At 68.0% G+C, this 54,171-nt stretch carries 59 protein-coding genes (1 of these 59 only partly in view); 31 read left to right on the top strand and 28 right to left on the bottom strand.

Going from position 1 to position 54,171, the window contains the following annotated elements; genetic code table 11:
* The 6 genes in view from B0E41_RS03435 to B0E41_RS03410 are tightly spaced (at most 42 nt apart) and all read left to right on the top strand, a layout consistent with a single transcriptional unit that may run on beyond the window.
* Window positions 1–482, top strand: partial view of a hypothetical protein gene (locus B0E41_RS03435; protein WP_077328836.1) — the 3' portion only. 1 nt of this gene lie to the left of the window's left edge; only the last 482 of its 483 coding nucleotides appear in the window; the start codon is cut by the window's left edge — 2 of its three bases fall inside, at window positions 1–2; it ends in the stop codon at window positions 480–482.
* A 31-nt stretch (window positions 483–513) separates the two neighbouring features.
* Entirely contained in the window at window positions 514–2,085 is a 1,572-nt protein-coding gene (locus tag B0E41_RS03430; RefSeq protein WP_077328833.1) for an extracellular solute-binding protein, read from the top strand.
* A gap of 40 nt (window positions 2,086–2,125) precedes the next feature.
* Window positions 2,126–2,995, top strand: a complete 870-nt coding sequence (locus B0E41_RS03425) for a hypothetical protein (protein WP_077328831.1) — start codon at window positions 2,126–2,128, stop codon at window positions 2,993–2,995.
* Window positions 2,996–3,037: 42 nt separating this feature from the next.
* A complete protein-coding gene (locus B0E41_RS03420; protein WP_077328828.1) occupies window positions 3,038–3,748 on the top strand; it encodes a PspA/IM30 family protein in 711 nt (236 codons plus the stop codon).
* A 12-nt stretch (window positions 3,749–3,760) separates the two neighbouring features.
* The gene (locus B0E41_RS03415; protein WP_077328826.1) at window positions 3,761–5,602 is read left to right on the top strand and encodes an AAA family ATPase; all 1,842 of its coding nucleotides are present in this window, start codon (window positions 3,761–3,763) and stop codon (window positions 5,600–5,602) included.
* Between the two features lie 38 nt (window positions 5,603–5,640).
* Complete coding sequence (locus B0E41_RS03410) at window positions 5,641–6,093, top strand: TerB family tellurite resistance protein (protein ID WP_077328823.1); 453 nt, start codon at window positions 5,641–5,643, stop codon at window positions 6,091–6,093.
* 19 nt (window positions 6,094–6,112) lie between these two features.
* On the opposite strand, the gene B0E41_RS03405 is transcribed toward B0E41_RS03410, so the two are convergent.
* Window positions 6,113–6,769 carry a cation transporter gene (locus B0E41_RS03405; RefSeq protein WP_077328821.1) on the bottom strand — a complete coding sequence of 219 codons (657 nt, stop codon included), beginning with the start codon at window positions 6,767–6,769 and terminating at the stop codon, window positions 6,113–6,115.
* 83 nt (window positions 6,770–6,852) lie between these two features.
* Here B0E41_RS03405 and cadR point away from each other — a divergent pair, with 83 nt between their 5' ends.
* A complete protein-coding gene (cadR, locus tag B0E41_RS03400) occupies window positions 6,853–7,278 on the top strand; it encodes a Cd(II)/Pb(II)-responsive transcriptional regulator (protein ID WP_077328819.1) in 426 nt (141 codons plus the stop codon).
* A 24-nt stretch (window positions 7,279–7,302) separates the two neighbouring features.
* Here cadR and B0E41_RS03395 read toward each other — a convergent pair whose 3' ends face one another.
* Complete coding sequence (locus B0E41_RS03395; RefSeq protein WP_077328817.1) at window positions 7,303–10,026, bottom strand: HAD-IC family P-type ATPase; 2,724 nt, start codon at window positions 10,024–10,026, stop codon at window positions 7,303–7,305.
* A 45-nt stretch (window positions 10,027–10,071) separates the two neighbouring features.
* Window positions 10,072–10,833 (bottom strand): YiiX/YebB-like N1pC/P60 family cysteine hydrolase, encoded by a 762-nt coding sequence (locus B0E41_RS03390; protein WP_077328815.1) that lies wholly within the window; start codon window positions 10,831–10,833, stop codon window positions 10,072–10,074.
* A gap of 64 nt (window positions 10,834–10,897) precedes the next feature.
* Between B0E41_RS03390 and B0E41_RS03385 the strand changes: the two genes are divergently transcribed.
* The 9 genes from B0E41_RS03385 (at window position 10,898) to B0E41_RS03345 (ending at window position 18,218) form a co-directional block, all read left to right on the top strand.
* Window positions 10,898–13,060: a bifunctional TVP38/TMEM64 family protein/FAD-dependent oxidoreductase gene (locus B0E41_RS03385; RefSeq protein ID WP_253194585.1), complete on the top strand. Its 2,163-nt coding sequence runs from the start codon at window positions 10,898–10,900 to the stop codon at window positions 13,058–13,060.
* Between the two features lie 43 nt (window positions 13,061–13,103).
* Window positions 13,104–13,919, top strand: coding sequence for a DUF547 domain-containing protein (locus B0E41_RS03380; protein WP_077328813.1), 816 nt, complete (start codon window positions 13,104–13,106; stop codon window positions 13,917–13,919).
* A gap of 139 nt (window positions 13,920–14,058) precedes the next feature.
* On the top strand, window positions 14,059–14,814 hold the full coding sequence (locus B0E41_RS03375) for a DUF3047 domain-containing protein (RefSeq protein WP_077328810.1): 756 nt from the start codon (window positions 14,059–14,061) through the stop codon (window positions 14,812–14,814).
* 26 nt (window positions 14,815–14,840) lie between these two features.
* Window positions 14,841–15,998, top strand: a complete 1,158-nt coding sequence (locus B0E41_RS03370; protein WP_077328807.1) for an FAD-dependent oxidoreductase — start codon at window positions 14,841–14,843, stop codon at window positions 15,996–15,998.
* 37 nt (window positions 15,999–16,035) lie between these two features.
* Window positions 16,036–16,572 (top strand): hypothetical protein, encoded by a 537-nt coding sequence (locus B0E41_RS03365; RefSeq protein WP_143433636.1) that lies wholly within the window; start codon window positions 16,036–16,038, stop codon window positions 16,570–16,572.
* Window positions 16,569–16,961 (top strand): VOC family protein, encoded by a 393-nt coding sequence (locus tag B0E41_RS03360; RefSeq protein WP_077328802.1) that lies wholly within the window; start codon window positions 16,569–16,571, stop codon window positions 16,959–16,961. The genes B0E41_RS03365 and B0E41_RS03360 overlap by 4 nt, the downstream gene beginning before the upstream one ends.
* Window positions 16,962–17,057: 96 nt before the next feature.
* The gene (locus B0E41_RS03355; RefSeq protein ID WP_077328800.1) at window positions 17,058–17,381 is read left to right on the top strand and encodes a hypothetical protein; all 324 of its coding nucleotides are present in this window, start codon (window positions 17,058–17,060) and stop codon (window positions 17,379–17,381) included.
* A 4-nt stretch (window positions 17,382–17,385) separates the two neighbouring features.
* Entirely contained in the window at window positions 17,386–17,811 is a 426-nt protein-coding gene (locus B0E41_RS03350; protein ID WP_077328798.1) for a DUF1801 domain-containing protein, read from the top strand.
* A 44-nt stretch (window positions 17,812–17,855) separates the two neighbouring features.
* A complete protein-coding gene (locus B0E41_RS03345; RefSeq protein WP_216350722.1) occupies window positions 17,856–18,218 on the top strand; it encodes a DUF1801 domain-containing protein in 363 nt (120 codons plus the stop codon).
* Window positions 18,219–18,244: 26 nt separating this feature from the next.
* Here the strand turns inward: B0E41_RS03345 and B0E41_RS03340 are convergent, their stop codons facing one another.
* The 11 genes from B0E41_RS03340 to senB all read right to left on the bottom strand — a co-directional run bounded on the left by B0E41_RS03340 (window position 18,245) and on the right by senB (window position 27,951).
* A complete protein-coding gene (locus tag B0E41_RS03340) occupies window positions 18,245–19,234 on the bottom strand; it encodes an MBL fold metallo-hydrolase (RefSeq protein WP_077328794.1) in 990 nt (329 codons plus the stop codon).
* 30 nt (window positions 19,235–19,264) lie between these two features.
* Complete coding sequence (locus tag B0E41_RS03335; protein ID WP_077328792.1) at window positions 19,265–19,729, bottom strand: rhodanese-like domain-containing protein; 465 nt, start codon at window positions 19,727–19,729, stop codon at window positions 19,265–19,267.
* Between the two features lie 77 nt (window positions 19,730–19,806).
* Entirely contained in the window at window positions 19,807–20,505 is a 699-nt protein-coding gene (locus B0E41_RS03330; protein ID WP_077328790.1) for a haloacid dehalogenase type II, read from the bottom strand.
* Between the two features lie 13 nt (window positions 20,506–20,518).
* Complete coding sequence (locus B0E41_RS03325; protein WP_077328788.1) at window positions 20,519–20,986, bottom strand: isoprenylcysteine carboxylmethyltransferase family protein; 468 nt, start codon at window positions 20,984–20,986, stop codon at window positions 20,519–20,521.
* 83 nt (window positions 20,987–21,069) lie between these two features.
* Complete coding sequence (locus tag B0E41_RS03320; RefSeq protein ID WP_077328786.1) at window positions 21,070–21,699, bottom strand: LysE family translocator; 630 nt, start codon at window positions 21,697–21,699, stop codon at window positions 21,070–21,072.
* Window positions 21,700–21,745: 46 nt separating this feature from the next.
* Window positions 21,746–22,414 (bottom strand): signal peptidase I, encoded by a 669-nt coding sequence (lepB, locus tag B0E41_RS03315; RefSeq protein WP_077328784.1) that lies wholly within the window; start codon window positions 22,412–22,414, stop codon window positions 21,746–21,748.
* 27 nt (window positions 22,415–22,441) lie between these two features.
* The gene (selD, locus tag B0E41_RS03310; RefSeq protein ID WP_077328782.1) at window positions 22,442–23,515 is read right to left on the bottom strand and encodes a selenide, water dikinase SelD; all 1,074 of its coding nucleotides are present in this window, start codon (window positions 23,513–23,515) and stop codon (window positions 22,442–22,444) included.
* 43 nt (window positions 23,516–23,558) lie between these two features.
* Entirely contained in the window at window positions 23,559–24,776 is a 1,218-nt protein-coding gene (locus B0E41_RS03305; protein ID WP_077328780.1) for a ferritin-like domain-containing protein, read from the bottom strand.
* Entirely contained in the window at window positions 24,760–25,623 is an 864-nt protein-coding gene (locus B0E41_RS03300) for a phosphate/phosphite/phosphonate ABC transporter substrate-binding protein (protein WP_077328778.1), read from the bottom strand. The genes B0E41_RS03305 and B0E41_RS03300 overlap by 17 nt, the downstream gene beginning before the upstream one ends.
* Before the next feature lie 26 nt (window positions 25,624–25,649).
* The gene (locus tag B0E41_RS03295; RefSeq protein ID WP_077328776.1) at window positions 25,650–26,786 is read right to left on the bottom strand and encodes an acyl-CoA dehydrogenase family protein; all 1,137 of its coding nucleotides are present in this window, start codon (window positions 26,784–26,786) and stop codon (window positions 25,650–25,652) included.
* 184 nt (window positions 26,787–26,970) lie between these two features.
* Complete coding sequence (senB, locus tag B0E41_RS03290; RefSeq protein WP_077328774.1) at window positions 26,971–27,951, bottom strand: selenoneine biosynthesis selenosugar synthase SenB; 981 nt, start codon at window positions 27,949–27,951, stop codon at window positions 26,971–26,973.
* Between senB and senA the strand changes: the two genes are divergently transcribed.
* Window positions 27,950–29,182, top strand: coding sequence for a selenoneine synthase SenA (gene senA / locus B0E41_RS03285; protein ID WP_077328772.1), 1,233 nt, complete (start codon window positions 27,950–27,952; stop codon window positions 29,180–29,182). The genes senB and senA overlap by 2 nt on opposite strands.
* A 79-nt stretch (window positions 29,183–29,261) precedes the next feature.
* Here the strand turns inward: senA and B0E41_RS27015 are convergent, their stop codons facing one another.
* The 3 genes from B0E41_RS27015 to egtD form a co-directional block, all read right to left on the bottom strand.
* Complete coding sequence (locus B0E41_RS27015) at window positions 29,262–29,399, bottom strand: hypothetical protein (RefSeq protein ID WP_171984648.1); 138 nt, start codon at window positions 29,397–29,399, stop codon at window positions 29,262–29,264.
* Window positions 29,400–29,436: 37 nt separating this feature from the next.
* Window positions 29,437–29,721: a hypothetical protein gene (locus B0E41_RS03280; RefSeq protein WP_077328769.1), complete on the bottom strand. Its 285-nt coding sequence runs from the start codon at window positions 29,719–29,721 to the stop codon at window positions 29,437–29,439.
* Between the two features lie 72 nt (window positions 29,722–29,793).
* Window positions 29,794–30,795 carry an L-histidine N(alpha)-methyltransferase gene (gene egtD, locus B0E41_RS03275; RefSeq protein ID WP_077328767.1) on the bottom strand — a complete coding sequence of 334 codons (1,002 nt, stop codon included), beginning with the start codon at window positions 30,793–30,795 and terminating at the stop codon, window positions 29,794–29,796.
* Between the two features lie 161 nt (window positions 30,796–30,956).
* Here egtD and B0E41_RS03270 point away from each other — a divergent pair, with 161 nt between their 5' ends.
* From B0E41_RS03270 to egtB, 5 genes are all read left to right on the top strand, one after another.
* Window positions 30,957–31,832, top strand: coding sequence for a putative selenate ABC transporter substrate-binding protein (locus B0E41_RS03270; protein ID WP_077328765.1), 876 nt, complete (start codon window positions 30,957–30,959; stop codon window positions 31,830–31,832).
* A gap of 16 nt (window positions 31,833–31,848) precedes the next feature.
* Window positions 31,849–32,679, top strand: coding sequence for an ATP-binding cassette domain-containing protein (locus B0E41_RS03265; protein WP_077328762.1), 831 nt, complete (start codon window positions 31,849–31,851; stop codon window positions 32,677–32,679).
* Window positions 32,680–32,769: 90 nt separating this feature from the next.
* Window positions 32,770–33,606, top strand: coding sequence for an ABC transporter permease (locus B0E41_RS03260; RefSeq protein WP_077328760.1), 837 nt, complete (start codon window positions 32,770–32,772; stop codon window positions 33,604–33,606).
* A 7-nt stretch (window positions 33,607–33,613) separates the two neighbouring features.
* Window positions 33,614–34,438 (top strand): phosphonate ABC transporter, permease protein PhnE, encoded by an 825-nt coding sequence (gene phnE, locus B0E41_RS03255; RefSeq protein ID WP_077328850.1) that lies wholly within the window; start codon window positions 33,614–33,616, stop codon window positions 34,436–34,438.
* A 180-nt stretch (window positions 34,439–34,618) separates the two neighbouring features.
* Window positions 34,619–35,929, top strand: coding sequence for an ergothioneine biosynthesis protein EgtB (egtB, locus tag B0E41_RS03250; protein WP_077328758.1), 1,311 nt, complete (start codon window positions 34,619–34,621; stop codon window positions 35,927–35,929).
* Window positions 35,930–36,133: 204 nt separating this feature from the next.
* Here egtB and B0E41_RS03245 read toward each other — a convergent pair whose 3' ends face one another.
* Complete coding sequence (locus B0E41_RS03245) at window positions 36,134–37,009, bottom strand: alpha/beta hydrolase (protein ID WP_077328756.1); 876 nt, start codon at window positions 37,007–37,009, stop codon at window positions 36,134–36,136.
* Between B0E41_RS03245 and B0E41_RS27800 the strand changes: the two genes are divergently transcribed.
* A complete protein-coding gene (locus B0E41_RS27800; RefSeq protein ID WP_363350158.1) occupies window positions 36,908–37,606 on the top strand; it encodes a putative quinol monooxygenase in 699 nt (232 codons plus the stop codon). The genes B0E41_RS03245 and B0E41_RS27800 overlap by 102 nt on opposite strands.
* A 25-nt stretch (window positions 37,607–37,631) precedes the next feature.
* Here B0E41_RS27800 and B0E41_RS03235 read toward each other — a convergent pair whose 3' ends face one another.
* On the bottom strand, window positions 37,632–38,276 hold the full coding sequence (locus tag B0E41_RS03235) for a TetR/AcrR family transcriptional regulator (RefSeq protein WP_253194583.1): 645 nt from the start codon (window positions 38,274–38,276) through the stop codon (window positions 37,632–37,634).
* A 112-nt stretch (window positions 38,277–38,388) separates the two neighbouring features.
* On the opposite strand from B0E41_RS03235, the gene B0E41_RS03230 reads away from it, so the two are divergent.
* The 3 genes from B0E41_RS03230 to B0E41_RS03220 all read left to right on the top strand — a co-directional run bounded on the left by B0E41_RS03230 (window position 38,389) and on the right by B0E41_RS03220 (window position 40,981).
* Window positions 38,389–39,432, top strand: a complete 1,044-nt coding sequence (locus tag B0E41_RS03230; RefSeq protein ID WP_077328749.1) for a saccharopine dehydrogenase NADP-binding domain-containing protein — start codon at window positions 38,389–38,391, stop codon at window positions 39,430–39,432.
* Between the two features lie 140 nt (window positions 39,433–39,572).
* Window positions 39,573–40,337, top strand: coding sequence for a cytochrome c oxidase assembly protein (locus tag B0E41_RS03225; RefSeq protein WP_077328747.1), 765 nt, complete (start codon window positions 39,573–39,575; stop codon window positions 40,335–40,337).
* Window positions 40,334–40,981, top strand: coding sequence for a cytochrome b/b6 domain-containing protein (locus tag B0E41_RS03220; protein WP_077328745.1), 648 nt, complete (start codon window positions 40,334–40,336; stop codon window positions 40,979–40,981). The genes B0E41_RS03225 and B0E41_RS03220 overlap by 4 nt, the downstream gene beginning before the upstream one ends.
* Here the strand turns inward: B0E41_RS03220 and B0E41_RS03215 are convergent.
* Window positions 40,920–41,606 (bottom strand): c-type cytochrome, encoded by a 687-nt coding sequence (locus tag B0E41_RS03215; protein ID WP_077328743.1) that lies wholly within the window; start codon window positions 41,604–41,606, stop codon window positions 40,920–40,922. The genes B0E41_RS03220 and B0E41_RS03215 overlap by 62 nt on opposite strands.
* On the opposite strand from B0E41_RS03215, the gene B0E41_RS03210 reads away from it, so the two are divergent.
* From B0E41_RS03210 to B0E41_RS03200, 3 genes are read left to right on the top strand one after another with little or no spacing between them, the layout of a single operon-like run.
* Complete coding sequence (locus B0E41_RS03210) at window positions 41,605–42,018, top strand: c-type cytochrome (protein ID WP_253194581.1); 414 nt, start codon at window positions 41,605–41,607, stop codon at window positions 42,016–42,018. The genes B0E41_RS03215 and B0E41_RS03210 overlap by 2 nt on opposite strands.
* Window positions 41,987–42,979, top strand: a complete 993-nt coding sequence (locus tag B0E41_RS03205) for a c-type cytochrome (RefSeq protein WP_077328738.1) — start codon at window positions 41,987–41,989, stop codon at window positions 42,977–42,979. The genes B0E41_RS03210 and B0E41_RS03205 overlap by 32 nt, the downstream gene beginning before the upstream one ends.
* Window positions 42,976–45,576, top strand: a complete 2,601-nt coding sequence (locus B0E41_RS03200; RefSeq protein ID WP_077328736.1) for a cbb3-type cytochrome c oxidase subunit I — start codon at window positions 42,976–42,978, stop codon at window positions 45,574–45,576. Before B0E41_RS03205 ends, B0E41_RS03200 begins: the two co-directional genes overlap by 4 nt.
* 145 nt (window positions 45,577–45,721) lie before the next feature.
* Here B0E41_RS03200 and B0E41_RS03195 read toward each other — a convergent pair whose 3' ends face one another.
* The 4 genes from B0E41_RS03195 to B0E41_RS03180 all read right to left on the bottom strand — a co-directional run bounded on the left by B0E41_RS03195 (window position 45,722) and on the right by B0E41_RS03180 (window position 49,426).
* The gene (locus B0E41_RS03195; protein ID WP_077328733.1) at window positions 45,722–46,183 is read right to left on the bottom strand and encodes a TerB family tellurite resistance protein; all 462 of its coding nucleotides are present in this window, start codon (window positions 46,181–46,183) and stop codon (window positions 45,722–45,724) included.
* A 26-nt stretch (window positions 46,184–46,209) separates the two neighbouring features.
* Window positions 46,210–47,292: a PQQ-dependent sugar dehydrogenase gene (locus B0E41_RS03190; RefSeq protein WP_253194589.1), complete on the bottom strand. Its 1,083-nt coding sequence runs from the start codon at window positions 47,290–47,292 to the stop codon at window positions 46,210–46,212.
* A 90-nt stretch (window positions 47,293–47,382) separates the two neighbouring features.
* Window positions 47,383–47,979 (bottom strand): NnrU family protein, encoded by a 597-nt coding sequence (locus B0E41_RS03185; protein WP_077328728.1) that lies wholly within the window; start codon window positions 47,977–47,979, stop codon window positions 47,383–47,385.
* Between the two features lie 136 nt (window positions 47,980–48,115).
* Window positions 48,116–49,426, bottom strand: a complete 1,311-nt coding sequence (locus B0E41_RS03180; protein WP_077328726.1) for a leucine-rich repeat-containing protein kinase family protein — start codon at window positions 49,424–49,426, stop codon at window positions 48,116–48,118.
* 148 nt (window positions 49,427–49,574) lie between these two features.
* On the opposite strand from B0E41_RS03180, the gene B0E41_RS03175 reads away from it, so the two are divergent.
* Window positions 49,575–50,120 carry an outer membrane beta-barrel protein gene (locus B0E41_RS03175; protein WP_171984647.1) on the top strand — a complete coding sequence of 182 codons (546 nt, stop codon included), beginning with the start codon at window positions 49,575–49,577 and terminating at the stop codon, window positions 50,118–50,120.
* A 593-nt stretch (window positions 50,121–50,713) separates the two neighbouring features.
* On the opposite strand, the gene B0E41_RS03170 is transcribed toward B0E41_RS03175, so the two are convergent.
* Window positions 50,714–50,941: a helix-turn-helix transcriptional regulator gene (locus tag B0E41_RS03170; protein ID WP_077328721.1), complete on the bottom strand. Its 228-nt coding sequence runs from the start codon at window positions 50,939–50,941 to the stop codon at window positions 50,714–50,716.
* Window positions 50,941–51,504, bottom strand: coding sequence for a DUF2975 domain-containing protein (locus B0E41_RS03165; RefSeq protein ID WP_171984646.1), 564 nt, complete (start codon window positions 51,502–51,504; stop codon window positions 50,941–50,943). Before B0E41_RS03165 ends, B0E41_RS03170 begins: the two co-directional genes overlap by 1 nt.
* Before the next feature lie 149 nt (window positions 51,505–51,653).
* Between B0E41_RS03165 and B0E41_RS03160 the strand changes: the two genes are divergently transcribed.
* The gene (locus B0E41_RS03160) at window positions 51,654–52,229 is read left to right on the top strand and encodes a hypothetical protein (RefSeq protein ID WP_077328717.1); all 576 of its coding nucleotides are present in this window, start codon (window positions 51,654–51,656) and stop codon (window positions 52,227–52,229) included.
* Between the two features lie 154 nt (window positions 52,230–52,383).
* On the opposite strand, the gene B0E41_RS03155 is transcribed toward B0E41_RS03160, so the two are convergent.
* The gene (locus tag B0E41_RS03155) at window positions 52,384–52,935 is read right to left on the bottom strand and encodes a response regulator transcription factor (protein WP_077328715.1); all 552 of its coding nucleotides are present in this window, start codon (window positions 52,933–52,935) and stop codon (window positions 52,384–52,386) included.
* The gene (locus B0E41_RS03150; RefSeq protein ID WP_253194579.1) at window positions 52,925–54,169 is read right to left on the bottom strand and encodes an ATP-binding protein; all 1,245 of its coding nucleotides are present in this window, start codon (window positions 54,167–54,169) and stop codon (window positions 52,925–52,927) included. The genes B0E41_RS03155 and B0E41_RS03150 overlap by 11 nt, the downstream gene beginning before the upstream one ends.
* Window positions 54,170–54,171: the final 2 nt, after the last annotated feature.

Genomic DNA, 54,171 nt, shown 5'->3' with positions numbered 1-54,171 from the left:
TGGCCAGCTTGACCCCCCTTTCCAAAGGCCTGATCGGCCTCGCCGTGATCGGCGCCATGGCCTCGGCCGTGTGGAACTTCGCGCTCAAAGACGGCTTCGGCCCCGCAGAGCCTGCGTCCACCACGACCAACCCCAGCCCGACCCCATCGGAAACGCCCGCCAGCAGCGTGACCTCGACGCCGCCGAGCACGCCGCCGGCCCCCAGCGAAACGCCCGCGGCCGTCAGCAACAACGGCGCGTTCGGTCTGTCGCCGGCCGATCACGCAGCGCAAGGCCGCAAGCTCATGGAGAACGGCGATTTCGCCGAGGCGCGCTCCCATCTTGAGCAAGCGGTCAAGGGCGGCGACGCCGGTGCGGCCTGCCACCTGGGCGAGATGACGCTCAAGGGCCAGGGCGGCATCAAAGCCGACCAGGACGCCGCCGCCAAGCTCTTTCAGCTGGCCCAGTCCCGCAACACCATCTGTTTCGCGCCCGGCCAGTGAGCCTTCGCGCCGTCTGATTCAAAGGATTCCCATGAACCTCCGTCCCATTGCCCTCGCCACCGCCCTGTTGGGTGGTCTCTGGCTGTCGAGCACCGCCCAAGCCCAGGGCTTCGTCTTCGGCACCGCCGAGCCCAAAGCCCCCACCGCCGCACCGGCCGGTGCGCGCAACGCCAAGGTGGAATCGGCGCAGCGCCTGCTGGCCCGCCTCGGCCTGCTGCGCGAAACACCGTCTGGCACGCTGACCCCCGCCACGCTGGACGCCATGCGCGCCTTCGCCGCCCGCACCGGCACGGCACCCGCCAGCGAGGTCAACGACGCGCTGCTCAACGCCATCCGCCGCCACATCTGGACCAGCCAAAACTGGTCCAGCGGCAACTACAAAGGCAAAGAAAAGATCGTCGACGCGCAGGGCCTGCGCGAGGCTCAGATCCTGCTGGGCAAGCTGGGCTTCAACGCCGGCCCGCTGGACGGCACCTTCGGCCCGCAGACGCAGGTGGCCACCGAGGCCTTTCAGGAATCGCAGGGTGTGAGCGTGGATGGCCTGATCACCTCGACCGTGCTGATGAACCTGCGCCGTGCGGTGAACGGCGCGGGCGCAGGCGCCAAGGAAACGGTGCGGGTGCTCAACTGGCCCGACTACATCGAGCCCAGCGTGCTGCAGGACTTCGAGAAGGAATTCAACATCCGCGTGGTCTACGACATCTTCGCGGACAACGACGACCTGCAGGCCCGCCTGGGCGCAGGCGGCACGCCCTACGACGTGGTGTTCCCCACCGCCAACGCCGTGCCCGGCATGGCGGCCAAGGGCCTGCTCGGCAAACTCGACAAAGCCAGCCTCAAAAACCTGAACAACATCGACCCGCGCGTGGACGCGACCCTGCGCGCCTGGGACAAGGACGGCGCCTACAGCCTGCCCTACATGTGGTACACGGTCGGCATCGCCTGGAACCCCAAGCTCACCAGCAAGGCCTTCCCCGGCCACACCATGGACGCGCTCGCCACCGTGTTCGACCCGGCCATCGCCAAGCGCTTCCAGTCGTGTGGCATCGGCGTGGTCGATTCGGCGTCCGACGTGCTCCCGCTCGCGGCCATGGCCGGCGGACAACCCAAGTGGAATGGTCGCGCGTCCGTCGCGGCCGCCGAGAAGGTGATGGAGCGCCTCGTGGGCACGGTCAAAGTCATCCCCACCGACCAGTTCATCGACTCGCTGGCCAACGGCAAGATCTGTGTGGCCATCGGTTTCTCGGGCGATGCGGTGCAGGCCCAGACCAAGTCGCGCGGCGCGGTCGAGTACCGCGTGCCGGCCGACGGTGGACTGCTCGCCATCGACGCCATGGCGGTGCCGACCAACGCCAAAAACAAGCGCGGCGCGCACCAGTTCATCGACTACCTGATGCGGCCCCAGGTGATCGCCAAGGTGTCCAACACCGTGGGGTACGCCAACGCCAACCTCAAGGCCGGCGAATTCATGAGCGAGAGCGTGAAGAGCAACCCGGCCGTGGTGCCCAGCACCACCTCGCTGAGCCGCTCGTCGCCGATCCCGGTGCTGTCCGAGCAGGACGAACAGGAGATCAACCGCATCTGGTCGCGCTTCGCCAAATGAAAACGCCAGTGAATCCGCAAATGACACTGGCCCCACGACCTTGAGCGACAAGCCTTCCTACCTGGGCGCCTTCCTACGCCATCCCGCCAACCGCACCGCCTTGCTGGCGGCCGGCGTGGTGGCGATTTTTGCGTCCATCCCCATGGGCCTCGCGGGCCTGGCGCTGGTCGGCACGCTGGCGGCGGGCACCGAAATTTTGGCGGCGCTGATGGTGCCGAGCCTGCCGTCGTTCAAGGCCTGGGTGGACCGCGAGGCCCACCACCAGAGCCTCAGCCAGCGGCGCCAGTTGCTGATCGCCGAGCTGCGCGACCGCGGCGAGACCGACGCGCTCAGCACCTACCAGCACATGTGGGAGCGCGTGCAGGCGCTCTACCAGACAGCGGGCGACCGGCAAACCACACTGACGCGGCAGGACGTGGAAAAACTCGACACGCTCACGGTGGACTACCTCGGCCTCTGCGCGGTCAACGCCTCGCTGCGCCGGCGCAAAGACCACACCAGCGAAGACCAGGTGAACCGCCGCATCGCCAACGTCGAGGCGCAGCTGCGCAACCCCGCGCTGGGCGACGAAGAGGCGCGGCAGCTGCGCGCCACGCTCGCCGAATACACCGAGGTGCTGAACCGCTCGCGCCGCCTCGCGGTGCGGCGCAGCGCACTCGAAGCCACGCTGGTCGCCATGCCCGACAAGATGGAAGAGGTGTACCAGCTGGTGATCACCTCGCCTTACGCCACCGACATGGGCAGCAAGCTCGAAGACTCGCTCTCGCGCCTGCGCATCGCCGAAGAGGTGGCCGCCGAGTTCGACGACGCCGACCTTGCCACCTTCGGCCACAAGGCACCGCGCGCCAGCGCCTCGGGCAGCATGCCCAGCGCGGCCGTCCGCCAGGCCGCGCAACGCCAGAAAAACTGAACCCCACCCTCAACTCCCCCCGCTTTCAACCAGGAGCTTCCCATGGCCAACAACGCAATCTTCGCCCGCCTCGCCAACCTCTGGACCGGCTTCATCTCCCTCTGGGTCTCGGACATCGAGAAAGAGCACCCCGAGATCGCCTACCAGAACGCGATCGCTTCGATGATCCAGAAGTACACCCAGCTCAAGGCCGCCACCGGCGCCATCATCGCGCGCCGCCAGGACATCACCTCGCGCCTGGAAGCGCACGAGCGTGAACTCGCTGCCGTGACCAACGACCTGGAAGCGGCGATGGCCACCAACCAGGACGACCTCGCCGTGGTGCTGATTCAGAAGAAGAACACGCTGGACGCGGCGCTCACCGAGCTGCGCGCCGACGCGGCCCAGGCCACCGCCGACGCCGACAACGCCAAGGACTCGCTGATCCAGGTGAAGTCCGAGATCGACAAGCTCAAGGCCGAGAAAGAGCGCATGCTGGCGCAGATGCACAGCGCTCAAGCCCGCATCAAGATCCAGGGCCAGCTCGACGGTCTGTCGGTGGACGCCGAAGTGCAGGCACTGGGCGCCGTGCGCGACCACATCAAGGGCCAGGTGGCGCAGGCCAGCCTGGGCGCCGAACTGCAGAACTCCGACCTGGACGTGCGCCTCAACAAGCTGCGTCAGAGCAGCGGCAGCGTGACGGCCAAGGCCCAGCTCGAAGCCATGAAGCAGGCCCGCGCCGCCGCGCAGGCTGCGCCCACCAAAACACTCTGAGCCTCACAACGCATGAACGCACCCGCATCCCCCCGCCACGAGCTGCCGCGCTGGGCCGAGGTCCTGCGGCAGAAGTACCTGGCGGGCGAAGCGTCCACCTTCGTGCTCTACCGCAACGTCTTCGACAACTACCTGGTCGGTGACAAGCTGCACAACCTCGGCGCCTTCCTGGTCGAAGAGCTGTTCAAAGACACCAAGCAGCACGTGTGCGAGGTGAGCCTGGAGCGCGGCATCCGGGTGCTCTCGGGGACGAGCGAAGACAAGCAGCGCGCGCTGCTGCGCCAGGCCGAGGAAGGCACCGAGCCCGACCTGCTGGCCTCGCTGCATGCGCTGGAGCAGCGCATGCGCGCGCAGCCGTCCACCGCCGTCATCGTGCCCTACGCCGACGCGCTGCTGCCCGCCGGCGACCCGAGCTTCATGGCGCAGACCGACCGCCAGACCTACTTGGTGTTCCACCGCTGGTCGCTGGACCAGACGCTGACCCAGGGCGACAACATCGTCGTGCTGATCACCGAGTCGCTCAACGCGATCAACCCGGGCCTGCTGTCCAATCCCAAGGTGGCGGCGATTGAAATCCCCATGCCCGACCTGCCGCTGCGCAAAAAGGTCATTGGCTTTTTCGCGCCCAAGCTCAGCGAGCACCAGGTCGAGCTGTTCTCCGAGCGCACCAGCGGCCTGCGCACCGTGCAGCTCGCCAACATCCTGGCGGGCACCAAGGGCCATGGCCTGAGCGAGGCCGAGCGCCGCGCGCTGATCGGCAAGCTGCTTGAAGGCACGCCCGACGCGGTAGCCCGCGCCGACACGCTGGCCACCATCACCGCCGGCATGACGCCCGCCGAAATCACGCGCCTGATCGAGCCCGGCAAGACCCTGCCCGAGGGCGATGCCGACCAGGAGGTGCTCAAGGTCATCCACGCGCGCAAGCGCGAGATGATCGAGAAGGAGTGCGCGGGCCTGATCGAGTTCATCGAGCCCAAACACGGCCTCTCGTCGGTGGGCGGGCATGAGCACATCAAGCACGAGCTGATGGCCATCGCCAAGAACCTCAAGGCCGGCGAAACCACGCTGACACCCATGGGCCTGCTCGCGGTCGGCCCCATGGGCTCGGGCAAGACCTTCGTGATCAAGGCCTTCCTGAAAGAAGCGGGCCTGTCGGCCGTGGCGCTGAAGAACTTCCGCTCCAAGTGGGTCGGTTCCACCGAGGCCAACCTGGAGCGCGTGCTCGCCACCGTCAAGGCCATGGGCCCCATCGCCGTGATCATCGACGAAGGCGACCGCAGCTTCGGCAACGGCGGCGGCGAAGACAGCGACGGCGGCACCAGCTCGCGCGTGATCGCGCGGCTCAAAGAGTTCATGGCCGAGACCGAGAACCGCGGCCAGGTGCTGTTCGTGATGATGACCAACCGGCCCGACAAACTCGACAGCGACATCAAGCGCCCCGGCCGGCTCGACCGCAAGATCCCGTTCTTCTATTGCGACACCGCGGCCGAGCGCGTGCAGGTCTTGCAGGCCGTGCTCTCGCGCTACGAAGAGCCCTGTGTGGCGAGCATGGAAGAGTTGCTGACCCTGTGCGACACCCTGACCGGCTACTCCAACGCCGACCTCGAAGCGCTCTCGCTGCTGGCCGTGGAGCTGGCGCGCAACCAGGCCACGCCGCTGAACGCCGATGCACTGAATCAGGCCGCAGCCGACTTCATGCCACCGCAGGAGCGCGACATGATCGAGTTCATGGAGCTGCTCGCGGTGTCAGAGACTTCGCGCCGCTCCATGCTGCCCAAGCGCTACCGCGACATGGCCATCGCCGACATCCAGAGCAACCTGATCGCCGCCAAACGGCGCGCCTTGACCCGTTGATCCGCTGACCCGCAGACCCCCTACACAAGGAGCCTCCCATGCACCCGATCCAAGACCAGAACCTGAGCGCCACCCAGGTCATCCAGCTCACCCAGGCCATGTTGTCCGTGGCCCTGGTGGACGGCATCCACCCCGCCGAAGCGGCGCTGATCGGCCAGTTCTACGAGAACTCGCGCCAGGCCGACATGCCGACCACGGCGGCCATGCTGTCGGACACCCACAGCTTCGACGCCCAGGCCATGGCCGGTAGCCCGGCGGAAGTGGCCGACACCGTGGTGCTGATGTGCCTGATGACCGGCTACGCCGATGGTCAACTGAGCGCCGAAGAACGTGCCCTGGTGCAGTCCTACGCCACCGCCCTGAACGTGGACGCCGAGCGCTTCGAGGCGCTGCTGGGCCAGGTGCGCGACGAACTGATCGGCGCTCTCTCGCACCTGCCCGACGCCGAGTCGGTGGCCAACGTGGTGCGCGAACTCACCGCAGGCGGCTGAAGCCAAGGCCCCGGCCCGGTCAGTGGGTATGGCCTGGTGAATGCCCGTGGCCGTCATCGGCCCCCAGCTCACCACGCGCCTGGCGCCAGACCTGCCAGCCCCCGCGCACCGCCAGGGCCGCCATGAGCGTGGCCACCAGCAGGTCGGGCCAGGCGGTGCCGGTGCCCAACACCCCCAGCGCCGCGAGCATCACGGCGATGTTGCCGATGGCGTCGTTGCGGGTGCAGAGCCACACGCTGCGCATGTTGGCATCGCCTTCTCGAAAGGCGTAGAGCATCCAGGCCACGGCCAGGTTGGCGCCCAGCGCGAGCATGCCCACCAGGCCCATGGTCATGGCCTCGGGCACCTGGCCGCTCCACAGGCTCCAGAGCGCCCGGCCCAACACAAACAGACCAAACGCCACCATGCTGACCGCCTTCAACATGGCGGCGCGCGCGCGCCAGGCCAGCGCCGCCGAGAGCACCGCCAGCGACACACCGTAGTTCAGCGCGTCACCCCCGAAGTCGATGGCATCGGCCAGCAACGAGACCGAGCCCGAGCGGTAGCCTGCGGCCAGCTCCACCACCAGCATGGCCGCATTGACCAGCATCGCGACCCAGAGGATGCGGCGGTAACGCGGCAGGTTGACGAGGGCCGCAGGTTTCGGTGTGTCGTGTTCGCAGCAGTGGGCAGACATGGGGTTTTCCTTTCGAATGGTTTGATTGGAAACCCTGGAGCCGCTACAGTGTCAACACCCTTTCTCGAACACAGGTTTTCACCATGCGCATCAAGGAACTGAGCCAGGCCACGGGTGTGGACGTGGAGACGATCCGCTTCTACGAAAAGGAACGGCTGCTGCCCGCCCCGGCGCGCTCGGACAACGGCTACCGCGACTACGCAGGGCCGCACCTGGAGCGGCTGTCGTTCATCCGCCACTGCCGCGCGCTCGACATGCCCTTGTCAGACATCAAGCGCCTGCTGGCCTTCGTGGACGACCCGGCGCAGCACTGCCTCGACGTGGACCAGCTGGTGGACGAACAGCTCAGCCGTGTGCGGGCGCGGCTCAAAAGCATGCGCGCGCTGGAGCGGCAGCTGGTGCAGCTGCGTGCGCGATGCAAGGGTGAACACGAAGGCGGCGAGTGCGGCATCCTGCACGAGCTGGTGGCGGCGGCGCACGGCGAAGCCTGCGCATGCCACCCGGGCTGAGCGGCAGCACCGCTTCGGCGGTCCTCACATGCGCTGGATGCCCATCCGCCGCAGCACGGCCTTCTCCAGCTCCACCAACACAAACTTGCCGCTTGCCAGCGCGACGATCAGCGCCCACGACCAGGCGTCCAGCGCCGCCGTGCCAAACAGCGCCTGCATCGGCGACGCGTAGGTGAACAGGGCCTGCAGCACCAGCGTGACGGCGCAGGCCCAGACCGCGATGCGGTTGCCGGTGAGGGTCTCCCGGCGCCAGGCGCTGGCGGTGAAGTGGCGCACGTTGAAGAGGTAGAACACCTCGCTCATCACCAGCATGTTGACCACGGCGGTGCGCGCCACGTCGAGGCCGTTGCCGCGACCCAGCTCCCAGTGGTAGACCCAGAAGCACGCGCCCATCATGAGCAGGCTCACGTAGACCACGCGCATGAACAGCAGGCGCGTGATCAGCGGTTCGCTGGCCGGGCGCGGTGGGCGGCGCATCACGCCGTCTTCGGCGGGCTCAAAGGCGAGCGCCATGTCCAGCGTGATGCTGGTGACCATGTTGACCCACAGGATCTGCCCGGCCGTGACCGGCATGGCGAGGCCGGCGAACACGGCGATGAGGATCAGGCCCGCTTCGCCGCCGTTGGTGGGCAGGATGAAGAGCAGCGACTTCTTGATGTTGTCGAACACCGTGCGCCCCTCGCGCACCGCGATTGCTATTGCTGCGAAGTTGTCGTCGGTGAGCACGAGGTCGGCCGCTTCGCGCGCGGCGTCGGTGCCGCGCTGGCCCATGGCCACGCCGATGTCGGCCGCCTTGAGCGCGGGCGCGTCGTTCACGCCGTCGCCGGTCATGGCCACGAGCTGCCCACCGGCCTGCAGGTTGGCCACCAGGCGCAGCTTGTGTTCGGGGCTGGCGCGGGCGATCACGTCGGTCTGCGCCAGCCGCGCGCTCAGGGCCGCGTCGTCCAGCGTGTCGATTTCCGTGCCGCTGAGGGGCTGTCCGTCGCGCAGGCCCAGGCTGGCGCCGATGGCGGCGGCCGTGGTGGCGTGGTCGCCGGTGATCATGACCACGCGCACACCGGCCGCCTGGCACTCGGCCACCGCGGCCACGGCCTCGGGGCGCGGCGGGTCCATCAGGCCCACGAGCCCGAGCAGGGTGAAGCGCGGCGTGATGTCGCTGGTGGCCAGCTCGCGCGTGCCGGCGGGCAGCTCGCACTCGGCGAGCGCGAGCACGCGCTGGCCCTCGCCCGCAGCGGCGTCCATGCGCGCATGCCACGCGGCTTCGTCCAGCGCCCGGCCCGATGCGTCTTGCACGCACAGCGCCAGCACCTGCTCGGGCGCCCCCTTGAGCAGGGCGAACACGTGGCCCGCGTGGTCGTGGTGCAGCGTGGCCATGTAGCGCTGTTCGGATTCGAACGGGATGCTGTCGATGCGCGGCGTGCGCGCGGCCTCCTGCGCGGGGTCCAGCCCGGCCTTGCGCGCGAGCGTGATCAGCGCGCCCTCGGTGGGGTCGCCGGCCAGCGCCCAGCCGCCGGCCTCGCTGTGGTGCAACTGCGCGTCGTTGCACAGCAGGGCGCAGCGCGCGAGGCGCATCAGACCGTCGTTCTGTTCGGACTCGATGGCCTGGCCGTCCGCGTGGAAGCCACCCTCGGGCGCATAGCCGGCGCCGCTCACATCCACGCGCTGGCCCGGCAGCAACAGGCGCACGGCGGTCATTTCATTCTTGGTGAGCGTGCCGGTTTTGTCGGTGCAGATCACGCCCACCGAGCCCAGCGTTTCCACGGCGGGCAGGCGGCGCACGATGGCGCGCTGGCGGGCCATGGCGGCGGTGCCGATGGCGAGCGTGATGGTGACAATGGCGGGCAGGCCTTCGGGGATGGCGGCCACGGCCAGGCCGACCACGGCGAGAAAGATGTCCAGCGGCGGCAGGCCGCCCACCCGGCTGCCCCACAGAAACGTGGCCACGCTCACCAGCCCGATGAAGAAGGTGATCTGCCGCGCGAACTGGTCGAGCCGGCGCGTGAGCGGCGTGGCCAGGCTCTGCACCCCCGACACCAGGCGCCCGATGCGGCCGATCTCGGTGTGCCCGGCGGTGGCCACCACCAGGCCCGCGCCCTGTCCCACGGCCACCACCGTGCCGGCGTAGGCCATGCCGCCGCGCTCGGCCAACGGCGCTGCGTCGGCCACCGGTGCGGGGTCTTTGTCCACCGGGACAGATTCACCGGTGAGCGCTGATTCGTCGATGCGCAGGTTCTTGGCCGAGAGCAGGCGCAGGTCGGCCGGCACGCGGGTGCCGGACTCGATCAGCACCACGTCGCCGGGCACCAGCTCGGCCGCGTCGATCTCGTGGTGCTCGCCGTCGCGCAGCACCATGGCCCGGCTCGCCAACATGGCGTGCACGGCTTCGAGCGCGCGCTCGGCCTTGCCCTCCTGAATGAAACCGATCACCGCGTTGATCAGCACCACGCCGAAGATCACCGCCGCGTCCACGTAGTCGCCGAGCCAGACAGTGATGGCCGCCGCGGCCAGCAGGGTGTAGATCAGCAGGTTGTGGAACTGCCCGACGAAGCGGCGCAGCCCGCCGGGGCGCGGTGCGCCGCTCAGCCGGTTGGGGCCGTGTTGGGCCAGGCGTGTCGCGGCTTCAGCGCCCGTCAGACCCAGCGAAGAACTCTCCAGGTGGCGCAACACCTGGTCAGCCGCCTGCGCGTGCCAGTGCGACGGAAGGTCATCGGTGGCGGGCGGGGGCAAGGCATGGGTGTCGGGTCGCATGAACCCACCATAACCCGAAGGCCGTGACGCCCACCACCGATGCGGTCAAACTTCCAGCGTCGCCCTGGCCGAAGGCGACCATTCGAGCGCGTGGTGGTCAAAGCCCGCGGCCAGCGTGGGTTTGACCACCTCGAAATAGGGCGACACGTCGAAATCGCGCGGCGTGAACAGGCTGTGGTGGCGCACATGCAGCACCTGACGCACGCAGTCTGCGCAGCTCGGGTCGTCGGTCGCGGTCTCTTCGACGATCGGCAAGATGGGGTAGAGCACCGACTCGAAGGCCTGCGCAATCAGCGTGGAGCAGATGGCGCGCGTGGGGTCGCCGCTGCCGATGGACAGCAGACGCCGTCGCCAGCGCACCGGCACCGGCGGCGTCGGAAACAGGTAGCGGGCGAGGTCCAGGATGTTCTTCAGGTCGTAGCGGTGGCCGATGCGCTGCACCGCGAAGCGGCAGACCGCCTGTGCCTCATCGATGCGAAGGCTGGCGGGCCGGCAGATGCGGCAGTGCAGGCCCGCGTAGGTGCTCAGGGGCACGGCGCGCACGCCCTCGCGAATGTCCGCCTCCACCACCATCAGCGGGCCACCCGGCCGCAAAGGGCCGACGCAGAGCGCAGCGTGCGACCAGGTTGATTGCGTCAGGTACTTGATCGCGGTGCTCACGCGCGTGGTGCCCTCGACCAGCACCACATCGGCCGGGCGCAGCGCCGCGGCCAGCAGGCGCTGGTCGGTCGGAAAGCCGACGGCCGCCGACCGGCCCGGCTTGGACAAGTAGTGCGCCAGCGCACGCCCGATGGCTTGTCTGATCATCTTGTGCTCCCGGTGTAAGAATGTCGCAGCTTCGGCGACTCAACAACAACACAAAGGAACGGTCGTGGGCATCCGGAAAATCTTGTTGCTGCTCGTGGTTCTGCTGGGCATTGTGGCCTTCTTCGCTTTCGGTCTGGGCCGCTACTTCAGCCTCGACTTCCTCAAGGAAAGCCAGGCCACGTTCGCTGAACTTCGCGAGCAGCGGCCGCTGCAGCTGGCGCTGGGCTACTTTCTGGTCTATGTGGCGGTCACCGCGCTCTCGCTGCCCGGCGCCACCATCGTCACACTGGCCGGCGGCGCCATCTTCGGCCTGGGCTGGGGCCTGCTGATCGTGTCGTTCGCCTCCAGCATCGGCGCGACGCTGGCCTTTCTGACCGCGCGCTTCCTGCTGCGCGACAGCGTGCAAAGCCGCTTCGGCCAGCGCCTGGCCGACATGGACAAGGGCATCCAGAAAGACGGCGCGTTCTACCTGTTCACGCTGCGCCTGATCCCGGTCGTGCCCTTCTTCGTGATCAACCTGCTGATGGGCCTGACCAAGATGAAGGCCTGGACGTTTTACTGGGTCAGCCAGCTCGGCATGCTGGCGGGCACCGCCGTGTATGTGAATGCCGGCACGCAGCTCGGCCAGCTCGAATCGCTCCAGGGCATTCTCAGCCCCGGTCTGCTGGGCAGCTTTGTGCTGCTGGGCCTGTTCCCGCTGATCGCTCGCAAGATCGTCGAGGCGGTGCAGAAGCGCAAGGTGTACGCGCGATGGGCCAGCGTGCGCCCGGCCAAGTTCGACCGCAACCTGATCGTGATCGGCGCGGGCGCGGGCGGCCTGGTGTCGGCCTACATCGCCGCCGCCGTGAAGGCCCAGGTGACGCTGATCGAGGCGCACAAGATGGGCGGCGACTGCCTGAACTACGGCTGCGTGCCGAGCAAGGCGCTGATCAAGAGCGCCACGCTCGCGCACCAGATGCGCCACGGCGCGAACTACGGCTTGAACGATGCGACGCCCATCTTCAGCTTCAAGGCCGTGATGCAGCGCATCCACGACGTGATCGCCGCCATCGAGCCACACGACAGCATCGAGCGCTACACCGGCCTGGGCGTGGAGGTGCTGCAAGGCTATGCCAAGCTGGTGAACCCGTGGACGGTGGAGATCGCGCTGAACGGCGGTGGCACACAAACGCTCACCGCGCGCAGCATCGTGATCGCCGCCGGCGCCCGCCCCTTCGTGCCGCCGCTGCCGGGGCTCGATGAGGTGGGCTACGTGACCAGCGACACGCTGTGGGACGCGTTCGCAAAGCTCGACGAAGTACCGAAACGACTCGTGGTGCTGGGCGGCGGCCCGATTGGCTGCGAACTGGCGCAGGCTTTTGCGCGGCTGGGCGCGCAGGTGACGCAGGTGGAGATGGCGCCGCGCATCATGATCCGCGAAGACGAAGAGGTCTCGGCGCTCGCCAAGGCCTCGCTGGAAGCCGACGGCGTGGCGGTGCTCACCGGCCACAAGGCGCTGCGCTGCGAGCTCGTGAACGGCGAGAAGGCGCTGATCGTTGAACACGGCGGCGCCGAGAAGCACATCCCCTTCGACCAGCTCATCTGCGCCGTCGGCCGCGTGGCGCGGTTGACCGGCTACGGCCTCGAAGAACTGGGCATCCCGACGAACAAGACGGTGGAGACCAACGAGTACCTGCAGACCATCTACCCCAACATCTACGCCGCCGGCGACGTGGCCGGGCCCTACCAGTTCACCCACGTGGCCGCGCACCAGGCCTGGTACGCCGCGGTGAACGCGCTGTTCGGCGATTTCAAACGCTTCAAGGCCGACTACTCGGTGATCCCCTGGGCGACCTTCATCGCGCCCGAGGTCGCGCGCGTGGGGCTGAACGAGCAGGACGCCAAAGAAAAGAAGATCCCCTACGAGGTCACGAAGTACGGCATTGACGACCTCGACCGCGCCATCGCCGACAGCGAAGCGCACGGCTTCGTGAAGGTGCTCACCGTGCCGGGCAAGGACACCATCCTGGGCGTGACCATCGTCGGCACGCACGCGGGCGACCTGCTGGCCGAGTACGTGATGGCCATGAAACACAGCCTGGGCCTGAACAAGGTGCTCGGTACCATCCACACCTACCCCACGCTGGCCGAGGCCAACAAGTACGTGGCCGGTGAATGGAAGCGCGCGCACCAGCCAGAAAAGCTGCTGGCCTGGGTGAAGAAGTTTCACGACTGGCGCCGTGGTTGACCCATCGCTTGAACCTTGTGGGCCGAAACGGAGTCCATCTTTCATGAACACCCGCCGACGCTTCATCACGGCGCTCGCCGCTGCAGCCACCTTCGCCCCGCTCACCCTCCCCGCCCAGACCCCGTTTGACCACGGTTACGCCGCCTGGGACGCGCTGCTCAAAAAGCACGTGCACTGGCTGCCCGACGGCAAGCAGTCGCGCGCGAACTACAAGGGCTTCGCCACCGACCGCGCCGCGCTCAAGGCCGTGCTCGACACCTTCAGCGCCGTGCCCCGGGCCAGCTTCGACGGCTGGAGCAAACCCCAGCAGATGGCCTTTCTCATCAACGCCTACAACGCCTTCACGGTCGAACTCATCCTCACGAAATACCCCAACCTGAAGTCCATCAAAGACCTGGGTTCCTTCGTGCAGTCAGCCTGGAAGAAAAAGTTCTTCACCCTGCTCGGCGAACAGCGCCACCTCGACTGGATCGAACACGAACAGCTGCGCCCGCGCTACAACGAACCGCGCGTGCACGCCGCCGTCAACTGCGCCAGCGTCGGCTGCCCGGCGCTGCGCGACGAGGCCTTCACCGCCGCCAAGCTCGAAGCCCAGCTCGACGACGGCATGCGCCGCTTCCTGGGCGACCGCACGCGCAACCGCGTCAAGGGCAACCAGGTCGAGGTCAGCAGCATCTTCAAGTGGTTCCGCGAAGACTTCGAGCAGGGCCGCGGCGGCTTCAAGCAGGTGGAAGACGTGTTCGCGAAGCACGCCGAACAGCTGAGCGACCTGCCCGCCGAGCGGGCCGCGCTGAAGGCAAAGACGCTGGGCGTGGGCTTTCTCGACTATGACTGGTCACTCAATGACGCGGGCCGCTAGGATGAAACACCCCCCGCGCCGCTTCGCGTCACCCCCCAAGGGGCGGCACTGGCCGTCCGGCAAAGCCGGCCCGGCGGTGCCTCTGGGTGGCGTTGTTTCATGCGCAGCGGGTGGTGCTCCGGCGCAGTGGAAAACTGACATGCACCGCCTGCTGGCGCTCTGCGCGCTCATCCCGCTGGCCGCTGGCGCCCAAACGCTGCCGCCCTTGCTGCAGGCCGAGGGTGCGCTCAACCCCGACTGGCGCTTCGTCGGCTTCCCCAAGAAAAAGGCCGACCTGCCGGCCACCCAGTTCGACGCCGGCAAGGCAGACGAGCAGTCGGCACTCCGGGTGCTCACCGCCTCTTCCTACGGCGGCCTGGTGCACGACATGGACAACGTGCCCCCTGCCCGCCTGCGGTGGCGCTGGCGGCTGGACCAGCCGCTCTCGGGCGGCAAGACCGCGCCCGACCTCACCACCAAGGCCGGCGACGACGCAGCGCTCAAGGTCTGCGTGATGTTCAACCACCCACTGGAGCGCGTGCCCTTCGTCGAGCGCACCCTGCTGCGGCTGGCGCGCAGCGTGAGCGGCGAGCCCCTGCCGGCGGCCACGCTCTGCTACGTCTGGGACAGCGGCCACGTCGCCGGCCTGCAAGGCGCCAACCCCTACTCGCGCCGCATGCGCTACATCAGCCTGCGCGGCAGCGAAACCCCCACCGGCCAGTGGGTCGCGGAAAACCGCGACCTCGCGCAAGACTTCGTGGCCCTGTTTGCCGACGAGCTGCCCCAGGGCGCGCAGACCCCGCCAGCCGAGCTGCCCAAGGTCAACACCGTGCTGATCGGCGCGGACGGCGACAACACCGCCAGCAACAGCCTGGGCTGGGTGAGCGATCTGCACTGGGGCGCGACCGGCCCCTGAAGTCGCAACCCGTACCATCGGAGCCCATGCACCACGGAATCAACAAGCTCCTCCTGCTCGGCGCCGGCCATGCCCATGTGCAGGTGCTGGCCCGACTGGCGCAGAACCGCCCCGCCGACCTCGACGTCACCGTCCTCACGCCCTACCCCTACCAGACCTACAGCGGCATGACGCCCGGCCTGGTCGCGGGCCGCTACAGCGCCGAAGACTGCCAGATTCCCCTGGAGCCGCTGGTGAAGGCGGCCGGGGCCAAGTGGCTGCGGGGGCGCTGCACCGGGCTCGACGCCACCCAGCAGAAGGTGCAGCTCAGCCCCACCGGCAAAGGCCAGACGCTGCCGCCCGAGCTGCCCTACCAACTGCTGTCCATCGACACCGGCGCCGTCATCGACCGCACCCGGCTCGAAGCCGACATGCCCGGCGCCCCGGCACACGCCCTGATCGTGCGGCCCATTGAGGTTTTCGCCACCCTCTGGCCCCAGGTGATGGCCCAGGCCGTCCTGCGGCCACTCTCCATCGCGGTGGTCGGCGCCGGCGCGGCCGGCCTCGAGTTGCTGTTCGCGGCCGAACAGTGCCTGCGCCTGCACGGCGCCGCCGGGGCGCGCTTCACGCTCATCACTGGTGGCCCCGAACCCGCGGCGAACTACGCCCCCGGTGTTCAGCGGCGCGTGCTGCGCCGGCTGAAAGCGCTGGGCATCACCGTGCTGCGCGACACCTGCGTGGGCATGGACCACGGCGTGGTGCGGCTGGGCGGCGGCTCCGAACTGGCCTGCGACCTGCCCCTGCTCGCCATCGGCACCCACGCCCCCGCCTGGCTGCAAGGCAGCGGCCTGGCGCTGTCCGAGACCGGGTACGTGCTCGTCAACGAATACCAGCAAAGCAGCAGCCACCCCAACGTGTTCGCGGCCGGCGACGTGGCCACCCGGGCCGACGTGCCGCACCCCAAGAGCGGCGTCTACGCGGTGCGCGCCGGCCCGCCCCTGGCCGCCAACCTGCTGGCCGCCCACGAAGGCAGCGCGCTCAAACCGCACCACCCGCCCAAGAACACGCTCAACCTCCTGTCCTGCGGCGCCGGCCACGCCATTGCCAGCTGGGGCCCGCTGCACGCCGAGGGCGCCTGGGCCTGGGCATGGAAAGACCGGATTGATCGGGCGTTCATGGCGAAGTACACGGTGGGGGTGGGGTGAACATTGCATCAATGAGCAAAAAATGCCAAGGGCCAAGATGAACGCCGCCGAACACAGCTCCAATCTTGGAAAGTTGGTTCACAACTTCCAGTCACTCGAGACATGGCTGCGGGTTGTTCTTTTGAAGCTTGAATCCGCCCAGCGTCCGACCTCGCGGCTTGACTTTGAGAGCATGACAATCGGAACGATGATCTCTGTCGACGCACTTACTGACTACTCAGATCTCGCCACGCTTTGCAGGCGCTTCAACCGTCATATGGAAGCAAAGGACGCACAGATCTTGAACGTTTCCCTTGTAGACATCCGTGATGCCATCGCACACGGCCGGATCCTTGGCACCCCCAACGGGTTCCCATTGCGGCTCGTGAAGTTCTCAAAACCGACATCAGGTCAGGTCAAGCTCGTGGTGAATGAAATCATGGACCACAACTGGTTTTCGCTGCAGCTCCTACGAACCCACCGCGCAATTGAGCTGGTACGAGCTGAAGCCGAACACATAGCGCTAGCCATGCCGGCACCACGCGCGACTCAAACGTTGAGTCCAACTTCCAAATCAATCAAAGACGTCCCATGAAACTCGGCTACACCATCACCTACGTCCCCGACGTCGCCGCCTCCCTGGCCTTCTTCGGGCAGGCCTTCGGGCTGCAATCCAAGTTCCTGCACGAGAGCGGCACCTACGGCGAGCTCGACACGGGCGAGACCACGCTGTCGTTCGCGGCCCACGAGCTGGGCGACATGAACTTCGCGGGCGGGCATGTGCACGCAGACACCTCCCCGCAGCCACTGGGTTTTGAGATCGCGCTGGTCACGGGCGATGTGCCGGCGGCGCACGCCAAGGCCTTGGCGGCCGGCGCGCACGAGATGGCGGCGCCATCTCAGAAGCCCTGGGGGCAGGTCGTGTCGTACCTGCGCTGCCCGGACGGCATCCTGGTGGAGCTGTGCACGCCGGTCGGCGGCTGATCTGTCAGGGCGCCCCCCGCTTGGGGGAAGGCGGCGCCCCTTCATGGCACTGTTTCTGCTTCACTTGTCACCATCTCAACCCGACAGGAGCGAACCATGCAGCAAGTCTCTGTGCCCTTGACGTGGCAGTTGGCACCCACCAACCTCTCACAGCCCATCCTGCCGAACTGGCAGTTCCACCTGTTCAATGTGAACCTGGGCAGCTCGTCCAACCCGTCCGTGGAGCAGGCCGCGCTCGACAAGGTGGGCAGTTATGGCCGGCAGATCGGGCACATTGCCGAGGCGCTGGAGCTGATCGTGAACAAGATGAAGCTGCTGGACAGCAAGGACCTCACGCCGAAAGAGCGGGACGTGTTGCAGGTGTTCCTGGGTGATGTCTCGGCGGTCCGGCAGATCAAGGCGGCGCAGCCCCAGGCCTAGTCCGATGGCCGAGACCAAGACCCGCCCCACCGGCGCCAGCGTCGAGGCGCACATCGGCGCGGTGGCCAGCGAGGCGCAGCGCCAGGACGCCGAAACGCTCATTGCGCTGATGCACAAGGTCACCGGCCAGGCGCCGGCCATGTGGGGGCCGAGCATCATCGGCTTCGGCACCTACCACTACCGCTACGCCAGCGGCCAACAGGGCGATGCGGCCCTCACCGGGTTTGCGTTCCGCAAGAACGAATTCGCCATCTACATCTCCGCATGCGTTGAGGGCCGGGAACGCCTGCTCAGCCAACTGGGCAAGCACAAGGCGACCAAGGGCTGCCTGTACGTCAAGCGGCTTGCAGACGTTGACCTGAAGGTGCTGGAGCAACTGGTGGCCGAGGCCGTGGCCGATCTTCAGCGCCGCTATCCAGCCGGCGGATGACACCCGATCACACCCCATTCGCATGGCTCCGCTTTACCGGCGCCGTGGAACACGACCCTGCCGTGGACGCCTGGCTCAACGGCGTGTCGGGCGAGCTGGGCGCCCTCGCGCAGGCAGGGTTCCAGCGCCTTCGGGAATGTGGCGCCGGCGTGCGGGAACTGATGCACGACGGCTTCGCCACGGTGTGCGTGCAAGACGCACCGTTCGCCTACGTCGGCGCCTTCAAGGCGCACGTCAACATCGGCTTCTTTCACGGCGTAGCGCTGCCCGATCCGACGGGTCTGCTGGAAGGCACGGGCAAGCGCATGCGGCATGTGAAGCTGCGGCCCGGCCGGCCCGTCGATGAGGCAGCACTTGACGCGCTGATCGCGGCGGCCTACCGCGACATCCTGGTCCGGCTGGAATAGCCGGCTCGCTCAGCCAAGGCGTGGCTTCATTTGCCGCGCAGGCCCTCCTGCTCCATGAGCAGGTAGGTGTTGTAGGCGTTCATGCGGTTGGCGAACGGGAACATGGGCATGTGTGCCCAGGCGCTCCAGTCGGTGCTGGCGTAGGCCTCTTCAAACGGCACCATCGCTTCCGACGCCTGGCCCATGGTGCGGCGCAGGTAGCCGAGGTAGTCGCGGATGACGCCGATGTCCTTGCGCGGGTCGGTGGACGCTGCGCCGTGACCGGGCACCACGGCCAGCGCTTCAAAGCTGAGCAGGCGGCTGAGCGCGCTGATCCACTGGTCGCTGTTGGCTTTGCCCACAAAGGGCAGGCGCCCGCTGAAGATGAGATCGCCCGCAAACAGCACACGCTCTCCCGGCACGTGGATCGCCAGGTCTTCCGGCGTGTGCGACGGCCCCACCTGTTCGACCACAAAGCGCGCGCCGGCCAGCTCCAATGTGGTGGAGCCGTCGAGCCAACGGTCGGCGGGCACCAGCCGGGTCTGGGCATTCACCCAGGGCGCCAGCTCGATGCGCGAGGCCTCCAGCCGCTGTTGGGCCGTCTCCGAATGGAGGTACTCGCGCGCGGCGCTGTGGGCGATGATCTGCGCGCCCTGGGCCTTGAAGGCCTGCAGGCCGTAGATGTGGTCGGCGTGGTAGTGGGTCACGAGCACGTGCGTGACCGGCTTGGGGGTGAGCTCGGCGATCTTGCTCAGCAGGCGCTGCGCCAGCGCGGGCGAGCCCAGCGCGTCGATCACCACCACACCCTGCGGCGCGATCACGAAACCGGCGTTGCTGATGAAGTTCTGGTTCTTCGGCGAGCCCAGCGCGGCCAGACCTTGCACGTAGTAGGTGTTGGGGCCGACCTTCTGGAGGGTCATCTCGGGCGCTGGCTGTGCTGCGCCCACCGCAGAAACCGTCAACAGCAGCAGCGCCGAAGCGCCTCCAGCAACGGTGCGGGACAGCTTCCGCACCCCGGAATGAAGCCAGGCCAGCATGGGGAACTCCTTGTGCACGTCGGTGTGGTGTCAGTGTTTGGCGGGTGCGGTGGCTTTGGCCGCAGCGTCGAAACCGCCCTTGGCTTTCCACTCTTCCATGCCGCCTTGCAGGATGCGCAGGTTGTCCCAGCCTGCCACGCGCATGGCGAATCCGGCCTGGGCCGAGAGCGAACCGGTGTTGCAGTAGATCAGCACGGGTTTGTCTTTGGGGATGGTGTTGCGCTTGGCCAGCACCTGGCGCCAGTCCATGTGGATCGCGCCGGGGATGTGGCCCTTGGCGAACTGGCCTGCGTCGCGCGCGTCGATGACGATCATTTTTTTCCACTCGTCGGCAGGGATCTGCTCGGCAAAGATCACGCCACCGCCGTAGTCCACGAATTCGAGATACGCCTCCATCTCGTCGACGGCGATGGCCTTGTTGTCGGCGTGGGCGGCGGGGGCCAGCAGCAGGGAGCAGGCGGTGAGGGCGGCGAGCGCGAGCGTGCGGAAATTCATGGGATGGTTTGAATATCAGTAAATGCTGATATTTTCACCTTTTCGCGGGCAACCGTGATCGGTTCAAACCCGCGGTCTCAGCAGCCGAGCTGGTTCGCCATGTGGAGCAGATCGCGCGCGTGCAGCGTGTTGGCCGGGTCGGGCGACACGTCTTTCGGCTGCCCGGCGCCGAACTCCAGCGGGCGTTCGATGTAGGCGGTCTGCAGGCCGTTGGCGCGGGCGGCGGCGAGGTCGTCGTGGTGCGCGGCGACCATCATCACCTCGGCCGGGGCGAGGTCGAACACCTCGGCCGCGCCGAGGTACACGCGCGGGTCGGGCTTGTAGGCGCGAAACACCTCGGCGCTGAGCACGCAGTCCCAGGGCAGGCCGGCGCGCTTGGCCATGTCGGTGAGCAAGCCCAGGTTGCCGTTGGAGAGGCTGCAGATCGTGAAGCGTGCCTTGAGGCGCGTGAGGCCGGCCACGCTGTCGGGCCAGGGGTCGAGCCGGTACCAGACGCGGTTGAGGTCGACGCGGTCGGCGTCGCTCAGACCATCGAGCCCGAAGCGCGGCAACAGACTGTCGAGGATGTCGCGGTGCAGGGCGTCGAGCTTGACCCAGTCACGCCCGCCAGACCGCACACCCTCCATCGCTGGCTGATAACCCGCACGCCAGGCCAGTGCGAAGGCGTCGGCATTCACCGCCGGAAAGCGTCGGCCCACTTCGCGCACGATGCTGCCGTGCCAGTCGACCACGGTGCCGAAGATGTCGAAGACGAGGATGCGGGGTGTGGGGTTCATGGCATCAGGGGTGTCAGAGCCAGCGGCGAACGCGCATGGCGTATTGGGTGTAGGCCTCGCCAAACAGCGCGGTCAACGCGCGTTCTTCGGGGCGAATCTGGAAGCGGGTGATGTAGATCACAAAGGCCACCGGCCCCAGCCAGGGCCACAGCGCGCCGAGCCACACCGCCCAGGCCGCGAGCAGGCAGGCCATGCCGACGTACATGGGGTTGCGTGTGATGCGGTAGACGCCGCTGGTGACCAGCGCCGAGGTGTTGCTGGGCTTGAGCGGATTCACCGTGGTGTGGCGGCGCACGAAGGCGATCAGGCCCGACAGGTCGAAGCAGCCGCCGACGCCTGCGATGGCCAGGGCCAGCCAAAGGCGCACCGTGTCGGGGACCGCCAGCGCCGGCCCCAGCGCCGCCAGGAACCACATGGCCACAGCCACCACCAGCCCCACCACCGGTGGCGGAATTCTGAGTTCCAGCCAGCGGGCGCTCATGTCAGTGGCGCCCGGCCGCCCGAAGCCGCTGACGCGCCCCCTCAAGGGGCAGCGAACGAAGCGAGCGTGGGGCTTGTTTCATCCTAGGCCGGCTGCCGCTTGGCTGAGGCCAGCAGGCCGGCCGCGAGCAGGAACACCACGCCGGTCAGCCGGTTGAACTGGCGCGCGCGGTGCGGCCGTTGCAGCCAGCGCTGGGCGCGCGACGCGCTCAGCGCGTACACGGTGAGCCAGCCCAGTTCGAAGAACACGAAGGTCGCGCCCAGTACCAGAAACTGCATGCCCTGCGGCGCGGTCGGGTCGAGAAACTGCGGGAACAGCGCGCCGAAAAACAGCAGCGCCTTGGGGTTGCTCAGGCCCACCAGAAAACCCTGCGCAAACAGCCGGGACGTGCGCGCCGCAGCGGCGCCGCCCGAGACGCGGATGTCCGACGCCGGGGCGAGCAGCGCGCGCACGCCGAGGTAGGCCAGGTAAGCGGCGCCGGCCCATTTCAGCGCGCTGAACAACAGCTCGGACGCCGCGAGCAGCGCACCCAGACCGAGCGCCGACAAGGCCATGAGCCCGACCACCGCCGAGGTGCTGCCGAGCGAGGTGACCATGGCCTTGCGCGGCCCGAGGTTCACCGAGGTGGACACGCACATGAGCACTGCCGGGCCGGGCGTGACGGTGAGCACAAAGACGGCGGCCACGTACAGCAGCCAGGTGGAGAGGGTCATGAAAAACTCCGGGGTTCCAATGAAAAAAGGCCTGTCAGCGAGAACGTCATTGCAAGCGGGAAACGAAACGTTCCCAGCGCGGCATCCAGTTCGCCGTGATGTCGGCCGACACCAGGATGCGCTCGGCGCGGGCGATCAGCAGCGCGCGGGGCACCGGGCCAAAAAAGCGGGAGTCGCCGCTGTTGTCCCGGTTGTCGCCCAGCATGAAGTAGTGGTCCGCCGGCACCCCCACCGGGCCAAAGCTGCGGTGGTTGTCCATGCCGTTGAGGTACTGCACGGTGCGTTCGCTGTCGGCAGTGCGCTCGGTCGCGCGCGTCGCCGGCACGTTCATGCCAGGCGCCAGGAAGTCCAGCACCTCGCGCACGTCGGCATAGTCCGCATCCAAGCCGTTGATGGACAGCACACCGTCGCGCAGCGCCACCACATCACCCGGCAAGGCCACCAGCCGCTTGATCAGGCGGGTGCCGTCTTGCGGCGAATCGAAGGTCACGATGTCGCCGCGCCGGGGCTCACCCAGCCGCGCCACGGCCACGCCGGTCAGCGGGACCTTGAGGTCGTAGGCCAGACGGTTCACCAGCACCACGTCGCCTTCGAGGATGGTCGGCCTCATCGAGCCCGAGGGCACGGGGTTCCAGTCGGCGATGGCGGTTCGGAAAACACCGAAACACAGCATCAGCACCAGAAAACCGCGGTTGTCTTTCAGCCAGTTTTTCATGGGGTACCTCATCGGTTCACAACACGCTCACGCCACCCGAAGCCGCACGCCATCGGCCTCGGCTTTCACGATCTCACCCACCTCGGCCGCTTCTGAAAAGCCGTGGCGCGCAAAGACCGCCAGTACCTCGGCCACCGCCTCGGGTGCGCAGGCCACGAGCAGGCCGCCGCTGGTTTGCGGGTCGGACAGCAGAGCCTGGTCCACCGGCTCCAGGTTGGCGCCCAGGCGCACCTCGTGGCCATACGCCGCCCAGTTGCGGCCGCTGGCGCCGGTGACCATGCCTTGGGCGGCGAGCTCGCGCACGCCGGTGATCAGCGGCACACGCGCCATGTTGATCTGCACCGTGGTGTTGGAGCCGCGCGCCATCTCCAGAACGTGGCCGGCGAGACCGAAGCCGGTGATGTCGGTCAGCGCGTGCACGCCGTCGAGCTTGGCCAGATCGGGGCCGGGTGTGTTGAGCTTGGTGGTGTTGGCGATCATCTGCGCGTAGCCCTCGGCGGGCAGCGCGTCTTTCTTCAGCGCGGCCGAGAGCACGCCCACACCAATGGGTTTGCCGAGGATCAGGCGGTCGCCCACCTGCGCGTCGGCGTTGCGCTTGACGCGCTTGGGATGGATCAGCCCCATGGCGACCAGGCCATAGATGGGTTCGACCGAGTCGATGGTGTGGCCGCCCGCGATGGGGATGCCGGCGGCGCGGCACACGTCCTGCCCGCCTTGCAGGATCTTGCCGATGGTCTCGGTGCTGAGCACAGCAATCGGCATGCCGACCAGGGCCAGCGCCATGATGGGCGTGCCGCCCATGGCGTAGACGTCGCTGATGGCGTTGGTGGCGGCGATGCGGCCGAACTCGTAGGGGTCGTCCACGATGGGCATGAAGAAGTCGGTGGTCGCGATCAGCGCCTGCTCATCGTTGAGCTGGTAGACCGCCGCGTCGTCGGCCGTCTCGATGCCGACCAGCAGCTCTTTGGGCATGGGCATGGCCGACGTGCCTTTGAGGATTTCGCTCAGCACGCCGGGCGCGATCTTGCAGCCGCAGCCGCCGCCGTGCGAGAGGCTGGTGAGGCGGGGTTGGGTCTGCGCGGGGGTGGTGGAGGTGTTCATAGGATCGAGTGCGGTAAATGAAAGAGCGAAGGAGCGCGTCGGCTCACATGAAGTTGCGGGTGTGGCGCTCGGCCAGGGCCTGCGCCGCTTCGGGCGCGAAGCCCAGCTTGGCCAGGCGCGCGCGCCGGCCGTCGGCCATTTCCTGCTTCAGGCGCTGCACCCGTTCGTAGCCTGTGGCCACGGCCTCGGGCGTGAAGGCGCCGGCGGCCAGCAGGATCAGCGCGTCGAACACCTCTTCGTTCAGGCCGTCGGTGCTGGCGAGTTCGTCGTAGCGCCGCTCGACCGCCGCGTTCAGGCGGTGTTTAAGGTCCGGGTCCTGCGCCATCTGCCAGGCGAGGTGCGACATGCCGAAAGCCACGTGGCGCGCCTCGTCACGGCTGGCCAGGCGGCAGATCTGGCGCGTGACCGGATCGGGCGCGTAGGTGTTGAGGAAGTTCAGCAGGTTCACAAAGGTGCCTTCGCCCAGCACCGACAACAGGAACGACGCCACCGAAAACTCGGGCTCGTCGAACAGGGTCTTGAGCGAGGCCTGCGCGCCGGCGGTGGACAGCGCCGGGCCACGGCCCTTGAGCGTGATGCGCCGCGTGAAGACCTCGACGTGCCGCGCCTCGTCGGCAATCGTGATCGCCAGGCACTGCAACACCTCGCGGAAGTGCGGGTGCATCTGGCCGAGAAAACGCGCCGGCACCAGCAGGGCGGCGTTTTCGTTTTCCACCAGATAGGTCATCACCTGGACGACGGCGTCTTCCACCTCGTCGGGCAGTTCGAAGGGCGTTGCCCAGTCGATGGCCTTGTTGGGGTCCCACTGGGCGGCGACGGCGGCGGCGTAGAGGCGCGCCGCGTCGTCGGCCCAGAGCGCGGCTTTGTCGGACAGCGGAAAATGGAACTCGGGCGCGCCGGCCTCCACCAGCGCGCCGCGCGCGGCCACACCCCAGCGGGCGTTGGGCTGGGCCACAACCGCGCCGGGCGCGCCGGGGTCGGACGCGCCGGCCCGCTGCGCGCCGCGCCAGCGCTGCGCTTCGCCCGGGCCGGGCGCGATGCGGTGTTCGCCGTCCTGGCTGGTCACGGTCAGGCCGCGCTTGCGGCACCAGCCGCTCAGGTGCACACCCAGCTCGGGGTGGCTGCCGCGCACGCGCAGCGCCAGCGCCGGGTCGCGCTGGCGCAGGGCGTGGGCCACCAGCACGTGGGCGCCGGTGTCCATGCCCAGCGCGCCCAGGTCGAGCACCGGGCCGCTGGTGGCGGTGTCAGTAGCGGTAGTCATGGGCGGTGATGTTGCCCTGCGCATCGTAAAAGCGGGATGCGTCCACGGCGCGGTCGAGCCAGGCATAGCCGCTGGTGCGGCCGTCTTTCCATTCGCGCAGGCCTTCGAGCTCCAGCAGCGGGCGCACCTGCGGGTCGTCGAACGACATGGCGCGCACCAGGGTCTCGAAACGCGCCATCAGGTCGGCGGGCGCGCCCGGGCTGGTGGTGAAGTTGCAGTGGTCGAAGGCCGGCGTGCGCGCCAGCACCGTGCTGCGGCCGGCGGGCAAGGTGCCTTCCTGCGTGAACTGCAGGTGGTTGCCGTCGATCATCACCGCCGCATCCACCTCGCCCGCGACCAGGGCACGCGCCGCGTCGCGCTCGCCGCCGACGTGGTCACCGTGTTTGCCGCCCAGCACGTCGTGGCGCACCACGGTGAGCGCGGTGTCGGGGTCGATGCCCTGCTCACGCAGCCACTGCAGCGGGATCAGCGTGGCCTGCGGCGAGTCGATGGCACCGACGCCGATGCGTTTGCCGCGCAGGTCGGCCAGCGTGTTGATGCCGGCACCGGTGCGCACCACGATGACCGAGGTCAGGTCGCAGTCGGTGTCGCGCATGGCGATGGCGCGCACCTGGTCCGACAGGCCGCGCGCTTTGGCCATGCGCTCGGCGCGCAGCCAGGCCAGCGGCGAGTTCCAGGCGACGTGCACCTCACCGCTGAACTGCGCCTCGACCTGGCGCTCGTAGTTGGAGTAGAGGATGAAGTCGAAGGGCAGGCCGTTGCGGACGAAAAATTCCTTGAAGCCTTCCCAGATGGTGACGACCTTGGGCGCGTAGGCGACGGCGCCCAGCACGAGTGTTTGCGACATGCGGTGTCCTTTTCAGTGGTGGGTGTTCAGAACAGGTCCATGCCCAGTGTGGCCTTGCCGATGAAATCGTAGAGCACATCGGACGTGGGCGCCATCACGGAGGCCGCGCGCGCATCACGGAACAGTCGCTCGACGCCCACCTCCTTGCGGAAGGCAGCACCGCCGCAGACCCGCATGGCGAGGTCGGTGACCTGCAGGGCGGACTCGGCCGCGTGGGCCTTGACCTGCAGCACGCGCAGCATGGTGTCGGCCCGCGCGCCGGCGATGGCGGCGATGGTGTCGTCCAGCAGCACGGCGGCGCTGTCGGCCTGGATCTTGGCGCGGGCGATGTAGGCGCGGGCCGTGGGCAGCTCGGCGATGCTGGTGCCCAGGTGGGCAAAGCGGGTGGCGTTGACGTGGGCCGCAGCGCGGGTGATCGCGCCGTCCATCATGCCCACCGAGCCCGAGGCGTTGAGCACCGAGAACCAGGGCAGCACCGTGCCCATCATCACGTCAAACCCGCCACCATCGGCCCCCAACATCGCGGTCAGCGGCAGGCGCACGCCCTCGGCGCGCACCGGCGACGAGGCGTTGCCGCGCAGGCCCAGGCCGTCAAACGGCGCCACGGTGGAGAGGCCGGCTGTCTCGCGCGGCATCAGCCAGATGCTGCTGGCACCGGTGGCGGCCAGCGGTTGGCTGGACCACACGTAGGAATCGGCGTGGCCGGCGGCGGTGACCCAGCTCTTGCTCGCATCGAGCACGGCGTCAGCGCCGTCGGCGCGGGCGGTGCTGGTGGGGGCCCAGAAGTGGCTGCGCGAACCGGCCTCGGAAAACGCCAGCGTGCTCAGGTGCTGGCCGGCGGCGATGGCCTTGCGGGTGGCTTCGTCACCGAACTTCTCGATCACGGCCACGGCGCTGTAGTGCATGGCCAGGATCATGGCGGTAGACGGGCAGGACTGCGCGATGCGGCGCACCGCGCGGCTGGCGTGGCCCATGTCACCGCCGGCACCGCCCACGGTGGCGTCGCTGATCAGGCCCAGCAGGCCGGCGCTGCGCAGGGCGGCCAGGCTGCTGGCGGGAAATTGGCCCAGCTTGTCGGTCTCGATGGCGGCGGCGTCGATGACGGTGGTGACCACACCGTCAAGGGTGTTCAGCAGGGTTTGGGCGGGGGTGGGTTGGGTCATGGCGCAGATCCAGGTAAAGGATGGATGGATGGGTGGGGATGTGTCTTGAGCGCACCTGCGGTGAAGAGGCAGGGGTGTGGCACACGCGGATGGGCGATGGGGCCGGAAGTGGCGCTGCACTCGAAGAACCGTGAGAGGGTAATGCATCCGGGTCGCGCCGGACAAGCACATGCCCGGGATCTTGTCAGGTCAGCTCGGCCAGCAGGGACAACAAGGCAGCGCGCTCGGCGTCCGGTTCAAAGCGTGCCGAGCGCGCCAGACATAACGTTTGCATGTCGGTGAGCCACCCACCGCCGCGAGCCTGGTCTTCGCGCGCAGTGCGCAGCAGGGCGGTGAGAGCAGCGGCGTCGCCCAGGGGAAAGTAACCCGCGTAGTCGACGCCCAGCATGCCCACATTGCCGTCGATGCGCGAGGCCAGCACCGGCGTGCCGCAGAGCGCGGCCTCCATGATCACGTGGGCGCCGCCTTCCATGCGGCTGGCGTGCACCAGCACATGGGCGCGCTGGATGCGCGCGCGTGTGGCGGCGTGGGGCTGGTTGCCGAGCCAGCGGTAGTGCGGGCAATCGGCCGCGGTCTGGCGCGCGGAATCGCCCAGCGCAGGGTCCAGCGCCCCGCCGATGTGGTCAATGAAGATGCCCTCATCGGGGCCGATCAGCCGTGCCGCTTCAAACAGGGTCTGCGGCGACTTTTCGTCGCGCAGATGGCCCACCGTGAGCGCGCGCAGGTGGGCGCGGGTCTTGGGCAGGGTGGCGCGCCGTGTGCTGGACTGAAACACCACCCGGCATTTGCCTCGCAGAGATTCGGGCAAGGCCATGGGACCAAGCTCCTGCAGCACGATGAGCCGGTGCGCCAGCGCCAGCGAGCGCTGCGCGATTGGGTCGCTCTGGATGTCGCGGTAGAGGTCGGTGCCGGTGAGGGCGAGCACCAGCGGTTGGTGCGGGTGCGCCTGCGCCCAGGCGGCCACGCTGGCGGCCGAGCGCCGCGCGTGCAGCGCGATCAGGATGTCCGTGCCGTCGTCGGTGACATTCGAGTCGGGCCATTGCTTCGCCAGGCGAACCGCATAATGCGCGCGAAGCATCTGGGCCCAGCGGTGCGCGGTCTGCCAGTTGCCGTTGTTGGCGTCGGCGAAGGCCGGGGTGACGATGCACACAGAGGGTTTTTTCATGGGTCTGAGCCTGACGTCAGCGATTGTGTCCGATGCCGAATCCGCGCGCTGCGGCGGCAAGGTGTGGCTGGCCGACGCACTGCGTGATACACGCGCGCGCAGCCTGGCGCTGCTGGCCGCCCACGAGGCCGCGCTCGGCCCCGACCTGCGCGTGCCCTGCACGCCCGAGCTGAACCCGCCGCTGTGGGAACTGGGCCACATCGGCTGGTTTGCCGACTGGTGGTTGGCGCGAAACCCGCAGCGCCATCGGGGCGTGAACGCCGACCCGCTGGCCCCGCGCAGCGCGGCACGACAGGCCGCACACGGGGTGGACGCCGACGCGCTCTACAACTCCAGCGAGGTGCCGCACGACGCGCGCTGGCGGCTGAACCTGCCCGATGCCGACGCCGTGCGCGCCGACCTCGTGGCCAGCCTGAGCGACACGCTGGCCTTGCTCGCCGACGCGCCCGAAGACGACAACGGCCTGTACTTCTTTCGCCTCGCGCTGTTCCACGAAGACATGCACGCCGAGGCCGCGGTGTACATGGCGCAGACGCTGGGCTTTGATCCGATGGTCGCTTGCCCGGCTTCCTCGACGCGCGCACGCCAACCCCCGCTGCAGATCGCCTCCACCGACTGGCCGCTGGGCCGCAGCGGCTCCGGCTTTGCGTTTGACAACGAACTCGGTACACACGGTGTGGCCGTCAACGCCTTCGAGATCGACGCGCAGCCCGTCACCTGGGCGCAGTTTCTGCCGTTCATCGACAGCGGCTCTTACGCGCAACGCCGCTTCTGGGGCGCACCGGGCTGGATCTGGCGCCTCTCGCAGGAGCGGCTTGCGCCGCGCTACCTGCGGCAGGGCGCGCAGGGCTGGGAGCAGCAGGTTTTTGGCCGCTGGCAAGCGCTGGACCCGGCCGCCCCGGCCAGCCACCTCAGCGCGTTCGAGGCGCAGGCCTGGTGCGCCTGGGCCGGGCGGCGCCTGCCGACCGAGGCCGAGTGGGAAGTGGCGGCGCAAGTCCCCGGGTTCGAATGGGGCCGCGTGTGGGAGTGGACCGCCAGCCCCTTCGCGCCCTTCCCCGGCTTTGCGCCGCACCCCTATGTGGACTATTCGCAGCCGTGGTTCGACGGCCGCCCAGTGCTCAAGGGCGCGAGCTTCGCCACCGCGCCGCGCATGCGCCACCCGCAGTACCGCAACTACTTCACCCCCGAGCGCAACGACATCGTGGCCGGGTTCCGCAGCGTGCAGGCCTGACGCAATGATCGAATCTCTCAAATGACAAGGCCCGGCCTGTGTTGCCACAGGCCGGGCCCCGATCAGTCAGCCGCCGTGTTTACAGGCAGCAGGGCATGCCACCCAGGCAGCACAGGGCGCCGGCCACGCAGCAGGCGGCCGTGGTGGCGGCCATGGCTTTGGCGGACAAGGTGAGCAATGCGATGGCGGACACCGCCTTGGCAAATGGGTTTTTCATGATCGTTTCCAGGTAAGTTGAACAACAGACAAAGGCATCAGCGCAGCACCATGGGCGGGCGCCAGATGTCGTCAATGCCTTCGCTCAGCTGAAAAGCCACCCAGACCACAGGGGCGCTGTGTCTGCCTGTCTCGCCCACAGGCTGCTGTGTGGCGCTCACGTGGAGCGCGGCGGGCGGGCACACCGCGCAGCCACGGCCCAGGCCCTGCACCAGGCAACAGGGCGTGTCGGGTTCGCAGCAGCCCATGGCCGCCGCCACGGCAGGCGCCACCGCCGACCACCAGAGCGACAGCACGAGCAGGAGTTTGATCAGCGTGCGCATGCCGCGAACTGTAGTGCAGGCAGTGGAAGCGACCGAGCCCATGCACATGGCGCAAACATGGTTTTCAACATCTCACACCGGCGCCCAGAACACACTGAACCACCCTTGCGGGTCGGTCCAGTGTTGGGCTGGGCCAAAACCCGCTTCGCGCAGCAGCCCATCGAAATCGGCCGGCGCCCACTTGTAGGAGTTCTCGGTGTGCAGCCGCTCGCCGTCGACAAAGGCGCGCTCGCCGCCGGGCCAGCGCACGGTCTGCGCGCCGTTGGCTTGCAGGTGCATCTCGATGCGCGATTCGGTCTCATTGAAGAACGCCACGTGCTGCCAGCGCGCGGGCGCGAAGTCGGCACCGAGCAAGGCGTTGGTGTGCAACAGCAGGTTGCGGTTGAAAGCGGCGGTGACGCCCAGCGGGTCGTCGTAGGCGGGCTCCAGAACAGCCTTGTCCTTCACGCGGTCCACGCCGATCAGGAGGCCGCCGCCGGGCCCGCCCTCGGCGCACACGGCGCGCGCCTGGCGCAGCAGGGCCAGGGCGTCGATGGGGTTGAAGTTGCCGATGCTGGAGCCGGGGTAGAACACGCAGCGCGGCGCGCCGCCGAGCTCGTGGCGCGCCAGCCACTCGGTGGCAGCAGGCGGCAAGGCCAGCTCGCTGGAGAAGTCCATGCCCAGGCCCAACATGGGCCGTTCGGGGTGCCGCTGCTGCAGTTGGCCCATGGCCCCGCGCAGGTAGTCCACCGAAATGTCCACCGCCACATAGGCGGTCGGCCGCAGCACCGCAAACAGGCTGGCGGCCTTGGCGCAATTGCCCGCGCCCAGGTCGATCAGCACCACGCCCGCCGGCACGCGCTGCGCCATGTCCGCGCCGTGTTGCGCAAAGAGGGCGGCCTCGGTGCGGGTGGGGTAGTACTCGGCCAGTTCGGTGATGGCGTCAAACAGGCGCGAACCCAGCGCGTCGTAGAAGAACTTGGGCGAAGCGTGAGGCGGATGCGCCAACAAACCCGCCGCCAGCTCGGCCCGCACGGCCGCGTGGTCGGTCTGGTGCAATTGCACGAAATGAGGTGCGGGGGGTGGCTTGTGCATGGCAGGGACAGCGCGAAAGGTGCACCGCTTTATAAACCGACGGCGCTGCGCCGTCGCTCAAAGACCTTTCTGACCAGGGCCTGCATCAAGCCCCCCACGCAGCTGGGGCGCGCAGCGGCGCGGTTTAATACGCGCTCCCCATCCCTCTTGATCGGATACCCATGACCACCCGCTTTTTCTCCAGCACCAAACGCGCACTCTTGACCTGCGCCGTGCTCGCCGCCGGCACCGCCTTCACAGGCCTGGCCCAGGCCCAGGCCGTCTTTCGCGTCACCGCGATCCCCGACGAATCACCCACCGAGCTGGCGCGCAAGGCCGCACCGCTGGTGAAGTACCTCGAATCCAAGCTCGGCATGAAGGTCGAGTTCACCCCCGTGACCGACTACGCTGCTTCGGTAGAAGCCCTGGTCAACAAGAAGGTGGACATGGCCTGGTTCGGTGGCTTCACGTTTGTGCAGGCCAACGTGCGCTCGGGCGGCAAGGTGATCCCGCTGGTGCAGCGCGAGGAAGACGAGAAATTCAAGTCCGTCTTCATCACCAGCGACCCAGCCATCAACAGCCTGGCCGACCTCAAGGGCAAAGACGTGTCCTTCGGTTCACAGAGCTCCACCAGTGGCCACCTGATGCCGCGCAGCTTCCTGCTGCAGCAGGGCATCAACCCCGAGAAAGACTTCAAGCGCGTGGCCTTCAGCGGCGCGCACGACGCGACCATCGCGGCCGTCGCCTCGGGCAAGGTACAGGGCGGCGCGCTCAACATCTCGGTGTGGGAAAAGTTCGTGGCCGACAAGAAGGTCGACCCCACCCAGGTGCGCGTGATCTACACCACCCCGCCCTACTTTGACTACAACTGGTCGGTACACGCCGACATGCCCGCCGCCACGCGCCAGAAGCTGGTCGATGCGCTGACCTCGCTCACCAAGGCCACGCCCGAAGGCAAAGAAATTCTGGAGTTGCAGCGCGCCACGAAGTTCGTGCCGACCAAGGCCGAAAACTACAAGGGCATCGAAGCCGCCGCACGCAGCGCCGAGCTGCTGTGACCACGGGCCTGGCCGCTTGAACATTCAGCTGCAAGGTGCCAGCGCCCGCCACCCGGCGGCGCGCGCGGGTGTGGCGCCGGCCCTCCAGGCGCTCACCCTGAGCGTGGCCGCGGGCGAACAGGTGGCCGTGATCGGCCCCTCGGGCGCCGGCAAGACCACGCTGCTGCAGGTGCTGGCCTGCGCGCTGCCGCCGGCCACCGGCTCGCTGCGGCTGGACGGGCAAGATCCCTGGCAGCTGCCGCGCGCCGAGTTGCAGCGCCAGCGCGGGCGGCTGTTCCTCGCGCCGCAGGTGCCCCCGCTGCCGCCGCGCCAGCGCGTGGTGACGTCCGTGCTGGCCGGTCGCCTGCCGGCCATGGGCCTGTGGCAGAGCCTGCGTTCGCTGTTCTACCCGGCGGAGATTCCTGCGGCCTTCGAGGCGCTGGACCGCTTCGACCTGGCCGACAAACTGTTCGAGCGGGTGGACCGGCTCTCGGGCGGCGAGCGCCAGCGCGTGGGTCTGGCGCGGGCGCTGCTCGCGCCGGCCTCGCTGTGGTTGATTGATGAGCCCTTGTCGGCGCTGGACCCGTCGCGTGCGCGGCAGGCCATTCACACCTTGCTGACGGGTGCGCGCGAGCGCGGTGCCACGCTGGTGACCACGCTGCACCAGGTGGAGGTGGCGCTTGAACACTTCCCCCGCATCGTGGGCCTGCGCGACGGCGCGCTGGCCTTCGACCTGCCGGCGGCGCAGGTCACGCGCGAGCACCTGGCCGCGCTGTACGACCAACATGAAGACGAGCTGCATGGTCCCGCCCCGGCGGACGCACGCTCGCCACCCACACCACCACCTGTGGTCATGCACTGCCGGTGAACCCATGATCACGGCAGCCCGGCACGCCCCTCACCCCAACCCTCTCCCCAGTGGGGCGAGGGGGAAAAGCCTTGCCGGGAGCCCGTTTGCATGACGGCCATGAGCTTGCGCACCGCGCCCACGCGCGACCCGGCCTGGCTTTCGCGCCTGTTCTGGAGCGGTGCCTGTCTCGTCCTGCTGTGGCCACTGCTGGTGGCCACGGAGTTCAAACCCTGGGTGATGCTGGAACCCGAGAGCCTGAAGGTCAGCGGCCACTTCCTCGCGAGTTTCTGGCCGCTGGCGCACAGTGGCGAGTTCTTGGCTCTGGTGGCGCAAGAAACCTGGCGCACCGTGGCCATGGCCACCGCGGGCATCACGCTGGCGCTGGTGCTGGCGGTGCCGTTCACGCTGCTGTCCACGCGGGTGCTCTCGATCTCGGCACTCTCGGGCCGCATGGCGCGCGGGCCGTTCTGGCTGCGGCAAGCGGTGCGCTGGGGGCTGATCGTGCTGCGCAGCATCCCCGAGCTGGTCTGGGCGCTGGTGTTCGTGCGCGTGGTCGGCCTCGGCCCCACGGCCGGCGTGCTGGCCATCGCGCTCACCTACGGCGGCATGCTGGGCAAGGTGTATGGCGAGATCCTGGAGAGCGGCGAGACCCATGCCACCGAGACGCTGCTGCGCAACGGTGCGGGGCGCCTGCAGGCCTTCTTCTACGGCCTGCTGCCGGCCAGCGCGGCCGAGCTCACCAGCTACACCGTGTACCGCTGGGAGTGCGCGATCCGATCCTCCGTGGTGCTGGGCTTCGTGGGCGCGGGCGGCCTGGGCCAGCAGATGGACAACTCGATGAAGATGTTCAGCGGCGGCGAGGTGGCCACCATGCTGCTGGTGTTCATGGCGCTCGTCGCACTCGCCGACCGCATCAGTGCGTGGCTGCGCAAGGCCCTGGGGTGACACCATGATGCCGCCCCCAGCCGCCAACCCGCCCTACAAACTGCCGCCGCCGCTGTTCAGCGCGCGCTGCAAGGCCTGCTGGTTCATGGCGAGCCTGCTGGTGCTGGTGGTGGCCAGCTTCTGGTCGCTGGATCTGCAGTGGGCGCAGTTCTTCTCGCTGGAAGCGGCGCAGAGCATGGGCCGCTTTCTCGGTGAATTTTTTCCGGCCGACACCTCACCCGCCTTCCTGAACAAGGTGGCGGTCGCGGCCTGGGAAACGCTGGCCATGTCGGCGCTGGGCACCCTGCTCGCCGCGGTGGCCGGGCTGGCGCTGGCGCTGCCGGCGAGCCGGCTGCATGAAGCGCACACCGCCTGGGGCCGCGCGCCCACGCGCCTGCTGCTCAACGCGTTGCGCAGCATTCCCGAGCTGGTGTGGGCCGCGCTGCTGCTGATCTCGGCCGGACTCGGGCCGCTGGCCGGCACGCTGGCGCTGGCGCTGCACACCACCGGCGTGCTGGGCCGCCTGTTTGCTGAAGCGATGGAAAATGCGCCGCCCGGCCCGGGCGATTCCCTGCGCACGCAGGGCGTGGGCAACGGCCGCGTGTTCCTCTATGCCACCTTGCCGCAGGTGCTGCCGCAGCTCATGAGCTACACGCTCTACCGCTGGGAAAACAACATCCGCGCCGCCGCCGTGCTGGGCGTGGTGGGCGCCGGGGGCCTGGGCGCATTGCTGGCCTTTCACATGGGCCTGTTCCACATGGGCAAGACCGCCACCATCCTCGGCGCGATGCTGCTGCTGGTGGCGCTGGTGGATGCGGCCAGCCTGGGCGCACGGCGCTGGATGACCCGCTGAACCCCCTGGGCCGCGCGGCGGGCGCATCGCCCTCGCCGCCGTTGGGGTGATGGGCCCGCATTTGGTGGCACGGCCTGAGGTGGCGTAAGGTGCCAAAGCTTGTTGCGATCAACGCCATGGGCCGCCCCTCCCGCGAGACAAGGACGGCATCACCAGCGGCACCCACCGGGGAGACACACCATGAACACACAGCCTCGCCACCACCTCAACGCCAGCACGCTGGCCCAGCGCTACGCACAGGTTCGCGCGACGACCCTGGCGCTGGCCGCCCCCTTGAGCGAGGCCGACTGCCAGGTGCAGTCCATGCTCGACGCCAGCCCCACCAAGTGGCATCTGGCCCACGTGACCTGGTTCTTCGAGACATTCATCCTCGAGCGTTTCGAGCCCGGCTTCCGGCCCTTTCACCCCGCCTTCCGCATGCTGTTCAACAGCTACTACCAGGGCGTGGGTGATCAACATCCCCGCGCGCAACGCGGCATGATCACGCGCCCGGGCCTGGCCGAGGTCAAGGCCTGGCGGGCGCAGGTGGACGCGCGCATCGACGCCCTGCTGCGGCACACATCCAACGACGAGCTGAACACGCTCCTGGAACTGGGCCTGCAGCACGAGCAACAACACCAGGAACTGCTGCTCACGGACCTCAAACACCTGCTGGCCATGAACCCGCTGAACCCGGCCTATCACCCGCAGTGGCCGCTCAGCAGCGTGGTCGCCGCGCCCATGGACTGGGTGGCGTTTCCCGGCGGCACCGCGCACATGGGCCACACCGGAGACGGCTTTGCCTTCGACAACGAAAGCCCACGCCACGAGCTGCTGCTGCCGCCCCACGCGCTGGCCACACGCCCGGTGACCCACGGCGAATGGCTGGCCTTCATGGACGACGGTGGCTACCGCGACCCGCGCTGGTGGATGGCCGCGGGCTGGGACTGGGTGCGCACCCATCAGCTCGAAGCGCCGCTGTACTGGCGGCGAGACGGCGACCCGGCGCGGCAAGGCGGCTGGACCAACTTCACCCTGCACGGGCGCGTGCCCATCGACCCGCGCACGCCGGTGGTGCACATCAGCTGGTTCGAGGCCGACGCCTACGCCCGCTGGCACGCCGAACAAACCAGCGAACCGATCCGCCTGCCCACCGAAGCCGAGTGGGAACACGCGGCGCAAACCCTCGGCACCGCGCTGCACACCCAGGGCAATTTTCTGGAGAGCGGCGCGCTGCACCCCATGCCACTTTCGCGCAGCGGCGCCGGTCTGCAGCAGATGGGCGGCGACGTGTGGGAATGGACCGCCAGCGCCTACCTGCCCTACCCCGGCTACCGGCCCTGGGCCGGCGCGGTGGGCGAATACAACGGCAAATTCATGGTCAATCAGATGGTGCTGCGCGGCGGCTCCTGCGCCACACCACGCGAGCACATCCGCGCCAGCTACCGCAACTTCTTCCCGACCGACGCACGCTGGCAGTTCAGCGGGCTGCGCTTGGCGAGGGATGCTTGATCCCCAGAATCCGACAGCACCAAGACCTCGAGGGGCCGGCTAAGGCGACGCTGAACAAGTCCCCGTGGATGCGGGCGCCTGCTGTCGGGATGGGCTGCAAGGCGCAAAACGCAGACGGGCCAGGTGGCCCGGCGAGGCTTTGCAACGCGGCAGACCGCCCGAGAGCAGGATGCCCGCGCCACGAGGGACTTATTCAGCGTTGCCCTAAGCAGGATGCTGGTGAATGCGTCCGAGGAAGTCGCGAACAAGCCCCACCACCTCATCGAGGTGGGTCTCCAGCAACCAATGGCCGCCGTCGAGCAAGTGCAGCTCGGCGTCGGGCAGGTCACGCAGGTAGGCGCGGGCCGACTTCTCGGGCATGTACGCGTCGTGCGGTCCCCAGACGATCAGCGTGGGCGGGCGATGCTTGCTGAGGTATTGGCGGTGTTGCGGAAACCAGGCCCGGTTCTCCTTCAGGCCTGCGATCAGCTTGACCGCGATGTCCCGCCGCCTCGGCGTCATCAGCGACCAGTGAAGTTTCCACAGGTCGGGCGGAATTCGCTCCGCAAGCGCCGGCCCGACCGCGTTCAGAAACTCCGCCTTGAACGTCTCTTCACGGATCGATTCAGCCAGAGCCGCGCGCATCTCGGGGGCCGGGAGCGCCCAGGTCTTCTCGATCTCCGCGTACTTCGGGCCCAGCGCATCCTCGTAGGGGATGTCGCCGTTTTGAATGATGAGCGCCACGACACGCTCGGGCGCTCGAATGGCCAGACGGGCACCGATGGGCGATCCGAAATCGTGCAGATAGAGGACGAAGCGATTCACGCCGAGTTCGCGCACGAAGTGGTCCAGACACTCGGCGTAGCCGTCGAAGCTGTAGTCGAACGCCTCGGGCGTGTCGCTGTACCCGGCGCCCGGGCAGTCCGGTGCGATGAGCCGCCAGCGATCGGCCAAGCGCGGCAACAGGTTGCGGAATTCGTAAGAGGAACAGGGGTATCCATGCGGAAGCAACAGGACCGGTGCACCGTCCGGACCTGCTTCGCGATAGAACGTCTCCACTTTGCCGACCGCCATGCGGCGGTGTCGCACGCTGGTATCCATGGGCAATCTCCTGCTTCAAGGGCGCGCAGCAAGGTGGGCGACAAGGGCATGGCGCGCATGCGCGTGATGCTAGGCGCCTGCGGCACGGGGTCCGTGCGCTATCGCACACTGGGCGCACCGCTCGCCACCGCGCGGGCTCGCAACACGGCCGTTGCCTCTTCGGCGTTGAGCAGTCCCGAACTCAAATACCCCGTTCACAAACACGGCGAGTTGGGCCGCGAGCTGATCGTTCGAAGCGCTCGCAAGCGCAGAATCACCGTTTCCCCACTTGGAGCACATCGAATGATCCTCGTACTCGGCAGCGTTCTCGTGAAAGAAGGTGGTGTGTCAGAAGCTCTCGCTCTCAGTCAAGCGCACGTTGATCGATCACGAGCGGAGCCAGGTTGCATTGCGCATGCCGTCCACAAAGACACCGAAAACCCGTCACGCCTTGTGTTCGTGGAACAGTGGTCAAGTGAAGCGGCACTTTGGGAGCACTTCAAAGTTCCTGCATCGAGAGCCTTTGCACGTGCCCTCGCAGGTCTTGCCACAGAGGCGCCGAGCATCGCCATCTATTCGGCAACTCCCGTTCAGCTGCCTGGCAGAGACGCGACCTAGGGCCTCCAGATGGGAAGCGCCGCGCTCACGCTTCCCCGCGTGCCCCAGCGACCAACGCTTTCACCGCGGCTTGCAACACGGCCGTTGCCTCTTCAGCGTTGAGCAGTCCTGAACTCACAAATGCGCCGTTCACGAACACGGCGAGTTGGGCCGCGAGCTGGTCGGGCTGTGCAACTTTCAGCTGCTGCGCAATGTGCAGCAGGCGCTCGCGCAGATCATGCATGTGTCGCCGTGACACCTGGCGTGAGGGGTGATCCTGCTCGGCGAACTCGGCAGCCACGTTGATCTGAGGACAGCCGCGGTAGTTGGAGCGGGCCAGGCGCTCGCCGATCCAGCGCATGTGCGCATCCAGCTCCCCCAGGGGATCGCCGGGGAACTGCGCGGCAACACGGCTCCACTGCGCCCAGAACTCGATGTCTTCCTTCTCCAGGAACGCGACGATGAGATCGTCCTTGGTCGGGAAGTACCGGTACAGGCTGGTTTTTGCCACGGCGGCCTCCAGCACGACCAGATCGACGCCGACCGCTCGGACGCCGCGTTCATAGAACAGGCGAGAAGCGGTTTCCAGAATGCGGTCGCGGACATCGAGCGCCGGCTCGGCCGCCGAAGTGCCTTCAGCTTGGGCGATGAGTCGACGCCTCGGCGCCCCGCTGGGGCGTTCTGTGCGCAATCCGTCTCCAGTGCGCAGCGAAACAGGTTTTGTTTTCATGCTTGACATGATACAGACCTGTCTGTAATCTAAGAACTACAGACAGGTCTGTATCTTTTTTAAGGAGCTTCTCATGAATGTCGTCAACAAGTGCGTCGCGGTGGTTGGTGCCACGGGTCACACGGGTCAATTCGTTGTTCAAGCGTTGTTGCGCCGAGGGTTGTCGGTCGTCGCTGTCGGGCGCGACGCCGCGCGACTGGACGCCTTGCTGCCCCACGTCGTTCGCCGCACCGCAGCGATGGATGATCTGAACAGCCTTGAGCAGGCATTTGCGGGCTGCCAGGTCGTCATCAACTGCGCGGGCCCGTTTCTGGACACTGCCGCGGCAGTGGCGCGTGCGGCGCTGAACGCCAAGTGCCACTACATCGACGTCACGGCAGAGCAGCCGAGCGCGCAATCCACGTTGGCTGAGCTCGACGAGCCAGCACGTCAAGCCGGTCGTGTGGTGGTGCCCGCGGCGGCCTTCTATGGCGGACTGGCCGACCTTCTGGCCAGCGCGCTGGGAAGCGAGGGGACCATTGACGAGATCACGATTGCCATCGGTCTCGATCACTGGTGGCCCACGGAGGGAACGCGCAAAACCGGTGAGCGCAACAAGGCTCCGCGCGTGGTCGTGAAGGACGGCCGTTTGTCACCGTTTCAACCCTCGAATGAAGCACAGGACTGGACGTTCTCACCGCCATTGGGCAGACAGGCCATGGTTGAAATGCCCTTCAGCGAGATCATCACGCTGGCCCACCACCTCCAGGTCAGAGAAGTGCGCTCGCTGCTCAACCGCTCGGCGCTGGCCGATATCCGTGATGCGTCGACGCCGTCTCCCGTGGCGACCGACGAACTGGGGCGCTCGGCCCAGCGATTCGAACTGGTGGTGCGCCTCACCCAAGGCGGATCCATCCGGTCTGCAGGCGTTCGAGGGCAAGACATCTATGCCGTGACGGCCCCGATCGTGACCGAGCTCGCGTGGCGATTGATGGATCCGTCGTATCAGCGCAGTGGCGCACTGACCGTGGCACAAGCGGTCGAGCCCAGAGAGCTGCTCAATGCCTTGAACGGCCCGGCGCTACAGCTCTTTGGAGACACCTTCCCTGAGCAGGCTGCCATCCGATCGCAGCATTGAACCCAGGCAGGCGTCGACGACCCTGCGATGGTTGGGCAAACATCTGTTCGCCACCGAACAGTGCGCCATCTCTCTCCGTGGTGTGATGCACATGGGGTCGCCGCCCGGGCCGGGCTCGCACCCCCATTGGAGGAACAGCCATGGATGAACTCAGGCGGTGGGTCCCCTACTGCGGCGAGGCGCCCGGCCCAGAGATCTGGCTGAGCCGCTGGAACCTGGACCCGGTGCTCGGCGCTGGCCTGCTGCTGCTGGCCCTGGCGCTGTGGCGCGTGTCCGTGGGTCCCGACCTCACGCGCAGTCGGCTGCTGAGCCTGCGTGCTGCGTGGGCGCTCACGGTCGTGCTCTACGTGTCACCGCTGTGTGCCCTGAGCTCGGCATTCTTCACCGTGCGGGTGGTCCATCACATCGCGCTGGTGCTGGTGATGGCGCCGTTGCTGGCGTTCGGGTTGGCGCCCTGGCTGCGGCGTCTGCCGATGTCGCTGTGGAGCGCCACGGCCGTCGCCGCGGTAACCATCTGGACCTGGCATGCGCCGGCGCCCTATGCGGCCGCCCTGTCGTCGGACGGTATCTACGCGCTGATGCAATTCACCCTGCTGGCCAGCGCGGTGGCCTTCTGGGTCGCGGTGCGTGGGGCCGGCGCGGTCGCCGCGATGGGCGCCATCCTGGCCACGACGGTGTCGATGGGGCTGCTGGGCGCCTTGATCACCTTCGCAGGGCGGCCGCTGTATGCCCCGCACTTCGCGTCGGCGCTGAGCTGGGGTGTCTCGCCCCTGCAAGACCAGCAACTGGCCGGCATCTTGATGTGGGCGCCGGGCAGCATCGCCTACCTGGCCGCGGCGATGTGGATCGGCTGGCGCTGGATGGACGCCGAACGTGCGCGTGGCTGGCGGGTCGAGGCGGCATGAACCTGATTGCCGCCATCGAATGGGCCGAGGGCTACCACCGGCGCGGCCTGTACTCGCCGATTGGCGTCGCTTTCCACTGGGTCATGGCGGCGCTGATGCTCTTCCAGCTGGCCCATGGCTGGTACCTGGGCTGGCAACCGGTGGGGGGCGACAAGCACGTCGGCTACCAGATCCACACCGAGGTCGGCCTGACGATCATGCTGCTGGGCACGCTGCGCTTCTTCTGGCGCAGCCAGCTCGGCGCCCCGGACAACGTGGACGAGGCCTCGTTGGCGGGCAAGGCCAGCCGCATGCTGCAAGCTTGGTTCTATTTCAGTTTTTTCGCGTTGCCGATCAGCGGCTGGGTCATGTGGTCCACGCTGCCCAGCGACCTGCCGTTGTCGATTGCGGGGGTGGTGCCGTTTCCCAACCTGCCCTTCGACCAGTTGTCAGAGGGCCTGCAGCACCGCCTGATGCAGGGGGCCGCGACGGCGCATGTCTGGATCGTCTGGATCACGGCGCTGGCCATTCCGGGCCATGCCGGCGCAGCCGTGCTGCACTACCTGGTCAAGCGGGACAAGGTCCTGCCTTCGATGTTCGATCTCAACGGTCCGCAAGTGCCCGGCGTGGTGGGATCTGCGCCAGATAAAGGCTCAACTGCCTGAGCGCCTCGGGCTGGAGCTGCTGCGCCACCTTCAACATCACATGACTGCCGTCATTGCGCCGCTTCGACACCTGCCAGTCCTGCAGTTGCTGGGTCAGGTAGAAGGCCGGCTGGGCGTTCAACGGCGGCCCGTTCGCGGTGCCGACCCCTTCGACGCCATGGCACTGCTGACATGCACGGGCGTACAGCCCCGGGGTCGCCGCGTCGATGGCTTCGTGTGTGGCGGGCGGCAAGGCCTGCGGCGGCAGGGCGGCGTAATGGTTGGCCACCCGCACGCGTTCGTGGCTGTCGAGAAAGCGCGCCACGTCGCGCATCACCTCGTGCGGCCGCAAGCCCGCGGCGTAGTCTTCCATCTGCTTCTGCAGGTAGCCCGCCGGCAGCCCGGCCAGGCGCGGCGCATCGAAACCATTGCCCTCGCCACGCACGCCGTGGCAGGTGGCGCAGGCGTAGCGCGCGCCGCCTTCGCCACCGCTCATCGCGATCAGCTCGCCACCGCGGCCCCAGCGGTCGTCGCTGCTGGTGGTGCGATCGGTGCACGCCGTCGCCAACCCCATGGCGCACCAGGCCAGCAACAGCCCACCGCGGTACGCGGGCCGGTGCTGATTCAGCAATGACGGATGTCGCATGGAAACCAGATCATCGTTCAGGCAAAAATCCGGCGGTGGTTGCGGGGGCAATTCCGGCCGGTGGCTGATGCTGGCCTGCCTCAGCCTCGTGGCCTGCGATGGCCCGCCCGACCGCACACCGACGCTGGGCGATGCCAGCCCTGCAAACGGTCGGCAGCTCGTGGCCGACAAGGGCTGTGTGGCCTGCCACACCTTCCCCGACGTGACCTGGCCGCGCGGCGGACTCGGGCCGTCACTGGAAGGCTTCGGGCGCCAGGGCCTGATCGCCGGACGGCTGCCCAACCAGCCCGGCGTGTTGATGCAGTTCGTGAGAAACGCCCCGGCACTGGTGCCCGGGACGGCCATGCCGGCCATGGTGATGACCGATCAGGAAGCCCGCGATGTCACAGCCTATCTCCTCCAGCCTCGCTGAGGCCTTGAGCGGCTGGCCGCCGCCGGTGCTCGATCCGCACGGCCCGTTCTCGAACACGGTCACCACGCTGGCCTGGGTGCTGATCGCGCTGTTCACGCTGATCTTCGTACTGGTCTGCGCGGCCTTGTGGGTGGCGCTGTACGGCAGCGATGAACTGCGCGCCAGGCTCGGTGGCGAGGGTGTCGTCAAGTGGTTCGGGCTGATCGTCCCGTCCGGCGTGCTGTTGGTGCTGCTGGCCTGGGGCACGGTGATGGTCGCCGGGATGACGACGATCCAGGGCGACGAGTTGCGCATGCGCGTGTCCGGCAACATCTACTGGTGGCGCGTGTCCTACCTCGATGCGGCGGGCAAGGAGCTCCATGCCGATGCCAACGAACTGCACATCCCGGTCGGCCGCCCTGTGGTCGTCGACATGGTGTCCGAAGACGTGATCCACAGCTTCTGGGTGCCCAAGCTCGGCGGCAAGATGGACATGATCCCCGGCCGCACCAACCGGCTCAAGCTGCAGGCCGACCAGGCGGGCGTCTACGGCGGGCAATGCGCCGAGTTCTGCGGCGGGGCGCATTCGCTGATGGGCTTCGTGGTCGTGGCCCATGAACCTGCCGAATGGCAACGCTGGCGCGATGCGCGGCTGGCGCGCCAGCAAGCCCAGCCCGCCCCGGCCGCGGCAGCCGCCCACGACGAGGTGCAACGCGGCCGCCAGCTCTTCGGTGAGGTCGGCTGCGCTGCGTGCCACCGCGTCGCCGGCACCACCGCGCAGGGCTTGTCGGGTCCCGACCTGACGCACGTCGGTTCGCGTCAGTCGCTGGGCGCCGGCATCCTGCCGAACAACCGCGGCACGCTGATCGGCTGGATCGGCGACAGCCAGTCGATCAAGCCCAACAACCGCATGCCTGCCTACCGCTCGCTGCAGGCCGCAGAGCTCAACGCGCTGGCCGCGTACATGGAGTCGTTGAAGTGAGCCGCAGCGTTCCCCCGGGCGTGGTGGGTGCTGTCGCCGACGCAGCGGCTGCGCCGTCGGAGACCGGCTTCGACGCGCGGCTCTACGAACGTTTTCCCACCCAAGGCGACAGGCCGCCCGAAGAGTTGGACACCCTGAAAAAGGTCTGGGAAACGCCCACAGGGTGGCGCGCCTTCAGCGCCGTCAATAACAACTTCATCGGCTTCCTGTACATCGTCACGGCCTTCGGCTTCTTCGTCGCCGCCGGCATCCTGGCGCTGGTGATGCGGGTGCAACTGGCCGCGCCGCTGGCGGGCGTGGTGCCGCAGGAGACTTACCACCAGCTGTTCACGATGCACGGCTCGGTGATGATGTTCCTGTTCGCCGTGCCGGCCGTCGAGGCCATCGCGGTGCTGCTCTTGCCGCAGATGATTGCGGCGCGCGACCTGCCGTTCCCGCGGCTGTCGGCATACTCGTACTGGGCCTACCTGATCGGTGGAGTCGTCTTCTTCTGTTCGATCTTCTTCAGCCTGGCGCCCAGCGGTGGCTGGTTCATGTACCCGCCGCTCAGCTCCGGGGTTTACGCCAAGGGCATCAACGCCGACTTCTGGCTGCTGGGCATCGGCTTCATCGAGATCAGCGCGATTGCCGGCGCCATCGAGCTCATCGTGGGCGTGCTGCGCACGCGCGCACCGGGCATGCTGCTTTCGAAGATGCCGGTCTACGCCTGGGCCGTGCTGATCTTCGGCGTGATGATCATCCTGGCCTTCCCGGCGATGATCATGGTGACCTTTCTGCTGGAACTCGAGCGCGCCTTCAACTGGCCGCTGTTTGACGCAACGCGCGGCGGCGACCCGCTGCTGTACCAGCACCTGTTCTGGTTCTTCGGCCACCCCGACGTCTACATCATCTTCATCCCGGCCTCGGCCATGCTGTCGACCATGATCGTCACGGCCGCGCAGAAGCCGCTGGTGGGCCACGAGGTCGTCGTGCTGGCCTTGATCGCCACCGGTTTCATCAGCTTCGGGGTCTGGGCCCACCACATGTTCACGGTGGGCCTGCCCGGGCTGTCGGCCGGCTATTTCTCGGCCGCGTCCATGGCGGTGGCGATTCCCGCCGGCGCCCAGGTGTTCGCGTGGATCGCCACGCTCGCCTCGGGCAAGGTCCAGCGCAACGTGCCGTCGCTGTTTCTTGTCGGCGGCATCCTCATCTTCGTGATGGGTGGCCTCACGGGCGTGATGGTGGGCCTGGTCGCTTTCGATGGCCAGGCCCACGACAGCTATTTCGTCGTCGCGCACTTCCATTACGTGCTGATCGGCGGCATGGTGTTCCCGCTGCTTGCCGGGCTCTACTACTGGACGCCGATGATCAACGGCCAGCAGCTCTCGGAACGCACAGGGCGCTGGGTCTTCTGGCTCAATTTCGTCGGCGTGCACGTCTGCTTCCTGCCCATGCACCTGACCGGGCTGATGGGCATGCCGCGGCGCGTCGACACCTACCTGCCGGGCCGGGCCTGGGAGCTGCCCAACCTCATCTCGACCGTGGGCGCCTTCATCATGGCGGCCGGGGTGCTGCTGTTCCTGATCGACGCCATCCGCTGTTACGGCCGCCAAGCCAATGTCGGGGGGAACGCCCGCAACGTGTACCAGGGCGGCACGCTGGAGTGGCTGGCCACCGGCAACTACGCGGTGCGTTCGATCCCTGTCGTCAGCGACCTCGAGCCCTTGTGGGCCGATGCCCGGCTGCGCGAGGACGTCGAGGCCGGGCGCTACTTCCTGCCCGGCACTGCCACCGGCGCGCGCGAAACGCTGATCACGAGCAGCTCGCGCGCGGAGCCGCAGTACGTGCAGATCATGCCCGGGCCCTCCTGGTGGCCGCTGCTGGCGGCACTCTTCACCGCGGGCTTCTTCCTGCTGCTGACGGTGAAGGCCTTGGCACTGAGCGGCATCTGCGGCGTGCTGACCGTCGTGTGCCTGATGCGCTGGGTCTGGAGCAACGACCGCCACCTGCCGCAGAAGCAGGTCGACGCAGGCGCGGGCATCCTGCTGCCGACCTATGTGACCGGCCCAACATCGCACGGCTGGTGGGCCGCGGTGCTGCTGGTCATCGTGCTGGGAATGATCTTCCTGATGGCGCTGTTTTCATACCTTTACCTGTTCGGCGCCCACCCCGACGGGTGGACGGTCGCTGCGCCGCGCGGCGCGCTGCTGCCCGGCCTGTTGCTGCTGGGTGCAGCGGCAGGCCTGGCCTTTGCGGCCCGGCCGCTGATGGCGAAGTTCAAGCGCGGCAGCGGGCTCAGCGCCGCGGCAATGACGCTGAGCATGGTGTGCCTCGTGGCCGCGCTGGTGGTGGACGGTCTCGATTGGTGGCACGCCGGGCTGCGCGGCGATGCCAGCGGGCAAGGCGCGGCGATCCATGCCCTGTTGGCCTGGCATTGCACCATCGTCGCGGCGGTCGTGCTGTCGGCCTGCTACTACCTGGCACGTTGGATGAGCGGCCTGGCGCCGGCCCCGGCCAACAAGACCCTGGAGGCGCTGCGCATCCTCTTCATGTATGCCGCACTCGAGGGTGCGGCCGGCCTGCTGCTGCCGCGCATGCTGCCGTGGAGCGGCGTGTGAAGGCGATGAAGCGGTCGAGCGGGCGGCCGAACACGGCGGCGGCAGTGGTGTTCAGCGCACTGTCTTCCGTGGTGTTTCTGCCTTGAACGGGACGCTCAGAGAAGTGCCCTGCAAGGCCCTCCGCGCCGCACCTTGCCATGGCCGCTCACTGACCGGCGGCGGCCTTGGCGTGCAGCTTGGCCGCGATGTATTCACCGTGCGTCACGTGCAGCAGGCCGGCGACCTTGCTGATGAGGTGGTTCTCGTGCACGTCGAGGTGCCCGTCGGCAAAGGCGATCTGCCACATGGCCTCGACCACCTGAATTTTTTGCTCCTGGCTGAACTGTTCATTCAGGGTGCTGGTGAAGCGGTGATAGTCGTACAAGCCCTTGGCCGTGGCCTCGGCCAGTTCCACCAGGCGCGCCAGTTCGTCGGGCGCCAATGCAAACTTGGTGGTCAACGCCGCGAACAGCGCGGCCTGCTCATCGGGCCCGGTGGCAGGGTCGGCCTTGATCACCTCCACCAACAGCACGGCGGTGGCCAGCTGCACAGTGTGCTGGCGCGCGGCGGGCGCTTGCTCGGCGGGCGCGGTGAAGCTATCGAACAGGTCTTTGAGGGTGCGGAGCATGGTGAAAGGCGGGGTCGTTAAAGGGTTCAGGGCAGCAGCCGCAACACCTGCCCGTTGCGTGCGTCGGTGAGCAGGTAGATGAAGCCGTCGGGGCCTTCGCGCACGTCGCGCACCCGGCTGCCGAGATCGGGCAACAGCTTCTCTTCTTTCACCACCTTGGTGCCGCTGAGTGTGAGCCGCGCCACATATTGGAACTTCAGCGAACCCACCAGCATGCTGCCCTTCCAGGCCTTGCCGTAACGCTCGCTCGTGATGAAGGCCATGCCCGACGGCGCGATGGACGGCACCCAGTAGTGCACCGGTTGCTCCATGCCGGCCTGGGTGGTGATGCCCTGGCCGATGGGGCCGCCGCCGTAGTTTTCGCCGTAGGTGATGACCGGCCAGCCGTAGTTCTTGCCGGCCTCGGGGTGGTTGATTTCGTCGCCGCCCTGCGGGCCGTGTTCGCTGGTCCAGAAGCGGCCGTCGGGGCCGAGTGCCGCGCCCTGCAGGTTGCGGTGGCCGTAGCTCCAGATTTCGGGCAATGCGCCGGGGCGCGTGGTGAAGGGGTTGTCGGGCGGCGCCGTGCCGTCCTTGCGCAGGCGCACCACCTTGCCGTGGTGGTTGTCCAGGGTTTGCGCGTCGTCCTTGCGGGCGAAGCGGTCGCCCAGCGTGAGGAACAGCGTGTGGTCTTTGCCCTCCACGATGCGGCAGCCGAAGTGCACCTTGCTGGCGAACTTCGGCTTCTGGCTGAACACCACCCTCACGCCCTCCAGCGCCGTGGCGTCGTCGGACAGGCGGGCCGAGGCCAGCGCGGTGGAGTTGCCGCCCGCGCCGGGCTCGGAGAAACAGAAGTAGATGGTGCGGTTGCGGGCGAAGCCGCTGTCGGTGATCACGTCGAGCAAGCCGCCCTGCCCCTGGGCCTCGACCTTGGGCACGCCCGTGAGCGGGGCACCCAGCGTGCCGTCGGCAGCGACCACGCGCATGCGCCCCGGCCGCTCGGTGACCAGCATGCGACCGCCGTCGATGAAGGCCAGACCCCAGGGGTTTTGCAGGCCGCTGGCCACCACCTCGGTGCGCAAGCTGGCGGCGTTAGCGCCCGTCGCAAACAACAGCGCCAGCGGGATGGCCATGAGGGACGCACGGGTCATGGGGTTCTCCTGAGTTTCAAGTGATCGCGGTGGGAGCCCTTGCGAGCCCCATGGTTCCCGGCCTTCCCAGGGTCAGCCGAAGGGACGAACGCCAAACAGCGCTGCATGGGCCCACATCACCGTGAGACCGTAGAGCGCCAGGCCACCGATCACGGCGATGGCGTCGTTGGCGCCGCTGCCGGGCAGTGCAGGTGCCGCGCGGGTGAGGCCGGCCAGCGCGCGGCGCTTGAGCGAAATGCGGTCGGCCACGGCCCAGGCGAGAAACCCGCCGAACAACAACACGTCGGCCAGCGTGCCGCCGGTGACCGACTGGGCCAGCAGGTGCGCCAGCGCCCAGAGCTTCACGGCCAGCAGCATGGGGTGTTTGGCCGCGCGCTGGATGCGCCCGGGCAGGTAGGCCGCGAGCAGCAGCACGAAGACGGGCAGCAGGAGCAACGCGGCCAGGTGACGGAAGCCACCGGGCAGGCTGTAGAGCATGACCGGGTTTTCGCGGGCCAGGCTGTAGCCCCAGACGATCAGCACCAGCCCGACGGCCGCGGCCACGGAGTACAGGCCCTTGAACCCGCCCTCGCCCATCTTCGCCACCAGCCGGTCGCGCCCCACCGGCGACACGATGGAGACGCTGTGCACGCCCAGAAACAGCACCAGACCCAGAACCAGCCACACCATGTCAACCCCTTTTGATGGCGCGCCAAAAGGCCTGAAGATGGCCTGGCGCGATGTGCTGCCGACTGTAGCGCGATGCCTGTCCATCGCACAGGGCGCGCCCAAGTGCCCTTGGGGTGCGTCCCCCTTCGCGGGCAGCTCAGGCGGCCACCCGCTCCAGCGCCAGGACCGCGTCGTCCAGGGTGGGCCGCAGCGCCGGGTCGGTCTGCAGGCAGGCGCGCGCCAACTCCTCCAGAACGACCCAGGCCGGTGCCTCGTCCGCCACACGCTGCGCATGCGCCACCAGCTCTTCGAGCAGACAACCGAAAGCCCGCACCTCCAGCGCCAGCAGTGCCAGCCGCTGCGCTGGCCGGTCGGTGGGCAACAGCGTCGCCGCGCCGAAATCACTCAGCATCGCATCACCACTCTGTGGGTCCCACAGGATGTTGTGCGCGTACAGGTCGCCGTGCATCACGCCTTGCAGGTGCAGGTGGGCCACGGCGCCGGCCACCGTGCGGGCCAGGCGCAGCGCCTGCGCCGCGCCAATGCGCCAGCCCTCGGCGTACACGTCGCGCGTGCAACTGGCCATGCTGGGCGGCCCGGCCAGGTGCACATGCCCCGGCGGGATCAGCGGCAACAGCAGGCCCGGCGTGCCCTGTGGGTGCGCCGACAGCTCGGCCACCGGCGTGCAGAGCGCCCGGTGCTGGCCGGCCACGAGGCTGCCCGCCAGCTCGTGCTCGGGCAGACCGTCGCTGGTGACCGCGCCTTTGAACAGCTTGAGCGCGAGCCCCTGCCCGTGGCCCGCCAACGTCACCCGCGAGATGCGGCCGGACGCACCTTCGCCCAGCGCCTCGCCAATCTGCAGATCGGCCCACGGCACCGTAGGGAGGGGTGTTGGCGCGGGCACGGTCCAGCCCAGCGGGTTGCCCGAGAGCGCCAGCCATGACAGGCGAGGCAGCGCGGTCAACCAAGCGGGCAACTGCTCGAAGCGGTTGGCCGAGAGCCGCAGCAGCTCCAGGCGCCCGGCGTGGGCCAGGCCCTCGGGCAGCGCGCTCAGGCGGTTGCCCGCGAGCATGAGCTTTTGCATCAGCGGGCGCTCGCCCAGCGCGTCGGGCAGGTGCTCGATGGCGTTGTCGGTCAGGATCAGCCAGCGCAGGGCCGGCGGCAGCGCGGCACCGGACACGCGGTGGATGTCACAGGCCTTGAAGCCCACCACTTGCAAAGCGGGGCAGTCGCCCAGCACCTCGGGCAGTTCGGTGAACGGGTTGTCGGAGCAGAAGACGATCTTCAAGTGGTGCAGGCGCGACAGGTCGTGCGGCAGCGATGTCAATCGGTTGCCGCTGAGGTTCAGCACCTCCAGCGTGTCGGCCAGTGCGAACACCTCGTTCGGCAGCTCGGTCAGGCCGGCGCTCAGGTCGAGCCATCGGGTGCCGGCGAGCGCGCCGCTGCGCAGTTGTTCAAGGGTGTGCATGCAAAGACCAGGGGGATTGAGGTGGCATCGGCGGCGTGGCGCCTGGGAAAGACCGATTATCGAAGCCAGAGCACCAGCCGCCGCCGGCACCACATCAGGCGGGGGCCAGCTTCTAGAATCGGTCAACCCTATTTTCAGCGGAGCGAACATGAACAAAAAACACCTGGTGATGGCGGCCCTGCTGGCCGCGAGCGGCAGCGCACAGTGGGCGCACGCCCAGAGCGTCTACGGCGAGATCGGCTATTCGCCGCTGTCGCTCGGCCTGTCGGTGCCGGTGATCGGCCTGCGCGCCACCGCCGAGCCGGTGATGTTGCGTGGCCTGGTGGGCTTTCAACTCATTGACAGCTTCGCGATTGAAGCCATCGGCGGCCTCAACGCCCGGAGCAGCAGCGTGAAGAACAGCGGCTCCAGCGGCATCAGCACCACGGCCAAGGTGAACCAGCTGTATGGCGTGTACCTGACGCCGAAGTTCGGCCTGGGCCCGGTGGAGCTGTTTGGCCGCGTCGGCATGGCGCGCACCAAGGTGACGTTCCAGGGGCTGGGCTCGGGCGAGGACAAGAAGCTGTCTTACGGCTTCGGGCTGCGCCTCATGCCCACCGACCACCTCTCGCTGAGCGCGGACCACATGAACTACCTCGACAGCGGCGGCGCCAGTGTGAAGGGCTATTCGCTGAACCTGGGTCTGCGTTTCTGAGGCGTTTCGCCTCTCAACTTCTCCTTGCAGATCCGGCTCCTTGCGGCTGCGGCAGGCGCTGTGCGGCGGGGGCTCATCCGGGGTGGTCGGCTGCGCCGACTTCGCTGTGTCCGCCCGTGTGGGGCCGGCGCGGCCAAACTCTCTTCGTTCGCTTCGCTCTCTCCGTTCAGACAGTGGCCGCGAGTCAGTTGACGAAGCGCGCACTTGCGCGCCCGGCCCCACACGGGCGGACACAGCCACCCCGGAAAGTCGCCCCCACCGCACAGCGCCTGCCGCAGCAACAAGCGTTTGGATATTCCAACGGTGGTGTGCCAACCCCTTTTCAGCCAAGGCGTGTGCGCTCAGGCCGCAGCGCGCCATGTGAGGCGCCGAGAAGCGCAGGGGCCGTGGCCGCGCGCGCAGCGCGCCTCGTCATCTGACTCGTCGCCATGTCTGAGCGGAGAGAGCGAAGCGAACGCAGCGAGTTTGGCGACGGGGCCACGGCCGCGAGCATCGCAGGGCAGTCGGCGCACCGCGCCGACCGCCTCACTCAAGCGCTGCGGCCTGAGCGCACAGGCCTTGGCACGCGAGGAGCAAGCAACGAAACGCCCCACTCAAGGCACCACCGGCGGTTCAACGGCAGGTACGAACACCAGCAAGTCCCCCGGCTGGCACTGCAGGTACTCGCAGATCTTTTCCAGCGTCTCGAAACGCACGCCCTTGACCTTGCCCTGCTTGAGCAAGGACATGTTGGCCTCGGTGATGCCGACGAACTCGGCCAGGTCGCGCGACTTGACCTTGCGCCGCGCCAGCATCACGTCCAGCTGCACGACGATGGGCATCAGACGAAGCCCTCGTTTTCTTCGGCCATGGCCTGACCCTGCCCGATCACCGCGGCCATGAGCCAGACCAGCCCGGCGAAGAACAGCGTGAACACGTGGTTGGAACCGACGCCGATCGCCAACTGACGCATGCCGGACGGGTGGTGCAGGGTCAGCAGCACCGAGGTGACCGAGCTCGCCAGCAGCGCGGCCAGCGCCGCCCACGCCACCCAGCCCGCAAAACGCCGCAGCAGGTGGGTGGCCTGCGCGGTGAACACCTGCCCCTGGGCAAACATCTCGAAGCAGCGCCGCGCCTGCCACACGCCCATGAGCAGCAGCACCAGGGGCACCGCCATCACCGCACCCGCGGCCAGCCGCTGCCAGGGCAGCAGCGGCCCCTGAATGGCGCTGGCCGACAGGTTGGCGTGGCCGGCCAGCACGGCGTCGCTCGCCGTGGCCCAGTAACCCACCAGCGCCAGGGGCAAGAGCAGCAAGATCAACCAGCAAGCCGCGACCATCCAGCGGCTGATGCGGCGCACGGATTGCAGTGAGGGAACCGTGTGGGGGCGGGTATTTGAGGTCATCGCGTTTTCTCCAGTCGCCACACCTTTCGGCTGGCGTTTCATGATTGTAGATTGACAATATTTTATTGTTTTATGATAATTTTTGTCAAATCAACCGCGCTACACCCACCATGTCACACACACCTTCACCCTCCATTTCGCCTTCAACTTTGCCTTCCCTCACCCGCCGCAGCCTGGTGCTCGCGGCCGGCGCGGCCCTCGCCGCGTGCAGCGGCATTCCGCTGCGCTCGCTGCCGCGCCTGGCCCAGCTCTCGGGCCAGATGCTCGACGCCAACCCGGCGCATTTCATGGTGGCGCTGCAGGTGGACGCGCGCCTCACGCCGCCGGCCGCTGCGGTGCCCTATCTGCAGCTCAAGCTGACGCCCAAGGTGGCGGGGGCCTTTGAGCCGGTGGACAAAAAACTGCCGCTGGCCATGAGCAGCACCGGCGGCGCCACGCTCGGCCTCGACGCCCCCGGCCCTGGCCGCCGCTGGCTGGTCTACAGCCTGCCGCCCGCCACCCAGGCCGAGCTGCAGCGCGTCCAGAACATGGTGCGTCGCGCCCAGGCCCAACCGGGCTACCAGCGCGGTGGCACGCTCGCACTCGGCGTCGAACAAAACGACCTCGCCGTGGCCGACCCGGCACTGGCCCACACGAAGTGGTCCACCTGGATGCAGGTCAAACAGAGCGAAGGCTTTTTCGAGATCTGGAACGGCACACCCGAAGAGATCCAAAAGTTGAAATGATCCCCAGTGAAAGTGCTCCCCCCGCAGCGCTTCGCGCTACCCCCCAGGGGGCGGCACTGGCCGTCTGGCGAAGCCAGACCGGCGGTGCCCTGGGGTGCTGGGCTGCACCGCTTCATGGGTCCAGGCGGTGCTCCGGCGCCATGCAGAACTCGCCCTACTTGACCTGCTGCTTGTCGAGCTTGCGGGCCAGGGTGCGGCGGTGCATGCCCAGGCGCCGGGCGGTTTCCGAGATGTTGAAACCGGTCTCGGCCAGCACCTGGTGGATGCGCTCCCACTCCAGCGTCTTGATCGAGCTGGGGCGGTTGGTCAGCGCCACCTCGGTCGTGCCTCCGGCCCGCCCGAACGCGGCCTCGATGTCGTCGGTGTTGGACGGCTTGGCCAGGTAGTGGCAGGCGCCGAGCTTGATCGCCTCCACGGCGGTGGCGATGCTGGCGAAACCGGTCAGCACCACGATCAGCATGCTGCTGTCGTGCGCGAACAGGGTGCGCACACAGGCCAGGCCCGAGGCCTCGCCCTGCAGCTTCAGGTCCACCACCGCCCGGGTCGGCGCGAAGCTGCGCAGTTGCTCCAGCAACTGTTCGTGGCTCGCGGCCACCCGCACCTCGTGGTCGCGGCGCTCGAAGGAGCGCGCCAGCGTGCGCGCGAAGGCCGCGTCGTCTTCGACGATCAGCAGGCGCTCACTGGGCGGGGTGTCTTCAGGTGCCATGGGGCTCGTCCTCGGGCAGGGTGATGGCCAGCAGCGGCAGGGTGATGCGCACCTGGGCGCCGCCCTCGTCGAGGTTGCGCACCGCCACGGCGCCCCCCAGTGTGCGGGCGACGTTGAACACCAGGAACAGCCCCAGTCCACCACCGGGGTGCCCCTTGCTCGACTGGTAGGGCTTGCCGATCTGGGGCAGCAGGTGGGGCGCGAACCCCGGGCCCTGGTCCCAGACCGTCAGCGTCAGCAAGCCGTTTTCACGGCGGGCCTCGAACCACACCGCGCCCGGCGAGGCCTCGTGTGCGTTGTCCAGCACGTTGCCGATCATCTGCTGGATCGCGGAGTCGGCCACCATGGGGAGGTCGCGCCCGAAGCCGTTGTGGTACTGCAGGTTCGCGCCGGGCCGGCGCTCGCGCCAGGCCTGCACGACCTGGTCCAGAAAAGCACAGACCGTGGTTTCGCCGGACGACTCCCCGCGCGCTTCGCCGGCCGACAGCAGGATGCCGCTGACGATGGACTTGCAACGCGCCACCTGGGCCTGCATCTCGGCCACGTCGTTGGCCAGCTCGGGCTCGGAGCTGAAGTGCGGCAGGTGCTGCCAGTCGCCCAGGATGACGGCCAGCGTCGACAGCGGCGTGCCCAGCTCATGGGCCGCGCCCGAGGCCAGCAGCCCCATGCGCACCACGTGGTCTTCTTCGGCCGCGCGCTGCCTGAGCAGGGCCAGCCGCGTGTCGCGCTCGCGCAGGTTGCCCGCGATGCGGGTGACGAAGACCACCAGCAGCACGGCGTTGAGGACGAAACAGATCAGCATGCCCTGGGTGTAGGGACTGGCCAGGCCCCGGTCGTGGTCGAGCGGCAGGGGCAGCGGCAGGGCCAGCAGCGCCAGCCCGGCAAAACACAGCGTGGTCACGCCCACCATCACCCAGGTGGCCCAGACCGGCAGGAGCACCGCCCCGAGGATGACCTGCAGCAGGAACAGGAACACGAAGGGGTTGGTGGCGCCGCCGCTGAGGTAGAGCAAAGCGGTCAGCGCGCCCACGTCGACCAGCAGGGTGAGCAGCAGCTCGACGCTGGTCACGGGCCGCTGGTTGCGGCAACGCAGCTGCGACAGCAGGTTGAACGCCGCCAGCCCCGCGAGCACCCAGAGCATGGGCTGCAGCGGGATGGGGATGTCCATGCCGTGGAAGGCGACTTCGACGGTCGCGATCTGGCCGAACAGGGCCAGCCAGCGCAGCTGGATCAGCT

The sequence above is a fragment of the Hydrogenophaga sp. A37 genome (genome assembly GCF_002001205.1).
GTDB lineage: Bacteria > Pseudomonadota > Gammaproteobacteria > Burkholderiales > Burkholderiaceae_C > Hydrogenophaga.
This window is presented reverse-complemented; position numbering and strand designations above follow the sequence as displayed.

Bases quoted from the DNA above. Each gene is read 5' to 3' on its own strand.
- B0E41_RS03340 (WP_077328794.1), bottom strand. From the start codon at position 19,234: ATGCTGGCCTGGCTTCATTCCGGGGTGCGGAAGCTGTCCCGCACCGTT.
- B0E41_RS03155 (WP_077328715.1), bottom strand. From the start codon at position 52,935: ATGGCACCTGAAGACACCCCGCCCAGTGAGCGCCTGCTGATCGTCGAA.
- B0E41_RS03360 (WP_077328802.1), top strand. From the start codon at position 16,569: ATGAAACTCGGCTACACCATCACCTACGTCCCCGACGTCGCCGCCTCC.
- B0E41_RS27800 (WP_363350158.1), top strand. From the start codon at position 36,908: ATGCGGAAGCAACAGGACCGGTGCACCGTCCGGACCTGCTTCGCGATA.
- egtD (WP_077328767.1), bottom strand. From the start codon at position 30,795: ATGCACAAGCCACCCCCCGCACCTCATTTCGTGCAATTGCACCAGACC.
- B0E41_RS03245 (WP_077328756.1), bottom strand. From the start codon at position 37,009: ATGGATACCAGCGTGCGACACCGCCGCATGGCGGTCGGCAAAGTGGAG.
- B0E41_RS03390 (WP_077328815.1), bottom strand. From the start codon at position 10,833: ATGATCAGACAAGCCATCGGGCGTGCGCTGGCGCACTACTTGTCCAAG.
- selD (WP_077328782.1), bottom strand. From the start codon at position 23,515: ATGAACACCTCCACCACCCCCGCGCAGACCCAACCCCGCCTCACCAGC.
- B0E41_RS03170 (WP_077328721.1), bottom strand. From the start codon at position 50,941: ATGCCCATCGTCGTGCAGCTGGACGTGATGCTGGCGCGGCGCAAGGTC.
- lepB (WP_077328784.1), bottom strand. From the start codon at position 22,414: ATGAAAAACTGGCTGAAAGACAACCGCGGTTTTCTGGTGCTGATGCTG.
- B0E41_RS03365 (WP_143433636.1), top strand. From the start codon at position 16,036: ATGAACGCCGCCGAACACAGCTCCAATCTTGGAAAGTTGGTTCACAAC.
- B0E41_RS27015 (WP_171984648.1), bottom strand. From the start codon at position 29,399: ATGAAAAACCCATTTGCCAAGGCGGTGTCCGCCATCGCATTGCTCACC.
- B0E41_RS03220 (WP_077328745.1), top strand. From the start codon at position 40,334: ATGAACCTGATTGCCGCCATCGAATGGGCCGAGGGCTACCACCGGCGC.
- B0E41_RS03355 (WP_077328800.1), top strand. From the start codon at position 17,058: ATGCAGCAAGTCTCTGTGCCCTTGACGTGGCAGTTGGCACCCACCAAC.
- B0E41_RS03380 (WP_077328813.1), top strand. From the start codon at position 13,104: ATGAACACCCGCCGACGCTTCATCACGGCGCTCGCCGCTGCAGCCACC.
- B0E41_RS03305 (WP_077328780.1), bottom strand. From the start codon at position 24,776: ATGACTACCGCTACTGACACCGCCACCAGCGGCCCGGTGCTCGACCTG.
- senA (WP_077328772.1), top strand. From the start codon at position 27,950: ATGGGTCTGAGCCTGACGTCAGCGATTGTGTCCGATGCCGAATCCGCG.
- B0E41_RS03230 (WP_077328749.1), top strand. From the start codon at position 38,389: ATGAATGTCGTCAACAAGTGCGTCGCGGTGGTTGGTGCCACGGGTCAC.
- B0E41_RS03430 (WP_077328833.1), top strand. From the start codon at position 514: ATGAACCTCCGTCCCATTGCCCTCGCCACCGCCCTGTTGGGTGGTCTC.
- B0E41_RS03335 (WP_077328792.1), bottom strand. From the start codon at position 19,729: ATGAATTTCCGCACGCTCGCGCTCGCCGCCCTCACCGCCTGCTCCCTG.
- B0E41_RS03195 (WP_077328733.1), bottom strand. From the start codon at position 46,183: ATGCTCCGCACCCTCAAAGACCTGTTCGATAGCTTCACCGCGCCCGCC.
- B0E41_RS03260 (WP_077328760.1), top strand. From the start codon at position 32,770: ATGACGGCCATGAGCTTGCGCACCGCGCCCACGCGCGACCCGGCCTGG.
- B0E41_RS03410 (WP_077328823.1), top strand. From the start codon at position 5,641: ATGCACCCGATCCAAGACCAGAACCTGAGCGCCACCCAGGTCATCCAG.
- B0E41_RS03320 (WP_077328786.1), bottom strand. From the start codon at position 21,699: ATGACCCTCTCCACCTGGCTGCTGTACGTGGCCGCCGTCTTTGTGCTC.
- B0E41_RS03165 (WP_171984646.1), bottom strand. From the start codon at position 51,504: ATGACCTCAAATACCCGCCCCCACACGGTTCCCTCACTGCAATCCGTG.
- B0E41_RS03300 (WP_077328778.1), bottom strand. From the start codon at position 25,623: ATGTCGCAAACACTCGTGCTGGGCGCCGTCGCCTACGCGCCCAAGGTC.
- egtB (WP_077328758.1), top strand. From the start codon at position 34,619: ATGAACACACAGCCTCGCCACCACCTCAACGCCAGCACGCTGGCCCAG.
- B0E41_RS03175 (WP_171984647.1), top strand. From the start codon at position 49,575: ATGAACAAAAAACACCTGGTGATGGCGGCCCTGCTGGCCGCGAGCGGC.
- cadR (WP_077328819.1), top strand. From the start codon at position 6,853: ATGCGCATCAAGGAACTGAGCCAGGCCACGGGTGTGGACGTGGAGACG.
- B0E41_RS03405 (WP_077328821.1), bottom strand. From the start codon at position 6,769: ATGTCTGCCCACTGCTGCGAACACGACACACCGAAACCTGCGGCCCTC.
- B0E41_RS03205 (WP_077328738.1), top strand. From the start codon at position 41,987: ATGTCACAGCCTATCTCCTCCAGCCTCGCTGAGGCCTTGAGCGGCTGG.
- B0E41_RS03190 (WP_253194589.1), bottom strand. From the start codon at position 47,292: ATGGCCATCCCGCTGGCGCTGTTGTTTGCGACGGGCGCTAACGCCGCC.
- senB (WP_077328774.1), bottom strand. From the start codon at position 27,951: ATGAAAAAACCCTCTGTGTGCATCGTCACCCCGGCCTTCGCCGACGCC.
- B0E41_RS03295 (WP_077328776.1), bottom strand. From the start codon at position 26,786: ATGACCCAACCCACCCCCGCCCAAACCCTGCTGAACACCCTTGACGGT.
- B0E41_RS03330 (WP_077328790.1), bottom strand. From the start codon at position 20,505: ATGAACCCCACACCCCGCATCCTCGTCTTCGACATCTTCGGCACCGTG.
- B0E41_RS03370 (WP_077328807.1), top strand. From the start codon at position 14,841: ATGCACCACGGAATCAACAAGCTCCTCCTGCTCGGCGCCGGCCATGCC.
- phnE (WP_077328850.1), top strand. From the start codon at position 33,614: ATGCCGCCCCCAGCCGCCAACCCGCCCTACAAACTGCCGCCGCCGCTG.
- B0E41_RS03395 (WP_077328817.1), bottom strand. From the start codon at position 10,026: ATGCGACCCGACACCCATGCCTTGCCCCCGCCCGCCACCGATGACCTT.
- B0E41_RS03185 (WP_077328728.1), bottom strand. From the start codon at position 47,979: ATGGTGTGGCTGGTTCTGGGTCTGGTGCTGTTTCTGGGCGTGCACAGC.
- B0E41_RS03210 (WP_253194581.1), top strand. From the start codon at position 41,605: ATGGAAACCAGATCATCGTTCAGGCAAAAATCCGGCGGTGGTTGCGGG.
- B0E41_RS03375 (WP_077328810.1), top strand. From the start codon at position 14,059: ATGCACCGCCTGCTGGCGCTCTGCGCGCTCATCCCGCTGGCCGCTGGC.
- B0E41_RS03325 (WP_077328788.1), bottom strand. From the start codon at position 20,986: ATGAGCGCCCGCTGGCTGGAACTCAGAATTCCGCCACCGGTGGTGGGG.
- B0E41_RS03215 (WP_077328743.1), bottom strand. From the start codon at position 41,606: ATGCGACATCCGTCATTGCTGAATCAGCACCGGCCCGCGTACCGCGGT.
- B0E41_RS03415 (WP_077328826.1), top strand. From the start codon at position 3,761: ATGAACGCACCCGCATCCCCCCGCCACGAGCTGCCGCGCTGGGCCGAG.
- B0E41_RS03180 (WP_077328726.1), bottom strand. From the start codon at position 49,426: ATGCACACCCTTGAACAACTGCGCAGCGGCGCGCTCGCCGGCACCCGA.
- B0E41_RS03270 (WP_077328765.1), top strand. From the start codon at position 30,957: ATGACCACCCGCTTTTTCTCCAGCACCAAACGCGCACTCTTGACCTGC.
- B0E41_RS03420 (WP_077328828.1), top strand. From the start codon at position 3,038: ATGGCCAACAACGCAATCTTCGCCCGCCTCGCCAACCTCTGGACCGGC.
- B0E41_RS03280 (WP_077328769.1), bottom strand. From the start codon at position 29,721: ATGCGCACGCTGATCAAACTCCTGCTCGTGCTGTCGCTCTGGTGGTCG.
- B0E41_RS03350 (WP_077328798.1), top strand. From the start codon at position 17,386: ATGGCCGAGACCAAGACCCGCCCCACCGGCGCCAGCGTCGAGGCGCAC.
- B0E41_RS03225 (WP_077328747.1), top strand. From the start codon at position 39,573: ATGGATGAACTCAGGCGGTGGGTCCCCTACTGCGGCGAGGCGCCCGGC.